Annotated in this window: 51 protein-coding genes, 1 other RNA gene and 1 pseudogene (1 of these 53 running past the window's edge); 27 read left to right on the top strand and 26 right to left on the bottom strand. The window is 36.1% G+C overall.

The genetic code is table 11. From position 1 onward, the window contains the following. A protein-coding gene (locus tag BLQ00_RS14015) for a hypothetical protein (RefSeq protein ID WP_093144942.1) crosses the window boundary here: on the bottom strand, nt 1-579 show its 5' portion. The gene continues 123 nt to the left of window position 1, outside the view; 579 of the gene's 702 nt are visible here — the first part of the coding sequence; it begins with the start codon at nt 577-579; the stop codon falls past the left edge of the window. A 22-nt stretch (nt 580-601) separates the two neighbouring features. Continuing rightward, nucleotides 602-805, bottom strand: a complete 204-nt coding sequence (locus BLQ00_RS14010; protein WP_093144941.1) for a hypothetical protein — start codon at nt 803-805, stop codon at nt 602-604. 104 nt (nt 806-909) lie between these two features. On the opposite strand from BLQ00_RS14010, the gene pheT reads away from it, so the two are divergent. Continuing rightward, nucleotides 910-3336, top strand: coding sequence for a phenylalanine--tRNA ligase subunit beta (gene pheT / locus BLQ00_RS14005; RefSeq protein ID WP_093144940.1), 2427 nt, complete (start codon nt 910-912; stop codon nt 3334-3336). Nucleotides 3337-3409: 73 nt separating this feature from the next. Here the strand turns inward: pheT and BLQ00_RS14000 are convergent, their stop codons facing one another. Further along, the gene (locus BLQ00_RS14000) at nt 3410-3997 is read right to left on the bottom strand and encodes a fasciclin domain-containing protein (protein WP_093144939.1); all 588 of its coding nucleotides are present in this window, start codon (nt 3995-3997) and stop codon (nt 3410-3412) included. 103 nt (nt 3998-4100) lie between these two features. Further along, nucleotides 4101-4679, bottom strand: a complete 579-nt coding sequence (locus tag BLQ00_RS13995) for a fasciclin domain-containing protein (RefSeq protein WP_093144938.1) — start codon at nt 4677-4679, stop codon at nt 4101-4103. A 266-nt stretch (nt 4680-4945) separates the two neighbouring features. Between BLQ00_RS13995 and BLQ00_RS13990 the strand changes: the two genes are divergently transcribed. Then, complete coding sequence (locus BLQ00_RS13990; RefSeq protein ID WP_093144937.1) at nt 4946-5185, top strand: hypothetical protein; 240 nt, start codon at nt 4946-4948, stop codon at nt 5183-5185. A gap of 8 nt (nt 5186-5193) precedes the next feature. Here the strand turns inward: BLQ00_RS13990 and BLQ00_RS13985 are convergent, their stop codons facing one another. Beyond that, nucleotides 5194-6810: an ABC-F family ATP-binding cassette domain-containing protein gene (locus BLQ00_RS13985; RefSeq protein ID WP_093145086.1), complete on the bottom strand. Its 1617-nt coding sequence runs from the start codon at nt 6808-6810 to the stop codon at nt 5194-5196. A gap of 150 nt (nt 6811-6960) precedes the next feature. On the opposite strand from BLQ00_RS13985, the gene BLQ00_RS13980 reads away from it, so the two are divergent. Next, complete coding sequence (locus BLQ00_RS13980) at nt 6961-8367, top strand: TlpA family protein disulfide reductase (protein WP_139149424.1); 1407 nt, start codon at nt 6961-6963, stop codon at nt 8365-8367. A 35-nt stretch (nt 8368-8402) separates the two neighbouring features. Here the strand turns inward: BLQ00_RS13980 and fsa are convergent, their stop codons facing one another. From fsa to ffs, 3 genes are all read right to left on the bottom strand, one after another. Further along, a complete protein-coding gene (gene fsa, locus BLQ00_RS13975; RefSeq protein ID WP_093144935.1) occupies nt 8403-9056 on the bottom strand; it encodes a fructose-6-phosphate aldolase in 654 nt (217 codons plus the stop codon). Between the two features lie 141 nt (nt 9057-9197). Continuing rightward, a complete protein-coding gene (locus BLQ00_RS13970) occupies nt 9198-10007 on the bottom strand; it encodes an SDR family oxidoreductase (RefSeq protein WP_093144934.1) in 810 nt (269 codons plus the stop codon). 160 nt (nt 10008-10167) lie between these two features. Then, nucleotides 10168-10266, bottom strand: an RNA gene (ffs, locus tag BLQ00_RS13965) — signal recognition particle sRNA small type. Between the two features lie 87 nt (nt 10267-10353). On the opposite strand from ffs, the gene BLQ00_RS13960 reads away from it, so the two are divergent. From BLQ00_RS13960 to BLQ00_RS13950, 3 genes are all read left to right on the top strand, one after another. After that, entirely contained in the window at nt 10354-11409 is a 1056-nt protein-coding gene (locus BLQ00_RS13960) for a glutaminyl-peptide cyclotransferase (RefSeq protein WP_093144933.1), read from the top strand. 117 nt (nt 11410-11526) lie between these two features. Continuing rightward, nucleotides 11527-12651: a carboxypeptidase-like regulatory domain-containing protein gene (locus tag BLQ00_RS17820; protein ID WP_229792656.1), complete on the top strand. Its 1125-nt coding sequence runs from the start codon at nt 11527-11529 to the stop codon at nt 12649-12651. A 139-nt stretch (nt 12652-12790) separates the two neighbouring features. After that, complete coding sequence (locus BLQ00_RS13950; protein WP_093144932.1) at nt 12791-14359, top strand: hypothetical protein; 1569 nt, start codon at nt 12791-12793, stop codon at nt 14357-14359. Here BLQ00_RS13950 and BLQ00_RS13945 read toward each other — a convergent pair. Further along, nucleotides 14356-14859, bottom strand: coding sequence for a GNAT family N-acetyltransferase (locus BLQ00_RS13945; RefSeq protein ID WP_093144931.1), 504 nt, complete (start codon nt 14857-14859; stop codon nt 14356-14358). The two genes, BLQ00_RS13950 and BLQ00_RS13945, sit on opposite strands and share 4 nt — an antisense overlap. A 131-nt stretch (nt 14860-14990) precedes the next feature. Next, the gene (gene glyA, locus BLQ00_RS13940; RefSeq protein WP_093145084.1) at nt 14991-16265 is read right to left on the bottom strand and encodes a serine hydroxymethyltransferase; all 1275 of its coding nucleotides are present in this window, start codon (nt 16263-16265) and stop codon (nt 14991-14993) included. A gap of 109 nt (nt 16266-16374) precedes the next feature. On the opposite strand from glyA, the gene fahA reads away from it, so the two are divergent. From fahA to BLQ00_RS13925, 3 genes are read left to right on the top strand one after another with little or no spacing between them, the layout of a single operon-like run. Then, a complete protein-coding gene (fahA, locus tag BLQ00_RS13935) occupies nt 16375-17655 on the top strand; it encodes a fumarylacetoacetase (RefSeq protein ID WP_093144930.1) in 1281 nt (426 codons plus the stop codon). A gap of 51 nt (nt 17656-17706) precedes the next feature. Next, the gene (locus BLQ00_RS13930) at nt 17707-18891 is read left to right on the top strand and encodes a hypothetical protein (RefSeq protein ID WP_093144929.1); all 1185 of its coding nucleotides are present in this window, start codon (nt 17707-17709) and stop codon (nt 18889-18891) included. 15 nt (nt 18892-18906) lie between these two features. After that, entirely contained in the window at nt 18907-19569 is a 663-nt protein-coding gene (locus BLQ00_RS13925; protein ID WP_093144928.1) for a DNA alkylation repair protein, read from the top strand. Nucleotides 19570-19574: 5 nt separating this feature from the next. On the opposite strand, the gene ytxJ is transcribed toward BLQ00_RS13925, so the two are convergent. After that, nucleotides 19575-19967, bottom strand: coding sequence for a bacillithiol system redox-active protein YtxJ (ytxJ, locus tag BLQ00_RS13920; protein WP_093144927.1), 393 nt, complete (start codon nt 19965-19967; stop codon nt 19575-19577). 248 nt (nt 19968-20215) lie between these two features. Here ytxJ and clpB point away from each other — a divergent pair, with 248 nt between their 5' ends. The 4 genes from clpB to smpB all read left to right on the top strand — a co-directional run bounded on the left by clpB (nt 20216) and on the right by smpB (nt 24790). Continuing rightward, on the top strand, nt 20216-22819 hold the full coding sequence (clpB, locus tag BLQ00_RS13915; protein ID WP_093144926.1) for an ATP-dependent chaperone ClpB: 2604 nt from the start codon (nt 20216-20218) through the stop codon (nt 22817-22819). A 291-nt stretch (nt 22820-23110) separates the two neighbouring features. After that, nucleotides 23111-23593 (top strand): acyl-CoA thioesterase, encoded by a 483-nt coding sequence (locus BLQ00_RS13910; RefSeq protein WP_093144925.1) that lies wholly within the window; start codon nt 23111-23113, stop codon nt 23591-23593. Between the two features lie 180 nt (nt 23594-23773). Continuing rightward, complete coding sequence (locus tag BLQ00_RS13905; RefSeq protein WP_093144924.1) at nt 23774-24304, top strand: SixA phosphatase family protein; 531 nt, start codon at nt 23774-23776, stop codon at nt 24302-24304. A 21-nt stretch (nt 24305-24325) separates the two neighbouring features. Next, complete coding sequence (gene smpB, locus BLQ00_RS13900) at nt 24326-24790, top strand: SsrA-binding protein SmpB (protein WP_093144923.1); 465 nt, start codon at nt 24326-24328, stop codon at nt 24788-24790. 8 nt (nt 24791-24798) lie between these two features. Here the strand turns inward: smpB and BLQ00_RS13895 are convergent, their stop codons facing one another. After that, entirely contained in the window at nt 24799-25257 is a 459-nt protein-coding gene (locus BLQ00_RS13895; protein ID WP_139149423.1) for a hypothetical protein, read from the bottom strand. A 212-nt stretch (nt 25258-25469) separates the two neighbouring features. On the opposite strand from BLQ00_RS13895, the gene BLQ00_RS13890 reads away from it, so the two are divergent. The 4 genes from BLQ00_RS13890 to BLQ00_RS13875 all read left to right on the top strand — a co-directional run bounded on the left by BLQ00_RS13890 (nt 25470) and on the right by BLQ00_RS13875 (nt 29385). Then, nucleotides 25470-25916 carry a hypothetical protein gene (locus BLQ00_RS13890; RefSeq protein WP_139149422.1) on the top strand — a complete coding sequence of 149 codons (447 nt, stop codon included), beginning with the start codon at nt 25470-25472 and terminating at the stop codon, nt 25914-25916. Between the two features lie 35 nt (nt 25917-25951). Further along, nucleotides 25952-26635 carry a hypothetical protein gene (locus BLQ00_RS13885; RefSeq protein WP_093144920.1) on the top strand — a complete coding sequence of 228 codons (684 nt, stop codon included), beginning with the start codon at nt 25952-25954 and terminating at the stop codon, nt 26633-26635. An 80-nt stretch (nt 26636-26715) separates the two neighbouring features. Further along, a complete protein-coding gene (uvrB, locus tag BLQ00_RS13880; protein WP_093144919.1) occupies nt 26716-28719 on the top strand; it encodes an excinuclease ABC subunit UvrB in 2004 nt (667 codons plus the stop codon). Nucleotides 28720-28752: 33 nt separating this feature from the next. After that, nucleotides 28753-29385, top strand: coding sequence for a hypothetical protein (locus tag BLQ00_RS13875; protein WP_308425302.1), 633 nt, complete (start codon nt 28753-28755; stop codon nt 29383-29385). On the opposite strand, the gene BLQ00_RS13870 is transcribed toward BLQ00_RS13875, so the two are convergent. Continuing rightward, nucleotides 29377-30897 carry a GH3 family acyl-acid amido synthetase gene (locus BLQ00_RS13870; protein WP_093144918.1) on the bottom strand — a complete coding sequence of 507 codons (1521 nt, stop codon included), beginning with the start codon at nt 30895-30897 and terminating at the stop codon, nt 29377-29379. The two genes, BLQ00_RS13875 and BLQ00_RS13870, sit on opposite strands and share 9 nt — an antisense overlap. A gap of 108 nt (nt 30898-31005) precedes the next feature. Between BLQ00_RS13870 and rluF the strand changes: the two genes are divergently transcribed. Continuing rightward, nucleotides 31006-31842, top strand: coding sequence for a 23S rRNA pseudouridine(2604) synthase RluF (gene rluF / locus BLQ00_RS13865; RefSeq protein WP_093144917.1), 837 nt, complete (start codon nt 31006-31008; stop codon nt 31840-31842). A 484-nt stretch (nt 31843-32326) separates the two neighbouring features. Here the strand turns inward: rluF and BLQ00_RS13860 are convergent, their stop codons facing one another. From BLQ00_RS13860 to sucC, 3 genes are all read right to left on the bottom strand, one after another. Further along, entirely contained in the window at nt 32327-32725 is a 399-nt protein-coding gene (locus BLQ00_RS13860) for a hypothetical protein (RefSeq protein WP_093144916.1), read from the bottom strand. A 100-nt stretch (nt 32726-32825) separates the two neighbouring features. Further along, the gene (locus BLQ00_RS13855; RefSeq protein ID WP_093144915.1) at nt 32826-33158 is read right to left on the bottom strand and encodes a hypothetical protein; all 333 of its coding nucleotides are present in this window, start codon (nt 33156-33158) and stop codon (nt 32826-32828) included. Between the two features lie 169 nt (nt 33159-33327). Continuing rightward, nucleotides 33328-34518, bottom strand: a complete 1191-nt coding sequence (gene sucC, locus BLQ00_RS13850; RefSeq protein ID WP_093144914.1) for an ADP-forming succinate--CoA ligase subunit beta — start codon at nt 34516-34518, stop codon at nt 33328-33330. A gap of 197 nt (nt 34519-34715) precedes the next feature. On the opposite strand from sucC, the gene lysA reads away from it, so the two are divergent. Beyond that, a complete protein-coding gene (lysA, locus tag BLQ00_RS13845; RefSeq protein ID WP_093144913.1) occupies nt 34716-35921 on the top strand; it encodes a diaminopimelate decarboxylase in 1206 nt (401 codons plus the stop codon). A 42-nt stretch (nt 35922-35963) separates the two neighbouring features. Further along, on the top strand, nt 35964-36575 hold the full coding sequence (locus tag BLQ00_RS13840) for a GNAT family N-acetyltransferase (protein WP_093144912.1): 612 nt from the start codon (nt 35964-35966) through the stop codon (nt 36573-36575). Here the strand turns inward: BLQ00_RS13840 and BLQ00_RS13835 are convergent. After that, nucleotides 36562-36852 (bottom strand): DUF1456 family protein, encoded by a 291-nt coding sequence (locus BLQ00_RS13835; RefSeq protein WP_093144911.1) that lies wholly within the window; start codon nt 36850-36852, stop codon nt 36562-36564. The two genes, BLQ00_RS13840 and BLQ00_RS13835, sit on opposite strands and share 14 nt — an antisense overlap. Before the next feature lie 173 nt (nt 36853-37025). Between BLQ00_RS13835 and BLQ00_RS13830 the strand changes: the two genes are divergently transcribed. Both BLQ00_RS13830 and BLQ00_RS13825 read left to right on the top strand, forming a co-directional pair. Further along, on the top strand, nt 37026-37217 hold the full coding sequence (locus tag BLQ00_RS13830; protein ID WP_093144910.1) for a cold-shock protein: 192 nt from the start codon (nt 37026-37028) through the stop codon (nt 37215-37217). 227 nt (nt 37218-37444) lie between these two features. Continuing rightward, on the top strand, nt 37445-38092 hold the full coding sequence (locus BLQ00_RS13825; RefSeq protein WP_093144909.1) for a hypothetical protein: 648 nt from the start codon (nt 37445-37447) through the stop codon (nt 38090-38092). 333 nt (nt 38093-38425) lie between these two features. Here BLQ00_RS13825 and BLQ00_RS13815 read toward each other — a convergent pair whose 3' ends face one another. From BLQ00_RS13815 to BLQ00_RS13780, 8 genes are all read right to left on the bottom strand, one after another. After that, a complete protein-coding gene (locus tag BLQ00_RS13815; protein WP_093144907.1) occupies nt 38426-39367 on the bottom strand; it encodes an NAD(P)H-dependent flavin oxidoreductase in 942 nt (313 codons plus the stop codon). Then, complete coding sequence (locus tag BLQ00_RS13810; protein ID WP_093145082.1) at nt 39367-41001, bottom strand: S8 family peptidase; 1635 nt, start codon at nt 40999-41001, stop codon at nt 39367-39369. The genes BLQ00_RS13815 and BLQ00_RS13810 overlap by 1 nt, the downstream gene beginning before the upstream one ends. Nucleotides 41002-41014: 13 nt before the next feature. Beyond that, the gene (mnmA, locus tag BLQ00_RS13805) at nt 41015-42208 is read right to left on the bottom strand and encodes a tRNA 2-thiouridine(34) synthase MnmA (RefSeq protein ID WP_093144906.1); all 1194 of its coding nucleotides are present in this window, start codon (nt 42206-42208) and stop codon (nt 41015-41017) included. 137 nt (nt 42209-42345) lie between these two features. After that, nucleotides 42346-43047: a toxin-antitoxin system YwqK family antitoxin gene (locus BLQ00_RS13800; RefSeq protein ID WP_093145081.1), complete on the bottom strand. Its 702-nt coding sequence runs from the start codon at nt 43045-43047 to the stop codon at nt 42346-42348. Between the two features lie 96 nt (nt 43048-43143). Then, the gene (yidC, locus tag BLQ00_RS13795) at nt 43144-45027 is read right to left on the bottom strand and encodes a membrane protein insertase YidC (protein ID WP_093144905.1); all 1884 of its coding nucleotides are present in this window, start codon (nt 45025-45027) and stop codon (nt 43144-43146) included. Nucleotides 45028-45188: 161 nt separating this feature from the next. After that, the gene (locus BLQ00_RS13790; RefSeq protein WP_093144904.1) at nt 45189-46805 is read right to left on the bottom strand and encodes a CTP synthase; all 1617 of its coding nucleotides are present in this window, start codon (nt 46803-46805) and stop codon (nt 45189-45191) included. 151 nt (nt 46806-46956) lie between these two features. Then, a complete protein-coding gene (locus BLQ00_RS13785) occupies nt 46957-47205 on the bottom strand; it encodes a DUF3820 family protein (protein WP_093144903.1) in 249 nt (82 codons plus the stop codon). Next, the gene (locus BLQ00_RS13780; protein WP_093144902.1) at nt 47189-47725 is read right to left on the bottom strand and encodes a DUF922 domain-containing protein; all 537 of its coding nucleotides are present in this window, start codon (nt 47723-47725) and stop codon (nt 47189-47191) included. The genes BLQ00_RS13785 and BLQ00_RS13780 overlap by 17 nt, the downstream gene beginning before the upstream one ends. 297 nt (nt 47726-48022) lie before the next feature. Between BLQ00_RS13780 and BLQ00_RS13775 the strand changes: the two genes are divergently transcribed. Together BLQ00_RS13775 and BLQ00_RS13770 are read left to right on the top strand one after the other, a co-directional pair. Further along, nucleotides 48023-50164, top strand: coding sequence for a tail fiber domain-containing protein (locus tag BLQ00_RS13775; protein ID WP_093144901.1), 2142 nt, complete (start codon nt 48023-48025; stop codon nt 50162-50164). A 3-nt stretch (nt 50165-50167) separates the two neighbouring features. Further along, nucleotides 50168-51547, top strand: coding sequence for a hypothetical protein (locus tag BLQ00_RS13770; RefSeq protein ID WP_093144900.1), 1380 nt, complete (start codon nt 50168-50170; stop codon nt 51545-51547). 152 nt (nt 51548-51699) lie between these two features. On the opposite strand, the gene BLQ00_RS13765 is transcribed toward BLQ00_RS13770, so the two are convergent. Continuing rightward, nucleotides 51700-53517 (bottom strand): hypothetical protein, encoded by a 1818-nt coding sequence (locus BLQ00_RS13765; protein WP_093144899.1) that lies wholly within the window; start codon nt 53515-53517, stop codon nt 51700-51702. Nucleotides 53518-54019: 502 nt separating this feature from the next. On the opposite strand from BLQ00_RS13765, the gene BLQ00_RS13760 reads away from it, so the two are divergent. The 3 genes and pseudogenes from BLQ00_RS13760 to BLQ00_RS17465 all read left to right on the top strand — a co-directional run. Continuing rightward, on the top strand, nt 54020-55441 hold the full coding sequence (locus tag BLQ00_RS13760; RefSeq protein ID WP_139149421.1) for a hypothetical protein: 1422 nt from the start codon (nt 54020-54022) through the stop codon (nt 55439-55441). 350 nt (nt 55442-55791) lie between these two features. After that, on the top strand, nt 55792-57384 hold the full coding sequence (locus tag BLQ00_RS13755) for a hypothetical protein (protein ID WP_093144897.1): 1593 nt from the start codon (nt 55792-55794) through the stop codon (nt 57382-57384). A gap of 99 nt (nt 57385-57483) precedes the next feature. Continuing rightward, nucleotides 57484-57671, top strand: a pseudogene (locus tag BLQ00_RS17465) (hemagglutinin protein); the annotation flags it as partial.

Raw genomic sequence — 57671 nt, 5'->3', positions numbered from 1 at the left:
AGAAACGATTGCTTCTTCAGAAAGAGATCCTGCGTCAATTTGATCTTGCAGCTTTTTTTCAGCAATAGAAATACGAGTTCTACTTTCAGCAATATACGCATCATTCGTCGTCATTTCAATTTCCTTCAACTCTAACATTTGTTTTGCTTCGGAAGCTCTTGCTTGTCCTAACGAATTACCTTTTAACTCGGAAGCTTTAACAGAATTATTTCGTGTTGCTTTATTTGTTTTTTTTGAAGGAGCTTTAATTTCTGCAGCTTCTTGTCTCGCACTAGATTTCACTTTTGAAGCTTCCGCTTCTTTCTGAAGTTTTGCCTTTTTTGCTTCTTCTTTCACTTCCTCCTTAGCCCTTTTAGCTGCTGCCTTCAGTTCTTCTTTCTCTAGCTTTGTATATTTCTTTTCAACCTTTTTGGTTGCTTTCAAGCTCTTATCATCTTTCACACTTTTTACCGTTTCCTTTACAGTCTCTTTTACTTTTTGAGTTTGCGTCTCGGTTCCTTGTGTAGCTTCTTTTATAGAAGATTGTCCAAAACTGATACTCGTTACGACTAAAGCTACTGCTATACTATATTTTTTCATAAGATTAAATTTAGTGTTTCTATTAAATACTATCCAACTCTTGTAAAGCTGCGTCTAATTCATTTTCGTTTTCTTTTAAGCTTTCATTTATTTTTTCAACTTCCGCTTCAACAGCTTCAATTTGCTCTAATACAGCTTTTGTTTCCGCATCTTCCTTTTTTGTATCTCTACAAGATGCCAAAAGAACAACTGCAAACACTATTCCTATTTTCAAAAATATCTTCATTAAAACCTCTTTTTTATATTACTATTTAAAATTACAAATTATAAGCCAATGTTTGAATGCTAACTTCAATATTTTATCTTTGTACGCATAAATAATACTAGTACATGAAGATTTCTTACAACTGGCTGAAACAATTTGTTAATATTGATTGGGACGCCCATAAAACAGGAGAATTATTAACCGATTTAGGCCTTGAAGTTGAAGGGATTGAATCATTCTCGTCTGTTCTTGGAGGATTAGAAGGCATTGTTGTGGGACATGTACTTTCGTGCGAACAACACGGTAACGCCGATCGATTAAAAGTAACCCAAGTAGACATTGGAACTGGAACTCCCATTCAAATTGTTTGTGGTGCTCCAAATGTTGCCAAAGGACAAAAAGTACCTGTTGCAACAGTAGGAACTACTTTGTACGATGCCGAAGGAAAACCTTGGCAAATTAAAAAAGGTAAAATAAGAGGAGAAGTGAGCGAAGGAATGATTTGCGCCGAAGACGAATTGGGTCTCGGTAAAAGTCATGACGGCATTATGGTGTTAGACGAAACTTTAACTCCAGGTACGTTGGCTTCAACCATCATGGACGTTGAAAACGATGAAGTTTTTGAAATTGGATTAACTCCCAATAGAGCCGATGCGATGAGTCATTGGGGAGTTGCACGTGATTTACGTGCAGGTCTTTTGCAACACAACGTAGCCATCGAACTAATTACACCTTCTACAAGTAATTTCAATATTGAGAATAGAACCTTAAAAATAGATGTTGAAGTAGAAGACACGACATTAGCACCTCGTTATTGCGGTGTTACGATTAGTAATGTAAAAGTAGCCGAGTCGCCTACTTGGATTCAAAATAGATTGAAAGCCATTGGCCTTGCTCCTATTAATAATATTGTAGATTGCACCAATTATGTGCTTCACGAATTAGGACAACCACTACACGCGTTTGATGCTTCAAAAATTTCAGACAATACCATACACGTCAAAACATTACCTACAGGAACTAAATTTGTAACCTTAGATGGTGTTGAACGTGAATTACACGAAGATGATTTGATGATCTGTGATGTTGAAAAACCATTGTGTATTGCAGGAGTTTTTGGAGGTTTACACAGTGGCGTTTCTGAAAACACGACAACAATCTTTTTAGAAAGTGCTTATTTTAATCCTGTAAGTGTTCGTAAAACTGCGAAAAGACACGGTTTAAATACAGATGCTTCGTTCCGTTTTGAACGCGGTATCGATCCAAATGCAACTGAGTATGCTTTAAGGCGTGCTGCAATGCTTATTACAAGTATCGCGGGCGGAATTATAACAAGTGAAGTAACAGACAAGTATCCTAAGAAAATAGAAGATCACCAAAGTTTTTTAACTTACGAAAAAGCAGCATCATTGATTGGTGAGGAAATTCCGAAGGAAAAAATCAAACAGATTCTTACTTCGTTAGAGATTAAAGTAAACAACGTTACTGAAACCGGAATTGGAATGACCATCCCCGCTTACAGAAACGATGTAACTAGAGAGGCAGATGTAATCGAAGAAATTTTAAGGGTATATGGATATAACAACATCAACTTTACTCAAAAACTAAACGCTTCTATTGCGACAACCCATAAAATAGAAAATTATCAAGTACAGCAAAAAATAGGAGCGCAATTGGCAGCGCTTGGTTTCCACGAAATACTTTGTAATTCGTTAACCACTGCAAAGTACATTGAACTTTCAGATAGCTTAAAGGAAGAACACAACATAACAATGCTGAACCCTTTAAGTCAGGACTTAGCAACGATGCGTCAATCAATGTTGTTTGGCGGTTTAGAATCCTTAGCGTACAATAACAATAGAAAAATAAGCAATGTTAAGTTGTTTGAATTTGGTAAAACATACCACAATTACCCTAACGAGCGCGTGGAGAAAAACCACCTTACGTTAATCATTTCAGGAGATAAAACGGATCATAACTGGGCAACTCCCTCGACTAAAAGTGATTTTTTCTACGGAAAGTCAATCGTTATTGCACTATTAGAACGTCTAGGAATCACGAACTTTACTGAAAAAGCAATCCAAAACGACCTCTTTTCTGAAGGAATAACCATAGTGAGCAACAAACAAACTCTGGTTGATTTCGGTATTGTAAAAAAGAACATTACAAATCACTTTTCAGTTGCAGCTGAAACGCTTTACGCAGATTTTGATTGGGATGCTATTTTGGCTAAGATTCCGACGGAAGACCGTCAGTTTAAAGCCATCCCTAAATTCCCTAAAGTAAAACGTGATTTTGCATTATTATTGGATGATTCAGTTACATTTGAAGCGTTACAAAAAGCAGCACTTCAAACTGAAAACCATCTTTTAAAAGACGTTTCCTTATTCGATGTATACACAGGAAGTTCACTTCCGAAGGGGAAAAAATCGTATGCGTTAAGTTTCACCATTCAAGATGAAAAAAAGACGCTTACCGACAAACAGATTGATAAAATTATGAATAAACTACAACAGAAATTCGAAAAGGATTTTGGAGCTAGTTTGAGGTAATTACAACCTTTATAAAAACAAAAAAGCGTTGGTTTTACACCAATGCTTTTTTTATGAATACAAACGAATGAAACTACATCTTATCATTTGGCAATAAAACCGTATCAATTACGTGAATCACACCGTTTGACTGGTTTACATCTGCAATTGTCACCCAAGCAGCGCCTCCTTTTTCATCCATCAACTTCACTTTTTTCCCTTTAAGAGTTGCCGTTAGCGTACCCCCACTTACAGTTTTAAAAGTTGCTTTTCCATTTCCTTTTTTAATGGCTGCTACAATCGCAGCCGCCTTCATATCACCAGCAACTACATGATAGGTAAGAATACCTTGTAGCATTTTCTTGTTCTCTGGTTTTACTAAGGTTTCTACAGTTCCTTTGAGTAATTTATCGAAAGCAGCATTAGTAGGCGCAAATACCGTAAAAGGCCCCTCTCCTTGCAATACATCTACTAATTCGGCTGCTTTTACTGCCGCTACAAGCGTGGTGTGATCTTTAGAGTTTACTGCGTTCTCAACAATGTTTTTACTAGGATACATAGCTGCTCCCCCTACCATTACTGTTTTTTCTTTTTTTATCATGCCGTCTTGTGCGAATGAAGATGTTCCTACAAATAAGGTTACTGATAATGCAAGTACTGATAAAATGTTTGATCGTTTCATAATTTTCTTTTTTTTTGTTGTTATTAATTACGACCATATAAACGAAATGCGGAGAAGTCCGGTTTTAGACTTCTCCGCATTTAATACTTATTTAACGTTTGTACTATTCTGGACGAACTGGAAATACCAGGCCATTCATAATATGAAAAAAACCATTTTTATGATAGAAATCAAATGCTGTTACCGTAGCAATATTTCGCTCTCCGTCGTATAAAATAACAGAACCATCCTTCATCCTAGCTCCTACTCGTTCTCCAGCTAATGTTGAAAAATAAGCGGTTCCTCTATTCTTCTCAATAGCCGTAATGAGAGAATTATAATCCAACCTACCTGGAATAGCTACAAACTGAATAAGTTTCGACAATCGTTTTGAATTGCCTAATAACTCCTTTTTATGTTTATTAGGTAACGCTTCAAAAGCTTCATCTGTAGGTAAAAATACAGTCACCATTTCTTCGGAAGCCAATAAATTAGTGATTGCTTTATCTTTTAAAATTTCATTCAAAATAGAAAAAGAAGGAATCCCTTTAATATTGTCACTTATGGTCTTTTTAGAAGAGAAGGTAGTCTCATTCCATTTTGTAGTTACTTCAGAATCAGATTTTGAAGCATATTTTTGAGCAGTTGCTGTTGAAAAAACAACACTCAAAAGGACTAATGTTACGATATTTTTTAAATGCATTCTTTTAAATTTTTATAGTGTAAATGTAATTAAATAGCAAAACATATACCAACAACACGCTACAATTTGAAAAGTATTCTTTGAAAACTCAAAATGTTAAATAGTTGCCCACCTAAAGACTACGCTGTAATTTTAAAATATAAATAATACACGTATGTTTCCGAAGTCATAAATTGAAGCATGTATTGTTAGAACAAATACAAAACGTATGCAAGAAGATAATAGTATTGTAAGCTATTTTCTGAAACTTAAAAAAATAAATTATTATGAGTAATAACGAAGAAACAACACGAATTTATACAGGACCTACCATGCTTGCAAAAGGATTGGTGGCACGCTTGAATGAACTAGGAATCACTCCTATTGAGCGTAACGACAATGAAAGTAGTGTTCAGGCTGGATTTTCGTACGGTATTGCAGGACAGAGCATGCTGTTTATCAGAAAAGATGAAATGGCAATCGCCGAAGAGACAATTGCCACATATCTAAAAGAAATTAACGAGTAAGAGTACGCTTATGCGTACATCTTAGCTCGTAATTCTTTAATCTTTTTATCGCTCATATACTCATCAAAAGTCATGTAACGATCAATAACACCACTTGGTGTTAATTCAATAATTCTATTAGCAACTGTTTGTGCAAATTCGTGATCATGAGTTGTAAATAGCACTGTTCCTTTAAAGTTTTTAAGCGAATTATTAAACGCTGTAATCGACTCTAAATCTAGGTGATTGGTAGGCTCGTCTAACATCAATACGTTGGCACGCATCATCATCATTCTACTTAACATACAACGTACTTTTTCTCCTCCAGATAGGACGTTACATTTTTTAAGTGCTTCTTCTCCGCTAAAAATCATTTTCCCTAGGAATCCACGAATGTGAACTTCTTCACGTTCTTCTTCCGTTTTAGCCCATTGACGTAACCAATCTACTAGGTTATTATCACTTTCAAAAAAGTGGTGATTATCTAACGGCAAATAACTTTGATTGGTTGTTACTCCCCACTGAAACTCTCCACTATCTGCTTTCATATTATTATTCAGAATTTCATAAAAAGCAGTTGCTGCTCTCGAATCTTTTGAATAAATAACAACCTTGTCTCCTTTAGCTAAGTTAATATCTACATTCTTGAATAAAACTTCACCGTCTATAGATGCTGAAAGGTTTTCTACGTTTAATATTTGATCTCCTGCTTCTCGTTCTCTTTCAAAAATAATAGCTGGATAACGACGACTAGAAGGTCTAATGTCTGAAACGTTTAATTTATCGATCATCTTCTTTCTACTGGTTGCTTGTTTTGACTTCGCAACGTTGGCAGAGAAACGTCTAATAAACTCTTCCAACTCCTTCTTCTTCTCTTCTGCTTTTTTATTTTGCTGTGCTTTTTGACGCGCAGCTAATTGGCTACTTTCGTACCAGAAGGTATAACTTCCGCTGTAGTGATTAATTTTCCCAAAGTCGATATCACTAATGTGAGTACACACGGAATCTAAAAAGTGCCTATCGTGCGATACTACAATTACACACTTATCGTAATTGGCTAGGAAGTGCTCTAACCAAGTAATTGTTTCGTAATCTAAGTCGTTGGTAGGCTCATCCATAATAAGCACATCAGGATTTCCAAACAATGCTTGTGCTAATAACACACGTACTTTTTGTTTTCCATCTAGATCGCCCATTAACGTAAAGTGAAGACTTTCATCAATCCCTAAGTTAGATAATAATGCCGCAGCATCACTATCGGCATTCCAACCATTCATTTCCTCAAAAGCTACTTGTAACTCCCCTATTTTCTCAGCGTTAGCATCTGTATAATCTTCGTATAACTTATCGATTTCAGTTTTAATTGCAAATAAATCCTTATTTCCTTGAACTACGGTTTCTAGTACCATAAATTCATCACAGGCGTTGTGATCTTGCTCTAAAACTGACATACGCTTTCCTGGCTCTAAATGAACGTGACCAGAAGTAGGCTCTTGCTTTCCAGAGATTATTTTTAGAAATGTTGATTTCCCAGCACCATTGGCACCAATAATCCCGTAGCAATTCCCTTGAACGAATTGTGTATTTACTTCATCGAACAAAATACGTTTACCAAACTGAACTGATAAATTTGAAACTGATAGCATATCTTTGTATAGTTTTATTAAATTTTGCGCAAAAGTAGCCAATTATGCCTGATTGAAGAAACATTAACTTTTATAAAATTCCTTTTAACGAGGAATTAACAAGTAGTTGCATGTAAGAAGGCTAAATTTGTTGAATAAACCCAGTTGCTTTTGTATAAAAAACTACTTCCACTACTTTTTTGTATTCCATTTTTATCCTGTAATAATGCTAAAGATAATTTAGCAGAGAATACATGGATAGGCGGACAAGTTGTAAACCCTAAGTTAGACTATGTTGTCATTTTAAAGGACAGAGTCCCCATAGATACCATTCAACTTGACAAAAAAAATCACTTCCTTATCAACCCAAGTTGTATTAAGTCTGGACTGTATTCTTTCAAACACAATGAATACCAACTAATTTATTTAGAACCAGGAGACAGTTTAATGTTGCGCGTAAACACGGTAGATTTTGATGAATCGCTAGCGTTTACAGGAAAAGGTGCCGAAAGAAATAATTTGTTAATGGAGCTTTTTTTGTATCATGAAAAGGAATTACGTTTAATTCCTTCGTATTACAATCTTTCTCCAAATGCCTTTCAGAAAAAAATAGATTCCCTGAAAGACAATAGAAAAAAACTTTACGACGAATTTATTGCTAAAAATCCACTTGAAGGGGAAGGCTTTAAAGAAGTAGCACTTTCTAATTTCACGTATTCTGACTATACTAAAAAGGAACTTTATACTATCGCAAATAAAGGAGAACTTGAAGTAGCCAAAAAAGAAGGCTTTCCGAAAGATTTTTACAACTATCGTGATCAATTAGATTTTGGTAACGAAAACCTGCGTTTTTACTACGCGTACTACCTCTTTTTTAATAATTACTTCGACAACTTAGCCTTTTTAAAATATGCCGAAAAAGAAGACTTTAATAAAAGAATATACCTGCATGCTTATAATAAAGTAAAAATCATTGATAGTCTTATTACAAACGATACACTTAAAAACAACTTACTTCGAAGAAACGTTTACCATTACATCTTAGACAGTAAGGATGATGATAAAAAAGCGGAAGTGTTTAATTTCTTCTTGGCGAAAAACACGAATCCTCAGCATAAAAATGCAATGACGAAACTATACAATGCTTCGTTAGCACTTTCTCCAGGCAAAAAAATTCCGAACCTCTTTTTATTAAATACAGACAATACTGTAAAAGACATTCACAGTATCTTAAAAAAGCCTAGTGTTATTTATTTTTGGTCATCACAATCTATAAAACACTTTAAAAATACACATATTAAAGCTGCCGAATTAAGATCGAAATACCCTGAATACGATTTCATCGGAATTAACACCGACTCTCATTTCAAGAAGTGGCGTACTGTTGTAACCAAATCTGGATACGACACTGCGACCGAATATCAATTTGATAATATTGATGAAGCTGAGAACAAGTTAATGTTAAATGCTGCCAGTAAAACCTTTATAGTAGAAAAAGACGGAACTATTTTAGACAGAACCTTAAGCTTGTTTAGTTCAAATATGGAAGCGCAACTACTTGGTTATTTAAACCGGTAATTGCGCTTTTGCAGTACTCTAATTTTACAATTAGATTAATTCCCTTTGTTATAATCTTCTAGAAACTTCGCCAATCCAATATCGGTAAGGGGGTGCTTTAGCAATCCTTCAATAGACGACAAAGGTCCTGTCATCACATCTGCACCAATTTTAGCACATTCTATAACGTGCATCGTGTGACGCACAGAAGCCGCTAAAATCTGAGTTTCAAATCCGTAGTTATCATAAATTAAACGAATTTCAGCAATAAGATTTAATCCATCTGTAGAAATATCGTCTAGTCTTCCAATAAACGGAGACATATACGTTGCTCCCGCTTTTGCTGCTAAAAGTGCTTGTCCTGCTGAGAACACCAATGTACAGTTGGTACGGATTCCGTGATCGCTAAAATATTTAATCGCTTTAATTCCGTCCTTAATCATCGGAATTTTTACAACAATCTGGTCGTGAAGCTCTGCTAACTCTTCTCCTTCTTTTATCATTCCTTCATAATCGGTAGCAATTACTTCCGCAGAAACATCACCATCCACTATGTTACAAATAGCCACGTAGTGCTTCAGTATATTATTTCGCCCTGTAATTCCTTCTTTCGCCATTAGCGAAGGGTTTGTAGTTACGCCGTCTAAAACACCAAGGTCTTGGGCTTCACGGATTTGATCTAAATTGGCGGTATCGATAAAGAATTTCATAGGTTTAATATATTTTGATTGGTTTAAAAGTACAAAGAAATGTTACTGTTTGTACTAGAAACAAAAATAAGCACTAAAAACAAGTTTAAGAATAGTTGTTCTTTATTTTTCTGTTACTGAAATACTTTCGCTTTAATACAGCTACTTCAACTTATAATGATTTAAAAGCATACGCTCATACAGTTTATCGGGCAACACTCTTTTTAAAACAATTGAGAATTTCTGAAGCGGCGCTCCTACCTTATAATGTATGCGAGGTCGTGGTGCTTCAATAATTTCGAGTACTACTTTTGCCATTTTTGTTGGATCTTCTCCTATAGCTACGTGCTCATTCATCATCGCTAGCGTCTTTCCGTAGGCATCTTTATAGGGTGAACCTTCTAAAACAGGTGCATGGTATCTTCCCGCAACAATATTCGTTGCAAAATCACCAGGCGCTATATTGGTCATCTGAATTCCAAATTGTTTGGTCTCCATTCGAAAGGCTTCCGTGGTAATTTCAAGAGCAGCTTTGGTTGCCGAATAGATACCGCGATATGGCAATCCCATATATCCCGCAATTGAGGTAATATTTAATATTTTTCCGCCTCCTTGATTTCGCATGTGAGGCAACACTGCCTTCATCACTAAAATAGGTCCGAAAAAGTTGGTGTTAAAAGCGTGTTCAATTTCTTTAGTAGGTGTCTCCTCAATTGGTCCCGTAATTCCTACACCAGCGTTGTTTACCAAAACATCAATGCGTCCTTCTTTTTTAATTACTTCGGAAACTGCTGCGGTAATGGTTTCTGGAAGGGTAACATCGAGTGCTACTAAAGGAAAATTTGAGGTAGAAGGTTTTTTTGAAGGATTTCGACTCGTACCATAAACGATAAAGCCTCTTTCTGAAAGGAAATCGCCTATTGCTTTCCCAATTCCTGAAGAACCTCCTGTAATAAATACAACTTTTGACATAAATAGGTATTAAACCGCAAAGATGCAGCTACGTGCGTACATTTCCAAACAGTAGCTTAAAATAAAGAAAGGATTTCTAATTATTAGAAGAATAAACCGAATAAATAGATTGAAGGAGCCGTTGGAAGTGTTTCTTTTTTACGAAACATTAGGGCATAAAAAATGGCAAGCTACCTACATCACACTGCTACGACCGTTTACCCTTGCTGCGTTCCCGCCCTGGGGGATTCAACAGGAGCTAGTTGTGTAGGACTTGCCGCTGCAAAGATAAAGCATTTTGGATATTTAACAAGGATTTTTAGTTATCAATTATAATAAATACCTTTCGGAAAAAATTTGAGTTACAATGAAAATGTATAAATTATTAATAGTTACTGCGTTAGTCCTTTTAATGGGTAGTTGCGGCAATAGCACAAAACTAGGAAAAGACCTTTTTTCTATTACGATTAAGGAAAATAAGAAGAATTACACCCCTTCCGACAAGCTTTCTGTAGCACTATCAAATCAAAAAAATATGACGATTGACTCTGTTGCGTATTATTTAGATACGGAAAGAGTTGGTGCTTCTGAAAAAAACCAAGAAACTCACATTTCTTTAGAAAATAAAAAGCTAGGAAATCGTTCTATTATCGCAAAAATATTTGCCGAAGGTACGAGTTACGACGTGACGCACAAGATCACTATTTTAGCTGCAACAAAACCTACCTTATATACCTATAAAATTATTGAAACCTATCCGCACGATATTCATGCGTATACGCAAGGATTAGAATTTAATGGAGATACTTTGTATGAAAGTACCGGACAATACAAACATTCGTCTTTACGCAAAACAGACTACCGAACGGGTGAAGTTCTTAAAAAAGTTGACTTGGCCGATGCGTATTTTGGAGAAGGACTTACTATTTTGAATGATAAAATTTACCAACTTACATGGCAAGAGAAAACGGGCTTTATCTACAACCTTTCCGACTTTAAAAAAACGGGGACTTTTGTCTACGGAAAAAGTAAAGAAGGCTGGGGATTGTGCAACAACGGAGAACACATTTATAAAAGTGATGGAACCGAAAAAATCTGGACGTTAAATCCTGAAACCCTTGCAGAAGAGTCGTATATCGAATTATATACCAACACTAGTAAAATTCCGAAGGTAAACGAATTGGAATGGGTGAACGGAAAAATCTATGCAAATATTTATCAAAGAGATGCCATTGCAATTGTAGACCCTGCAAGCGGTGCTGTTGAAGGTGTGATCGATTTAAGTGATTTAAAAAACCAAGTTACACAACACGATAAGTTAGACGTACTAAACGGAATTGCATATCACGGAGAGGAAGACGTATTATTTATTACTGGAAAAAATTGGGACAAATTATTCAAAATTGAAGTGATTCAGAAATAATCCGCATCACACACGATTCAAAAAGGATCGTTCCCTAACCAAAAACAGCTGTTCCCTCAACGGCTGTTTTTTTTTGGTCTTTTTTTTGAGTGCTTTGGTATATCAAAACCATCGAACATGAAAAAAGCAATTACCATCCGTATTCCAGAACCTTGTCACGAAGGCTGGGAAAAAATGACACAAACTGAAAAAGGAAAGTTTTGTAAAGTATGTACCAAAGAGGTGATCGACTTTACGAATAAGACGGACGAAGATTTGGTTAAAATAGCTACTAGCGGTACAAACTTATGTGGCCGTTTTAAAACGACTCAACTCGATCGTGAGCTAAAACTAGAGCGCAAGTCGAGTACAAACTTTACTTCGTATGCTGCTTCTTTATTACTTCCGCTATCACTGTTAGGGTCGGTGGCTTCAGTAAATTCAGCAACTACAACTTCAGAAAAAAATTACACCTCCTTGGGTATTGGCAGCTACAGCACTCCAAATAGAGCGATTGTAACCATCACTGGAAACGTATCTTCTTCCGAAGGAATTCCGCTAAACAATGTATTGATTACAGCTCAAGAAACAGGCAAAACAACGTACACCGATAAAGATGGTAACTACAGCATCACCACCATCGACAATCAAATCCTTGTGTTTCATATTAATGGTTTTTTCGATGCGTCCGTTCAAATGAAAGGCACTGCTTCTAAAAAAGATGTTGTTCTATTTACTTCGGAACTAAAAACCACTGTGATGGGCAAAATTGCACCTCCACCTATTGAAGAAAAAATAGAAATTGTAGAAGAAAAAGCTTCCGAAGAAATTACCATAAAAGGAACTGTAACCGACAATGAAGGACAACCACTTCCAGGCGCAAATGTGATTGTGAAAGGAACAAGCACGGGCACTCAAACCGATTTTGACGGAAATTACACCTTAAATACGACACCAAACACAGTATTATCTTTCAGTTATATCGGATTTGAAACAAAAGAAATCACCCTTTCTACGATTTCAAATACGATTTCGGTACAGTTAGAAGCTTCTTATGATTCAATGTTAGGGGAAGTTGTTGTCACCTCAGGAATAATTGCTATAGACCATGACTGGGAACCTCAACTGTCTCCAGAAGAGCTTCAGCAGAAAAAAGAAGCGCAAAAACAAGCGTATAAAAACGAACTAGAATTCAAGAAGATTCAAAAGGCTCGAAAAAAAGCAGCACGACAACAAAAACGAGCACAGAAAAAAATTAAGTAGGGCGCAACGGGAAATCTCATGGGAGAGGGAAAAGAAGTGAGGTTTCCCAGTCGTTCTTATTTAATTTCTACACAGAATCTTTTCGTTTCAACAATAATAAGCTTCATAAAAAGTTATATTTTTACTGAAAATTATTTAGATGAAGTATTTATACGGAGTGGCCATTTTAGCGTGCCTTGTTTTATGGAGTTCTTGCCGAAACGATTTTGAAACAGTTGCAAGCACAGGAAGTCTCGAATTTTCGAGAGACACCGTTTATTTAGACACCGTATTTACCAATATTGGCTCTAGTACTTACAACCTAAAAGTATACAACCGTAGTAGTGATGACATCCACATCCCTAGCCTACGCTTATCACAAGGACAATCGTCTAACTATCGTCTAAACGTAGACGGTATTCCTGGAAAAGAATTTACCGATGTGCAAGTTCTTGCCAAAGACAGTATTTTTATTTTTGTGGAAACAACCCTAGACATCAACAATCTTCCCGGAAGTGGCAACGACTTTTTATATACCGATCAAATTGAATTTTCTGGCGGCGGAAGCGAACAAAAAGTAGAATTAGTCACTTTGGTTAAAGACGCTGTATTTTTATACCCTGCCGATTTAGGAAATAATATGTATGAAACATTAACGCTTGGTGAAGGGGAAGATGCTTATGAAATTGAAGGGTTCTTCTTAGACGATACGGAATTAAATTTCACCAACGAAAAACCATATGTTATATATGGATATGCGGCAGTTGGTTCTGGAAAAACACTAAGCATCGATCCTGGCGCACGAATTCATTTTCATGAAAGTAGTGGAATATTAGTCGCTAACAACGGTTCGATTCAAGCGAACGGACTTCCAAGTGCTGATCCTGATGCGTTAGAAAATGAAATTATTTTTGAAAGTGACCGATTAGAACCTGACTTTTCAGAAATCCCAGGACAATGGGGAACTTTATGGCTTACCAACGGAAGCACCAACAATAGCTTTAAACATACAACCATTAAAAATGCTGTCGTAGGTATTTTAATGGAAGGAAACGATGGCAACCCAACTACAGAAACACTTCGTCTTGAAGATGTACAGATTTACAACAACTCTAATGTTGGCTTATTATCGAGAAACGGCACTATTTACGGCGAAAACGTAGTAATTAATAATAGCGGTCAGTCGTCACTAACTTGCTCTTTAGGGGGTTCGTACGAATTTAACCACTGTACCTTCGGAAATTACTGGACCAGTAGTTTTAGAAGCTTTCCTGCAGTTCAAATTGACAACTTTTTCCCTATTAGCGAAACTGAAGTTGCAGTAGCCGATTTAATAAAAGCAGATTTTACCAACTGTATTATCTACGGAAATGAGCCGCGTGAATTAGGATTGGCACGTGTAGAAGATCCTACCTATTTATTTAATTTTAATTTCACAAACAGTCTGATTCGTTTTGAAGACCCGAACGGCGATTTTGAAGACGATCCGTTATACAACTTTAGCAATACTGATTTTTACACCTCCTCTATTTTAAACGCAGACCCTGCATTTTTAGACACAACAGTAAACAACCTCAACATTGAAACAGGAGTTTCTGCGGCCGATGGTATTGGTAATTTAAATGCGGCAAATCAAGTTCCTGTAGATTTGAATGGAACCAACCGTGGTTCTGGATCTGCGACCCCTCCAGATGCAGGTGCGTATGAAAGTGTGGAAGTTCCTGATTAATTAGAAAATAAATACAGCTCTTCGTCATCCCCTTCAAGGGTAACGAGACCACTTTGTTTTAAGCCAATTTTTTCTAATAGTGCTATAGAACTCTTATTGTATTTTGCTGTTATTGCCTGTATGGTTGCAATATTCAATGTATGAAGCGCATAGTTTAAAACAGCACTTGCTGCTTCAAAAGCATATCCTTTTTTAGCATATTTAGAAAACATCGCAAATCCAATATCAGGATGTGGCAATGCGTCACGCTTATACAAACCACAAGAACCTAATACAGCTCCGTCTTCTTTTCGAACCATCATATAGGCGCCAAATCCATGGATTTCATAACTTTTTAAATAGCTTTCTTGAATGTAAGTTTCTGCTTCTTCCACAGAGTTAATTCCACGATCTCCAATAAATTTATGCCATTCGGGCGTATTTACCAGCTCATAAATAACGGGCGCATCCTCTAATGTCATTTCTCGGATGTGAAGTCGTTCAGTTGTAATTATTGACATAATAGTGCTTTTGGATAAAATTACACATTTTCTCTTTTGAATAAAACCAAAAGAATGCACAAACAAAAAAACCTTCAGTTTATAGCTGAAGGTTTTTTTGAAAGTCTCGCCTGCGCTCGACCAGAAATGTATTACATCTGAAACAAAGGTAAGCCAGACATCATATCGTGAACTTGACCTGAGATAGCTTCTAGTTTCGCGTCGTCTTCAAAGTTTGTAATTGCAGCATCAATTAAATCTACAATTTTAGGCATATCGCTTTCTTTTAAACCACGAGTAGTAACTGCAGCAGTTCCAATTCTAATTCCGCTCGTTACAAATGGAGATTTATCGTCAAACGGAACCATGTTTTTGTTTACTGTGATTTCAGCTTTTCCTAAAGCTTCTTCAGCTTGTTTTCCACTTAAATTTTTATTTCTAAGATCGATAAGCATCATGTGATTGTCGGTTCCTCCTGAAATAATATGATATCCTTTTTCAACAAAAGCCTCTGCCATAACAGCAGCGTTCTTTTTCACCTGAATCATATAATGTAAGAATTCATCGGTAAGTGCTTCCCCAAAAGCAATCGCTTTCGCTGCAATAATATGTTCTAACGGTCCACCTTGATTTCCAGGGAAAATTCCGCTGTCTAATAAAGAAGACATTTTACGAAGGTTTCCGTTTTTTAATTTTATACCAAATGGATTGTCAAAATCTTTCCCCATTAAAATCATTCCTCCACGAGGTCCGCGAAGCGTTTTATGGGTTGTTGTACTTACTATATGACAATGCGGAATAGGATCGCTAATAATTCCTTTCGCGATTAATCCTGCGGGATGCGCGATATCTGCAAAAAGGATGGCTCCTACTTTATCTGCAATCTCTCTAAAACGCTTGTAATCTAATTCTCTAGAATAGGCTGAAGCACCTGCAAGAATCATTTTAGGTTTTTCACGAAGTGCTATTTCTTCAATTTTATCGTAGTCTAGCATTCCAGTAGCTTCTTCTACACCATAAAATACGGGATTGTACAGTTTCCCTGAGAAGTTCACAGGAGACCCGTGTGTAAGGTGTCCGCCATGAGACAAATCAAACCCTAAAAAGGTGTCGCCAGGCTTCAAACAAGCCGCAAATACAGCTGTATTCGCTTGAGAACCACTATGCGGTTGTACGTTTGCATATTCAGCACCAAACAATGCTTTTGCCCTATCAATCGCAATTTGTTCTACTTCATCTACCACTTCGCAGCCTCCGTAATACCTTTTTCCTGGGTATCCTTCCGCATATTTATTGGTTAAAACAGATCCTGCAGCTTCCATTACCTGATCACTTACAAAGTTTTCAGAAGCAATCAGCTCTAGTCCATTTAATTGTCGTTGTTTTTCGGCCTCTATTAATTCAAAAATTTGTTCGTCGCGTGCTATCATATTTCAATAAAAGTTAAATAATGCCAAAAATAGTAAAAGCATTCGGTTACTATTACGAAAATTATATATTTGATACAGATTTTACAAACACTTAAAAAAATATATCATGCCGCTAACAGCTAATGAACCGAATAGACAAACTTGGATTGAGACTTCAGCTACTACGGATTTCCCTATACAAAACATTCCGTTTGGAGTTTTTTTAACCCGAGATGACATTATTACCATCGGAACACGAATTGGAGACACTGCTATCGATTTAGGAGCATTACACCAATTAGGATATTTTGAAGGTATCGAATTAACAGACGATATCTTTTTACAAGACTCATTAAACGACTTTATAAGTGACGGTCAAAAAACATGGCGTTTGGTTCGAAATAGAATTTCGGACATTTTCTTAAAAGACAACCCTGCACTTAGAGATAATGCCGAACATAAAAGCAAAATTTTGTTTAGATTAGATGAAATTGAAATGCAAATGCCTGTCGAAGTAGGTGATTACACCGACTTTTACGCAAGTAAAGAGCACGCTACCAATGTAGGTTCTTTATTTAGAGATCCTGAAAATGCATTGCTTCCAAACTGGCTTCGTATTCCTATTGGTTACCACGGAAGAAGTTCTTCTATTGTTCCATCTGGGACTCCAATTAGAAGACCTATCGGACAAACCAAACCAGGAGACGATGGTGTTCCAGGATTTGGACCTTCAAAATTATTAGATTTTGAATTGGAAATGGCGTTTATTACAACCGATGCGAATCACTTAGGAAAACGAATTTCAGTAAAAGATGCTAAAGATTATATCTTCGGATTGGTATTGTTTAACGATTGGAGCGCACGTGACATTCAAGCGTGGGAATATGTTCCTCTTGGGCCATTCTTAGGAAAAAACTTTGCTTCAACTATTTCACCTTGGATTGTAACGTTAGATGCACTTGAAGCATTTAGAGTAGAAGGACCAAAACAAGATCCTGCTCCCCTTCCCTATTTAAAACAGGAAGGAAAAAAGAATTTCGATATAAAAATGCAAGTTGCCATTCAGCCAGAAAACGGTGAAGAAACAGTAGTTGCAACGTCCAATTTCAAATACATGTATTGGTCAATGGCGCAACAATTTGCACACCATACCGTAAACGGATGTAATGTGCGTTCTGGAGATATGATGGGTAGCGGAACTATTTCCGGACCTACCAAAGACCAATACGGTTCGATGCTTGAATTAACATGGAGGGGTCAAAACCCAATCAAACTTAAAGACGGTAGCGAACGTAAATTCATTAATGACAACGATACTGTTATTATGAATGCACATTGTGAAAAAGACGGGTTAAGAATCGGCTTTGGGGAATGTAGCGGAAAAGTACTTCCTGCTTTACCATTGTAGATTTGGCACCACAATTGTATCTTACAGCCGCATAACCAAATATGTTTCTGTATGAGAGCACCCTTATTACTACTTCTTTTTACGCTATTACTCAGTAGTTGTAATAGCGTAAAGAGAAATCAGAAATTTCTAGCCAAAGGAAATTACGACCAATCTATTTCATTGGCTGTAAAAAAGCTTCAGAAAGACAAAGCTTCAGAAAAAAATGACGCACACATTGCGTTACTAGAAGAGGCCTTCAAAAAAGCAGTCGAAGCAGACACTCGAAAAATTGCTTTTCTGAAGAAAGAAGACAATCCTGCGACCATACGCGAACGTTACTACTTATACAACGATTTGAATAACCGACAAGAACTTATTCGTCCGTTATTACCACTTTATAGTCAGTCATTAAATCGAAATGCCTCCTTCAAATTAGTCGATTACAACAACGCAATCGTAACCGCTAAAAAAGATTTTCTTGCTTATTTATACGAAGAAGCTTCCGCCTATATGAATAGGCAAACGATAGACGACTACCGAACTGCTTATAATATTTATTGCGAAATTGACGAGTTACAATCCAACTACAGAGACGTTCCTACTTTAAAAGAAGATGCTCATTTTTACGGAACTGATTTCGTTTTTGTAACATTAAATAATCGCAGCGGACAATTAATTCCGTTTCGTTTAGAGCGTGAATTGCTTGACTTCAACACCTATGGATTAGACGATTTTTGGACGCAGTATCACAGCGAACGTCAACAAGACGTACCGTATAATCTTGGAATCGCACTTAATTTCAGAAACATTGCTATTGCTCCTGAACGAGTTGCCACAAGAGACTTCACAAGAACACAAGAGATTAAAACAGGCTCGAAATACAAACGCAATCGCGCAGGTGAAATCATTAACGACGAAGACGGAAACCCTATAAAAATAGACACTTACGAAACTGCTACTGCTGTTGTTACAATTACCGAACAAACAAAATCTGTACTCGTTTCTGGCGATGTAAGTTATAGAGATCTTGAAAGCAGAAGAGACTTAAACAGCTATCCGTTGTCAAGTGAATTTATTTTTGAAAATGATTATGCCTCCTATCGTGGAGACAAGAGAGCCTTAACAGACAACGATCTTTTATTACTTAACAATCGGTACGTTCCATTCCCTAGCAATGAACAAATGGTTTTTGATGCAGGCGAAGACATTAAAATACGCTTAAAAGATATTTTGAAGCAACACACCATAAGATAGTAAATCTTTAAGCGAATGACTTTTATTGAAGCGTTGGAAATTGAATTTATAAGTAACGTCGACACTAACATTGCGTCACAACAAAAAGCATATCTACGGAATCAATTTGAGCATTTTGGATTGAAAACGCCTATTAGAAGAGAACTACAAAAACCATTTTTAGTAAAAGAGTTCCTTCCCGCTAAGTCGGAAGCTGAAGTAATTATCAAAGCCCTTTGGAACAAACCCCAACGAGAGTTTCATTATTTTGCCCAAGAACTTGCCTTTAAATACACCAAACAACTAGCAAAAGAAGACATCGCACTTTTTGAGTTTATGGTCACCCACAAATCGTGGTGGGATACAGTCGATTTTATTGCGACGAAACTAATCGGAAACTACTTCAAAAAATTTCCCGAAAAACGCCAGTTTTATGTCGAAAAATGGCTTGCTTCAAACAACATTTGGTTGCAACGATCGGCGGTTATCTTTCAGCTTAAACACAAAGAAGAAATTGACACAGCGTTACTATTACTAAGTATACATGCCTTGCTTGATTCTAACGAGTTCTTCATTAACAAAGCCATTGGTTGGATGCTTAGAGAGTACAGTCGGACAAATCCAGAATGGGTACTAAACGTTGTAAATACCACAAAGTTAAATCCGCTAAGTAGAAAAGAAGCGCTTAAACTTCTATAATAGCATTATACAAATTCGGCAAGCTTGCGTGCGTTAATTGCACTATGGGAAGCGTGATATACAGAAACGCCATTTTTAATGACAAGTAATTGCGGACTCTCATGCAGCACTTGAAATGTAATTCCAACTTCGCTAGAAATATCACGAAACGAAAGTAAATCGAGGTAATACAATTGTAATTGTTCGTCGGTTAAATCGTATTCACTCTCAAATTGTTTGATTACCATACGGCTAATTCCGCAACGTGTAGAATGTTTAAAAATCGCTACAGGCTTGCCCTTAGACACTTCAATAATCTCTTTCAGCTGCTCCATAGACACCAATCGACGCCAAGGAATATTCTTTTCTTCTTTCTCTTCGGAAGGATTTTTAGACCCAAATAAACCAAACAAACTCATACGCTATTTTTTTACAAAGTTACACAATCCCTTTAAGTTCTTCGGAAGAATATATCTTTCCGAAGAAAGCTTCAACCGTCAAATTGTCTTGCGAAATCACACAATAACACGTCATTATGTCCGAAAACAACTGTGGCGCATCTTTTGAAAGCTATACTTTGACTTTAAATATCAAACACAACATTAAAAGGTATCGGAAACTTTAGACGCAATAAAGCCTGAACCTTTCATTATAAAAAACAAAGAATATGAATTTTAACAACTATACAATTAAATCGCAAGAAGCGATACAGCGAGCACAGCAGCTTGCTCAAAGCTTAGAAAATCAACAAATTGAAAACGAGCATATTTTAAAAGCTATTTTCGAAGTTGATGAAAATGTGACCCCATTCCTTCTTAAAAAATTGAATGTAAACTTGGAAATGCTGAAGCAAATCCTCGATAAACAATTAGACAGTTTCCCTAAAGTTTCGGGAGGAGATATTATGCTTTCTCGTGAAGCTGGAAAAACAGTAAATGAAGCTAGCATTATCGCCAAAAAGATGAACGACGAATACGTTTCTATCGAGCATTTATTACTGGCTATTTTTGCTTCAAAAAGCAGTATTGCACAAACTCTAAAAGATCAAGGTGTTACTGAAAAAGGGTTGAAAGCCGCTATTTCAGAATTGCGTAAAGGCGAATCTGTAACTTCACAAAGTGCAGAAGAAACTTACAATTCATTAAACAAATACGCGCGAAATCTAAATGAATTAGCCAAAAATGGGAAATTAGACCCTGTTATTGGTCGTGATGAAGAAATACGTCGTATTCTTCAAATCTTATCACGTCGTACCAAAAACAATCCGATGCTAGTAGGAGAGCCTGGAACAGGTAAAACTGCGATCGCAGAAGGATTGGCGCATCGTATTGTAGATGGAGATGTCCCTGAAAACTTAAAATCGAAAGTGGTATACTCTTTAGACATGGGAGCATTGATTGCAGGTGCCAAATTTAAAGGTGAATTCGAGGAACGCTTAAAAGCTGTTATCAAAGAAGTAACTTCTAGCGACGGTGATATTGTACTCTTCATTGACGAGATTCACACCCTTGTAGGTGCTGGAGGTGGCGAAGGAGCCATGGATGCTGCAAACATTTTAAAACCTGCTTTGGCGCGTGGAGAACTGAGAGCTATTGGAGCAACAACACTTGACGAGTACCAAAAATACTTTGAAAAAGACAAAGCCTTAGAGCGTCGTTTTCAGAAAGTAATTGTGAACGAACCTGATACTGAAAGTGCAATTTCTATTCTTCGAGGAATTAAAGAAAAGTATGAAGCACACCACAAGGTACGTATCAAAGATGAGGCGATTATTGCGGCTGTGGAATTATCACAACGTTATATTACCAATCGTTTTTTACCAGATAAGGCTATCGATTTGATGGATGAGGCTGCTTCAAAAATACGAATGGAAATTAACAGCAAGCCTGAAGAATTGGATGTACTCGATCGTAAAATCATGCAACTCGAAATTGAAATCGAAGCGATTAAACGTGAGAAAGACGAAACGAAATTAAAATCACTTCGTTCCGATTTAGCCAATTTGAAGGAAGAACGCAACGAACTGAACGCAAAGTGGAAAAGCGAAAAAGAAGTGGTAGATGCAGTTCAATCTATCAAGCAGGAAATTGAAGATTACAAAGTAGAGGCAGAACGTGCAGAGCGTGAAGGAGATTTTGGTCGTGTGGCAGAGTTGCGCTACGGAAAGATTAAAGATGCACAAGAAGCGCTTTCCAAATTGGAAACAAAGCTTGCCGAAACTGAAGAGGGTTCTTCCATGATTAAAGAGGAAGTTACGAATGAAGACATCGCCGAAGTTGTGGCAAAATGGACAGGAATTCCTGTAACAAAAATGTTGCAAAGTGATCGTGAAAAATTACTTCGTCTTGAAGATGAACTACACAAACGTGTGGTTGGACAAGAAGAAGCGATTGTTGCCGTAAGTGATGCTATTAGAAGAAGTAGAGCTGGTTTACAAGATGAGAAAAAACCGGTTGGTTCGTTCTTATTTTTAGGAACTACAGGTGTGGGTAAAACCGAATTGGCAAAAGCACTTGCCTCCTACTTGTTCGACGATGAAAATGCAATGACGCGAATTGATATGAGCGAATACCAAGAACGTCATAGTGTGAGTAGATTGGTGGGAGCCCCTCCAGGATACGTAGGATATGATGAAGGCGGACAACTTACAGAAGCTGTGCGACGTAGACCGTATTCAGTAGTATTGTTAGATGAAATTGAAAAAGCGCATCCAGACACCTTTAATATTTTATTACAAGTGTTAGATGAAGGACGATTAACAGATAACAAAGGGCGCCTGGCTGATTTTAAAAATACCATTATTATTATGACTAGTAATATGGGAAGCGACATTATTCAGCAAAAATTTGAATCGATTAAAGACCCTGAAACAGCAATGGAAGGTGCAAAAGTTGAAGTACTAGGATTGCTAAAACAAACGGTACGTCCAGAGTTTTTAAATCGTATTGATGATATTGTAATGTTCACGCCATTAACAAAAGATGACATTACTAAAATTGTAGGTCTTCAGTTAAAAGGAGTTACAAAAATGTTGGCGAAACAAAACATTACACTCGACGCGACAGACGAAGCAATAGCTTACCTAGCGAAAAAAGGATACGACCCGCAATTTGGAGCGCGTCCAGTAAAAAGAGTGATTCAAAAAGATGTCTTAAACAATCTTTCGAAAGAGATACTTTCAGGAAAGGTTACCACAGACAGTATCATTTTACTAGACAGTTTCGACGATACGTTGGTATTTAGAAATGAAGGTGATTTGGTAGAAAACTAACGGTTAGAGTTCCTTAAAAACTCGTTTCATAATTGGTTGGTTAGTTAGTAAACCGCCTGTATATCGAAAGATTGCAGGCGGTTTTTGTTTTTCTACTGAATTACAATTGATTTTGTTGCGGCACCTTCTTCGGAAGCAACCGTAACAAAGTAAGTTTCTTCAAAAGAATTTTGTTTTGTAATATCACGCACAACAACTTCTGAGTAAAACGGTATAATTAAATATTTATCCCGATTTTTGCAGCACACAATAGAATTTTCAGAAATAAAAAAAATAAAAAAAATAAAAACTATGAGTGATTTACCCTCAATTTTAGAGAGTACGATAAAAGTTAGATTTCAAGATTGCGATCCTTTTAACCATTTAAACAACGCCGCATATATTAACTATTTAATCAATGCACGTGAAGACCAAGTAGTTGAAAAATACGGTCTTGACATTTATAAAATGGCGAAGACCGAAGGGAAAAGCTGGGTGGTAGCAAGTAATCAAATCGCTTATATAAAACCTGCTTTTTTAATGGAAAATGTAGTGGTACAATCGCAATTGGTTCACTTTACCGAATCTGAATTAAGAGTAGAATTCAGAATGCTTACAGAAGACAAATCTGAAGTAAAAGCGGTAATGTGGAGCGATTTGGTCTATTTTAATTTCATGAACAAAAAGCGCGACACGCACTCTGATTACTTTACAGACCTTTTTAAATCGGTGGTTAAGCCCGTGGAACAAACGATATTTGAAGAACGTATTGGATCCTTCAGAAAAAGAAACTAAAAGAAATCCCTCCCGAAATACATCTTGGGAGGGACGCTTCTTTTGCATAGTAATGTATGCGGTAGTAAGCTAATTAACCTCAACATTAATTAAGCTAACAAATATTTACACTAACATTTACGTATGAGATACCTATTTGGTTTTCAGAATTTGTAATTTTAACACTTTAATTTTTAGACAATGAGAAACGTATTTATTCTAGTATTGCTTTCAAGCCTGTTTTTTTCCTGTAATAATTCCGTAGAAAAGAAAAAAAATAACGCTGAAATTAAAGAGGTTACTACTACCTATTATTTAATTCGTCACGCCGAAAAAGACCGTAGCGATCCAGCAAATAATAATCCGAAACTTTCTGAAGTTGGATTAGAACGCGCTATGAAATGGGCACAGTATTTTGAAAATATCGCTATCGATCAAATTTTTGCTACCGATTACAGTCGTACCATGCAAACAGCGGCATACACTGCTTCACAAAAAAACGTGATGATAGAATCGTATGATCCTTCCGATTTATATAACGAAGACTTTAAAGCCTTAACGAAAGGACATAATGTGTTGGTTGTTGGACATAGCAATACGACGCCTCAGTTTGTAAATAAAATTATTGGCGAGGACAAGTATCCAGACATTGACGATAATGAAAATGGAATGCTCTTTATGGTTACTGTTACTGGTGATGATAAAAACGTACAAATATTTACGGTCGATTAATTTTACCCTACTTTTGTAACTATGGCAATTCAGAAAAACGTAAAAATTAAAAACCGAAAGGCTCGCTTCGAATACGAAATATTAGATACGTATCAGGCGGGAATTGTATTAGCTGGAACAGAAATTAAAGCTATTAGAGAAGGAAAAGCCTCTATTGCTGAAAGTTTTTGTGAGTTCCATAACAGTGAACTTTTTGTTATTAATATGACCGTTCAAGAGTATTCACACGCAACTTATTTTAATCACAACCCAAAGAGTGAACGCAAGTTATTGCTCAACAGAAGTGAATTAAAAAAATTGGAAAAGGAAGTGAAAAACTCGGGACTTACCATAATTCCTTTAGTATTGTACACCAACGACAAAGGGATTGCAAAAATCCAAATTGCACTCTGTAAGGGTAAAAAAGATTATGACAAACGGGAATCAATTAAAGACCGCGATAGTAAACGCGATCTAAGTAGAATTAAAAAGGCTTTTAATAACTAAGTTTATTTTTATCTAGTAAATGTATACATAAACCCATCTATAGCTCCTCCACTTGAGTACTCATTTGTATCTATATATAGATTTCCATCTTGAGTAATCTCATATTTTCCTAATTCATCATTATCATGAACCCCTGCCATTCCAAATACAACTAAATATTTTGCACCATTCAATTCGAGTACAGAATAATTATATACGTTATTTTCATAAGGATAATACATATGTTGCGGATCCGTAGGTACTAGGTTATTGACAACGCTAAGTGTATTTCGTTCGGAATTGAAATCCCAAGTAACTTGATTTTCATTGAAATCAAAATCAACCCCTGCAAAACCTCCTTGTAAGGATTTAAAATGCCAAACACCTGAAAGCTCATCGTTTTGAACCGAAGGAGCATCATCTTCACTGTCACAACTTGTAAATAAAAATCCAACTACTACCAATAAAATTAAAATTCTCGTTTTCATAAGTATCGTTTTTAGATTTTTCATATCTGAACAATGCTTCAAATTAATAAAAGTTAGGTTAAAAAACAACTAACACTCTATTTTTAAACTATTTAAGAGTAGATTTTATTTTAATAAGTTCTTCGGAAAGTGACTCATTTTAAATTTTGTCAGGTTCATTTTTATTCTTTTATTTGAAAAAACAGATTGATTCATTTTTAAATTCTGATACTATGAAAATAAGGAAAGGCATCGATAAGATTTTAGCAGGATTTGGAAATGTAAAAGCTTCAGAGCGCTCACACGTCGATTCCTTTACTGAGGAGATTATCAACTCGGTGGAAGGTGAAAAAATAGCGGCTTCAGAAAACGGTCAAATCTGGATTGAATACCAAGAACTTGGTGGATTTCAATTTTTAAATCTAACCATCCTGAGTAAATTCAATATTAAAACAAAAAAGAAATGTAAAATGCATTTTCTTGGCGGTGCTTCAGAACTTATTCTAACTTCTGACGACGAAGAAATTGAATCGGATTACTCTAATGTCTCCAATCGATGGATTACCACAATGAGTTTCGATATTTCAGACGATGAAATAAAATTTATAGACAATAAAGTAGCCGAAGAAATACACATCGAATACAAAAAGAAAACCATTTCTTTTCAAGTAATTAAATAATATCCTGCGCCACACCCAAATTTAGAGCTACATCTATGAAAAAATTATGCTATATTCTTTTAGTACTAGTTTCAACAACATTATTCGCTCAAGAAGAAAAAAGTGAAGGTTTTCCAAACGCGAAAAACAGTTACGTCACCTTCGACATCACTACACCCATTAACATTTTTACTCCTAGATATCGTTTTGGGTACATCCAGTCTATCAACGAAAAATGGAGAATTGGTGCCGATATTGGATATGGAAATGAAGATATCTCGTTAAAATTATACTATTACGAAGACACTAAGAATTATGAATTAATAGAAGGTCGTGTAGAAGTATATCACATTTTTAATCCTACCAGAAAAGTGAATCATTACATTTCTGGAGAACTATACTACATCAACCACAATGAAGACATTGAATACGACAACTACATAAACGAAGACAGAGAAATTACTGTATATTTTGAAAGTGCCCATATGGAACGTCAAAAACAAGGGTTTAACTTAAAATACGGTGCTTTTTTACCCTTTGGTGATTATGTTGGAATGAATGTCTATGTTGGATTAGGAGTACGTGTTCGAGATATTGCCTATACAAATTTAATTGACGAACGCATTGCTGACTATTATGATGATGAGTTTGAATTTTTAGATGGATTATACCGCAGAGAAGGGACTTTTACAGGACTTAATTTTACTCTAGGCGCTAAATTTTTCTACACTTTTAACTAAACTTTACGAGACATTCGGTAGTTCCTTTCCCCCAGAACCTCAGCAATTTTCTGTATTTTTGCTAGTCCTAGAAAGTAGCTATGAAGTTTAAAATTGTTTCTGAATTTTCCCCAACCGGAGATCAACCTGCCGCGATTAAATCGTTAGTCGCTGGTATAAATTCGCAAGAAAAATACCAAACACTTTTAGGTGTTACCGGAAGTGGAAAAACATTTAGTGTCGCGAACGTCATTCAAGAGGTTCAGAAACCTACACTAGTTTTAGCACACAATAAAACACTTGCCGCACAGCTGTACACAGAGTTTAAAAACCTGTTTCCTGAAAATGCAGTAGAGTATTTTGTATCGTATTATGATTACTACCAACCGGAAGCTTTTATTCCGAGCAGCGGAACGTACATAGAAAAAGATTTATCGATTAATGAAGAAATTGAAGTAATGCGACTCAGCACTACTTCTTCCCTACTTTCGGGAAGACGCGATGTAATAGTGGTGTCTTCAGTTTCTTGTCTCTACGGAATTGGAAATCCTGCAGAGTTTCAGAAAAACGTCATCAGTCTTGAGAACGGACAAGTAATTTCACGAACCAAGTTGCTTCACCGTCTTGTACAAAGTCTGTATTCTAGAACGGAAGCTGAATTTGGCCACGGAAGTTTCAGAATAAAAGGAGATACGGTAGATGTTTTCCCAGGATATGCAGACAACGCATTCAGAATTCACTTTTTTGGAGATGAAATTGAAGAAATTGAAGTTTTTGACCCAAAAACAAACGATGTGATTGAAAAATACGATCGTTTGAATATTTATCCTGCCAACATGTTTGTTACTTCTCCAGACGTACTACAAGGCGCTATTAAAAACATTCAAGACGACCTCGTAAAGCAAGTTGATTACTTCAAAGAAATTGGCAAGCACTTGGAAGCAAAACGCCTAGATGAACGCACCAACTTCGATTTGGAAATGATTCGCGAGTTAGGGTATTGTAGCGGAATTGAAAACTATTCGCGCTACTTAGACCAACGTTTACCTGGAACAAGACCGTTCTGCTTATTAGACTTTTTTCCAGAAGATTACTTAATGATTGTGGATGAAAGCCACGTATCAATACCACAAGTGGGCGCCATGTATGGTGGTGACCGTTCGAGAAAAGAAAATTTGGTAGAATATGGCTTTCGATTGCCCGCCGCAATGGACAATCGTCCGTTAAAGTTCGAAGAATTTGAAGCGCTTCAAAATCAAGTAATCTTTGTAAGTGCAACGCCTGCCGATTACGAATTAGAAAAAACCGGCGGTGTCTATGTTGAACAAATTATTAGACCCACTGGATTGTTAGATCCGCCGATTGAAATACGCCCTAGTTTAAATCAGATTGATGATTTAATTGAAGAAATTCATCTTCGTATTGAAAAAGACGAACGTATTTTGGTGACCACTTTAACCAAAAGGATGGCAGAAGAACTGACCAAGTACTTAGAGCGCATTTCTATTCGATGTAGATACATACATAGTGATGTGGACACTTTGGAACGTGTAGAAATTATGCAAGATTTACGTCTTGGATTGTTTGATGTATTAGTGGGTGTTAACCTTTTAAGAGAGGGACTTGATTTACCTGAAGTTTCATTGGTTGCGATTCTGGATGCTGACAAAGAAGGTTTTTTACGTAGCGCGAGATCTTTGACGCAAACCGTGGGTCGTGCCGCAAGAAACCTAAACGGAAAAGCAATTATGTATGCCGACAAAATTACTAAAAGCATGCAGGCAACGATAGATGCTACTGAATACCGTAGAGAGAAACAAATTGCATATAATAAAGCAAACAACATCACTCCTACGGCAATTAAAAAGTCGTTTGACAATGCGCTGACTAAATCCAAACAAGAAGCTTATACTTTTGAAAATGCAGAAAGTCTTGCTGCGGAATCCGATACAGAATACTTAACCAAAGCGCAATTAGAAAAGAAAATTAGAGACACTCGTAAGGCCATGGAGAAATCGGCAAAAGAATTAGATTTTATGATGGCTGCCAAACTTCGAGACAAGATTAAAAGCTTTCAGAAACAACTGGAAGAAGTGGCGAAATAACAGTGTTTTTCAAACTTAAAACCAAACTTTACAATGACGTTAACAGCTCGTCTTCTTGCATTTTTGTACTTTCCTTTTTATATGATAGCACAAGAAGACATTAATATCGACAATAAAATTATTCCTGAAAGCATTAAGACGGAAGCCATAAATGCATTGTCATATTATCCAGAGCTAAACGATACCGAGATTACCTTCAAATTTAAAGATGAAATCAAAAAATCGACCATGCAGGCACAACCCAAATGGACGAGTTTTTTTAAAGGAAAAAAGAAGAGAAGTTACATCATTCTTATTAGTAGAAAAATTCAGATTGACACAGAATCTTTCAGTATAGATGATATTCCTAGTAACATTCTTGTAGGTTGGATAGGACACGAGTTAGGACATATTATGGACTATAGGGACCGGACAAACATGGGCATGCTAATTTTCGGTATAAAATACCTGTATTCAAAGAATCATATTCAGGAAGTAGAACATGCCGCTGACGTTTACGCCATAGCCCACGGAATGGGAGATTACATCCTACAAACCAAAAATTTTATTTTAGAACACGCCAATATTTCAGAAAAATATAAAAATCGCCTTCGGAAACTGTATATGTCACCCGAAGAAGTGATGCATCTTATTGAAGAAGGAAAATTGGAAAGTAAACTAGAGTGATTTTACAAACGTTTCCCACTCTTCAAATTTCTCGGCTTTCATCACACGTTCCATTTTAACCTGTCCACCCTTCTTTTTATTTGCAGCATTCCATTCATAAAAAACACTTGGAGCAACAGCGGTAACCTTCACCCCTTTTAATGCTTTACTTCTCGCAACTTTATAGTTTTTATTTGCCTCTTTTAATGCGTTGTCTAAGGCTTCGGAAAGTTTTTCGTTGTCAATACTTGCTTCTGTACCAAGATACCAACAATGGTAAAATTCATTGTCAATTTCGACAGCAGCTACCGTAAACTCCGGAATCTCGATATCAAACTGTTGTTCTAATTCTCGCAAAGCACTGTCCATTTTATTCACCGACAACTGCGAGCCAACTACATTTAGAAAAAATTTGGTGCGTCCTGTGATGATAATTTCTGCTTTCTCCACATCTGTAAAAGCAATAGTATCCCCAATGAGATAGCGCCAAGCTCCAGAAACCGTCGAAATGATCAACACATAATCGATATTTTCTTTTACTTCGGAAAGCGTTAAAACTTCGGCGTCTTGGTGAATTGAACCATCTTCCAAAATGTAGTCTGGTTTGAAAGGAACGAACTCGAAATAAATTCCGTTATCGGTTACCAATTTCATTGAGGTTGTGTCCGGACGTTGCTGAAACGCTAGAAATCCTTCTGAAGCCAAATAAGTATCGATTACCGTAATAGGTTTCGATAGAATTTGCTTAAAACTTTTCTCATAGGGCTGAAACGCCACACCGCCACTAGTATATACCTGCAGATTGGGCCAAACATCGTGAATGGTATCAACTTTATGGAATTCGATTACTTTCTTCATCATCAACTCCATCCATGACGGAATACCACTTAACGCACCAATATCCCATTCTTTAGCACGCTCTGCAATGGTTTGTACTCGTTCATCCCAATCGTCAATCCTCGAAATTTCTACTCCCGGCTTGTAATAGCCTTGAAACCAAAATGGAATATTACTAGCGGTAATTCCGCTGATTTCTCCTTCTAAAAACTCTCCGCGTTCATTGAGATCGGTAGAGCTTCCCAACATCATAATTTCTTTTTCAAAAAAATTGGGAGGAAGATCAAAATTAGACAAGGCACCTACTTGTTTTATTCCAGAAGTGCGAATAGCGTTAATCATATCGTCTGTTACTGGAATTCGTTTACTTGTTTTGCCGGTTGTACCGCTACTCAATGCAAAATACGATGGTTTTCCGGGCCAAGTAATGTCTTCCATTCCGTCAATGACACGGTCCCACCAGTCTACTTTCATTTTGGTATAATCATGGAAAGGAATGGCTTCAGAAAAAGCTTTTTGTACATTCTCAGCTTCTAAAATATATTTAAATCCGTAGTACTTTCCGAAGGAAGTATCCTTAGCAGTATCCAACATCTGTTTCAACACCTCTTTTTGAGCTTCGACAGGAGATGTTTCAGAAACTATTGAATCACGTAAATCGATTGCTCGCTTAATAATTGAACCTAGTAATGCCATAATTGAGTTTAATAAACTAAAAATACTAAATCATAAAAAGGAGATTGTTCCTTTTAAAGGAAGTTTAACCTTTTTTATTCTACCTACCATATAGTATCTTTACAGTCTATGGCAAATCATCCTGATTCTACACGATTAAACAAAGCTATCAGCGATAGCGGTTATTGCTCCAGAAGGCAAGCAGACACCCTTATTGAACAAGGAAGGGTAACGATTAATGGAGAAGTAAAAACCTTGGGCGACAGAGCCATGCCAGGCGATGTTATTAAGGTGGACGGCGAGTTAATAACCAGTAATGACAATCTTGTTTATATCGCCTTAAACAAGCCCGTAGGGATTACTTGCACCACCGATCAGCGCATTGAAGGAAACGTGGTTGATTTCATAGGTCATAAAGAACGGATTTTTCATGTTGGGAGATTAGACAAGCCTAGTGAAGGACTTTTATTAATGACGAATGACGGAGATATTGTAAACAAAATATTACGTGCTGGAAATAGCCACGAAAAAGAATACATTGTAAAAGTTGACCGTCCTGTAACAGACGATTTTATTCATAAAATGAGTAATGGTGTCCCGTTACACGAATTGGAGGTTACTACAAAAAAATGTAAAGTAGAACGCATCAGTCGCTTTGTGTTTAGAATTATACTCGTACAAGGATTAAATCGTCAAATTCGTAGAATGTGTGACTATTTCGAATATGATGTTGTGGAGCTAAAACGAATTCGAATTATGAATGTCGAATTAGGAGACCTTCCTGTTGGCGAATGGCGTGATCTTACTACGGAAGAATTAGACGGTTTAAAACAAGCAGTTTCACAATCTAACAATACACCGGCAGCCCTTAAAAACCCAGAGAGCGAAAAAACTACGAACAGAAGAGATAGCAACGAAAGAAGTGCTGGAAGAAGTACTGGTGGAAGAAGAAGGAGAAGAGATTAGCGCAAAAAAAAAGGCCACATACCGATTGAGTAATATGTGACCATTTTCAACTAACTAACCAAATTAAATTCCAATTATGAAATTTCTCAACCATTCTCTTCTAGTATTATCTATACTAATTGGGGATTATACTAATTAGATTTATAGACAATAAAAAATGAAGTACTTAAAATACGGGGATATTTTATATATATTAATCCTTTAAATTGTAATCGTTTTACACTTACAAAATTCAATAAAATTTATGAATTAACTCCTCAAGAATTCATTAAATTTCACCTCATTTTGGGTGTTTAATCGGTAATTAAATACACTTAAACGAAAATGCAATTGTAAAAATTTCCAACATCTATTTTGAAACGCTACCTACAGATTATTGGTTAAAAAAGTCAATAATTGACTGAAAACAAACAATATGCATTTTAAAAATTAAATAGCTTTTCTAAAGTTAGGTATTAGATTTTAAAAAAATCAAAAAAGAATGTTAATTATAATAGGTTTGAAAAATCTTGATTAATTCTTCACTTGGAATTATTTTATTTTCAAATTGATGCATACGCACTAATATCTGATCAAAAACACCTGGACGAATGCCCATTTTTATTCCAAAATTTCGAATTGCCACCACTTCATCTTGATGTGTTTCTAAATCTACGTTCATTAGTAGCACCAATTTATAAAAATGTGAAATTCGTTCAATCTCAGTAAACAAAAGTTTTGAAGGCTTAGGATTTTCAAACAGTAAATCAACTTCCACCTTACTCACATCCATTCGTTCTGCTAATTGTAAAATGAAATCATATTCTGAAGGAGTTATTTTAGCATCCGCGTGCGCTAATAAAATAAAGTCGCTAACCATAGCGTAACTGTGTTCTTTTTCCATAGTACAATACTAATTAAAAGTTTGAAATTTTAAAAAAGAAAAAGATTTCAAAAAAAAATCTCGGGAGATTAGTCCGAGATTTCTTCAAAATTTAATTTGGTTATTCTGCTTTTACAAGCACAGGGAGCATATACTCCTTTCCGGGAACAAGTTTATTTTGCAACTTGTAATAATTTAACCGACTTTTAATAAAAGATTCAATTAATACATTGTCGGTTTCCACGAGCAATACAACAACTTCATGGTTGTCGTTAATGGTGAAAGTAACATTCGCCTTACTGTCTTCCTTTAAATCGATTTTCGGACTCCTAAGCAAGTATGTTATTTCTTGACTTACTGTTTTTTTCTCTTTTTCTACGGAAACTGCCGCCAAAGACAAGCCGCTTCCTGCGAATAGCATAATAGCCATTAGCAGTACACTTAATTTTTTCATAATGATTCGTTTTAATTGATTGATGTACTTAATAGACCTCCTTTTTTGAACGAATGTTACTGAAAATGACTTATTTAACAATATATTAACAAAGTCAAAATAAATTAAAAACAAAAAAAGCCCTTAACCACAAAGGTTAAAGGCTTTTTTTTTAATTATGTACGAAATACTATGCTAGTACTTTCTGTACTTTATCTGCAGCTTCTTGGAACTCGATTGCACTTTGTACATCCAATCCACTATTATCAATTAATTCTTTTGCGATATCTGCATTGGTACCTTGTAAACGTACGATAATAGGCACATTTACAGTTCCCATGTTTTTGTAGGCATCAACAATTCCTTGCGCTACACGATCACAACGAACGATTCCTCCAAAAATATTAACCAATATTGCTTTTACGTTAGGGTCTCTTAAAATTAATTTAAAAGCTATTTCTACACGTTCTGCATCTGCTGTACCTCCAACATCTAAAAAGTTAGCTGGCTCTCCACCTGCTTGCTTAATTAAATCCATTGTTGCCATTGCAAGTCCTGCTCCATTTACCATACATCCAACGTTACCGTCAAGATCTACATAGTTAAGACCAACTTCTCCTGCTTCCACTTCAATCGCATTTTCTTCGCGAATGTCACGCATTGCTAAGTAATCTTTGTGACGGAATAATGCATTATCGTCGATACTTACTTTTGCATCTACTGCTATAATACGATCATCACTTGTTTTTAACACAGGGTTAATCTCAAATAAAGAAGAATCGCTACTTGCATATGCTTTGTATAATGAGCTTACAAACTTGGTCATTTCTTTAAAAGCTTTTCCACTTAACCCTAAGTTAAATGCAATTCTTCTTGCTTGAAAACCAAGTAATCCAACAGCTGGATCAATTTCTTCTGTAAAAATTAAATGTGGAGTTTCTTCAGCAACAGTTTCAATATCCATTCCACCTTCCGTAGAATACATAATCATATTTCTTCCTGTACCTCTATTTAATAGGACACTCATATAGTATTCTTCAGGTTCGCTATCTCCAGGATAGTAAACATCTTCAGCAACTAATATTTGGTGAACTTTTTTTCCTTCAGCGCTAGTTTGCGGTGTTACTAGGTTCATCCCAATAATTTCACCAGCAATTTGCTCTACTTCTTCAATACTTTTAGCAAGTTTTACACCACCACCTTTTCCGCGGCCTCCTGCATGAACTTGTGCTTTTAATACGTGCCATCCTGTGCCAGTATCTTCGGTTAACTTTTTAGCTGCCGCTACTGCTTCAGCTGGAGTTGTAGCTACTATACCGCGTTGGATTTCAACACCAAAACTATTTAAAATCTCTTTTCCTTGATATTCGTGTAAATTCATAATGGAATATTGTTCGTTTTAAGAAAAGCAAAAATAACAAATGTTAGAGGATTGCACTAATTTTTTTAAAGAGGTTCTTCAGAAAAAATTCAGAAATGAAAAATATTAAAATTTTAAGCTTTTATTACCACTTATTCTTTTTGTACACTTTATTTTAGCCCTCTTAATTTTTATACAAACATTTTATTCGAACAAAAATGAATTATCAAGACCTTTTAGCAGTAGTTCAGGAACATGGAAGTCCTGTGTATGTGTATGACGCCTCAAAAATTGAAGCGCAGTATAAACGCTTAAACGATGCTTTTAAGAAGGTGAAACAGGTAAAGATAAATTATGCTGTTAAGGCGTTATCTAATATTTCTGTTTTAAAACTCTTGAGTTCATTAGGAACCGGAATGGATACTGTTTCAATTCAAGAAGTAATGTTAGCGCTAGAAGCTGGTGTTGCTCCTGAAAAAATTATATACACTCCCAACGGAGTTTCTTTAGAAGAAATTGAACGCGCAGCCTCTTTAGGTGTGCAAATCAATATCGACAACCTCTCTATTTTAGAGCAGTTTGGAACAAAACATCCAAAAACGCCTGTTTGCATTCGTATTAATCCGCATGTTATGGCAGGTGGAAATACCAATATTTCGGTAGGACATATAGATAGTAAATTTGGAATTTCAATTCACCAAATGCCTCATCTAAAGCGCATTGTTGAAAATACCAAAATGAACATTAACGGGATTCATATGCATACCGGAAGTGATATTTTAGATATTGATGTCTTTTTATATGCTTCGGAAATTTTATTCGATGCTGCTAAAAATTTCGACAACTTAGACTTTATCGACTTCGGAAGTGGATTTAAAGTACCTTATAAAGAAGGAGATATTGAAACAAATATTGAAGAATTTGGAGAAAAACTTAGCAAACGTTTTAATGAGTTCTGTAAAGAATATGGTAAAAAACTAACCTTAGCATTCGAACCTGGAAAATTCTTAGTCAGTGAATCTGGAAAATTCTTGGTAAAAGTGAATGTGGTAAAACAAACCACATCTACTGTTTTTGCACAAGTAGATAGCGGATTTAACCACTTAATTCGTCCAATGCTTTACGGGTCACAACACGAAATTACAAACATTTCAAATCCTGAAGGACGTGAGCGTTTTTACAGTGTTGTAGGTTATATCTGTGAAACAGACACATTTGCAAATAATCGCAGAATTTCCGAAATTAGTGAAGGAGATATTTTATCTTTTAGCAATGCTGGAGCCTACTGTTTTTCGATGGCAAGTAATTACAATTCGCGTTACAGGCCTGCAGAAGTTCTATGGCATAACAACAAAGCGCATCTTATTAGAAAGAGAGAAACATTTGATGATATTTTAAAAAATCAGATTGCACTTACATTTTAACATCAAGGCTTCCTTCGGGAAGCCTTTCTATTTGTTTATTTTATGGAGATACTCAATTTTAGTAAAGACTATGTTTTAGAAAATGATGTCGTACTACTTCGTCCTTTAGCTACAACCGATTTTAAACATTTATCCAGCTTCTCAATCCATGAGCCACAATTATGGAAGTACTCGTTAGTACAAGCTAGCGGATTAGAAAACTTAAAAAAATACATTGCGCTTGCGCTCCAAGCGAGAGAAGACAAAACCTCCTACCCTTTTATTGTGTTTGATAAAAGAACTCAAAAATACGCAGGAAGCACTCGGTTTTACGATTATCAACCACATCATAATACCGTTCAGCTAGGCTATACCTGGTATGGGTCCGAATTTCATGGAACCGGACTCAATAAAAATTGTAAATTTTTACTACTACAATTCGCGTTTGAAACATTGAAAGTAGAACGTGTAGAGTTTCGAGCAGATGCAACAAACCAACGCAGTATTGCCGCAATGAAAAGTATTGGCTGTACTGTTGAAGGAATTCTTCGGAAAAATTGCGCAAGTCTTACCGGCAGAAGAGATAGTATAATACTCAGCATCTTACAGAATGAATGGTTTCAAACTGCAAAGACATCACTTTCAGAAAAAATTAAAAAATCTAATCCTTTTTAGGATATATACGCTTTTTAGGAGCAGAACTCTGTCCCGCACTCGCCTTCTTAGGAGGCATAGGACCCCGAAGATGAATTACCAAACCGTTTAAAAAGTTTCGTAAAATCTGATCGCCACACTCCATATATTTCGGGTGATTTTCATTTCTGAAAAACGCGCCTAGTTCACTTTTTGAAACTTTAAAGTCTGCCAACTCACAAATTTTCACAATATCTTCATCACGAAGTTTATGAGCGACTCTTAATTTTTTAAAAATATCGTTATTAGATAGTGCCATACACAAGCAAAGGTACATTATAATATTACAATGTAAAGAAGTCTATTACTATTGAATGCAATTTGTTCTTAATTCATTAAAAATCAAAAAATTAAAATAAATTGAATTAATGAGCTATATATTCTAATATAATACTATCTTCGCCACTTATAATAATTATTTAATATTTAGTAATGAACAAAGGAACAGTAAAATTCTTCAACGACACCAAAGGATTTGGTTTTATCACTGAAGAAGGATCAAACAAAGAACATTTCGTACACATCTCAGGTTTAATCGATGAGATTCGTGAAGGTGACGAAGTAGAATTTGACCTACAAGAAGGTAAAAAAGGATTGAACGCAGTAAATGTAAAAGTTTTATAATATACGCTTTAACTTTTTTTAAAAGAACAAAAGCCTTTCTTCGTTGATAGGCTTTTTTTATGCCTAAATTTTAACCATTTCCAATATTAAGTTTTCTATAACATTCTATTAAGAAAACCCCCTTAGAAACCTTATTTCTTCTCTAAATAAACGTTAAATCATACCCCAATAGTAATAGTATTCAGTACTTTAAGTGGAAACAATAAAACCACCTAAAAACAACTATTATGAAAACGCACTTTAACTATTTCTTGCTACTATTTTCCTGTTTAGCAATAGTAGCTTGCAACACTACTTCGGAAAAAAAAGAGGTCTTAGAGAAAAATTCTGAGAAGGTCGAGAAAAAGAGCTATACCATTAGAGAAGATGCTCCAACTACAAATGACACTTCAGAAAGCACCCCAGATGAAAGTAAGTTGACTCTTTTCATGAACTCAGAAATGAAAGATTGGAAGCCCATCCCTAAAAGCATGTGGCTACAACAAGATTTTATCGATAACTATAATACTACCAGTGGGATAGAAGAGAAAATTGATTATGATAAAAACACGTTCATAAAAGGCGACTTTAATGGAAATGGCTTTAATGATTATGCCCAATTTTTACTGAATCCAAAAGATGAAGTGGTATTAATGGCGTTTCACCAAACTCAAGAGGGATACGATACTTTCGAAATAGTAAATTATGGAACCGCTCCAAAATGTTGTCTAGGGGCTGGTATATCGGTAACACCTCCTGGAATTTACAAAAACACTGAAACCAATACAGATGTTACTGTTGAAAGTGATGCACTTATTTATTCAATTTATGAAAAATCGGATCGCATTTGGTATTTTAATGGAGAAAGATATGGTAGCTTTTTAATTAGCGATTAAAGCATTATAGTAGTACAGAAACCTTACCTTCTGTTAGAGTTATTCTTTAGGAAGCTTACGCTTCACTATTTTTTCTATAAGCGAATACCACAATGTTTTATTTCGCTTTTTCTTCCCTAACAAACGAGTAAGTTTAATTTTATAAACAGTGTGTATAATAGCCGCTACTAAGAGAGCTATTATACACACTGCTATTAAATAAACAATAAATTGTACATCCACGATACTGTTATTTAGATACAAGTATATTGTTTTGTACTAAAAATCCTACTTAATTAGTAGGATTTTTATTTCATTTTCGATAAAAAGCTTCAAAATAACGACAAAACAACCTTACAACGATATAACAGTCGTTTTTAAATTATTAAACTCTTCTATAATTTCATTTACAATATGTGCTGCAGGTTTAATATCATGTATCAACCCAGCAATTTGTCCAATTTCTAATTCTCCATCTTCTAAATCGCCTTCAAACATACCGCGTTTTGCCCTAGCACGTCCTAATAACTCTATAAGTTGCTCTTTGGAAGGATTTGTAGCATATAACTCCATTAATTCGTTAAAAAACTTATTTTTCAACATTCTAACAGGTGCTAATTCCTTTAAGGTAAGCAATGTATCACCTTCTTTAGCATCTACAACTAATTGTTTAAATGCATGATGTGATGAAGATTCTTCCGAAGCTACAAAACGACTTCCTATTTGTACTCCGTCAGCACCTAAAATCATAGCTGCTAACATTCCCTTTCCGTTTGCAATTCCGCCAGCAGCAATTAAAGGAACCTCTAATTGTTCTTTAACCATTGGAATTAGCGTAAAAGTTGTTGTTTCTTCACGTCCGTTGTGACCTCCAGCTTCGAAACCTTCAGCTACTACAGCATCCACTCCAGCCGCTTGTGCTTTCAAGGCAAATTTCACACTACTCACAACATGAACAACTGTAATTCCGTGTTCTTTAAGTCGAGCTGTATGTGTTTTAGGGTTCCCTGCAGAAGTAATTACAATAGGAACTTTTTCTTCAATAATGATATTGATAATCTCTTCAATATTAGGATATAACATAGGAACGTTAACTCCAAAGGGTTTCGACGTTGCCTTTTTACATTTAACAATGTGTTCCCTTAGTACATCTGGGTACATTGACCCTGCTCCTAGCAACCCCAATCCTCCGGCATTACTTACAGCACTCGCCAATCGCCAACCGCTATTCCATATCATACCCGCTTGAATAAGCGGGTATTTGATATTAAAAAGTTTGGTAATTCTATTCTCCACTATTGCTTAATAAGTTTAAAGCTATTGGTTTTATTATTAGATGTAATAGAAGCAATGTACATTCCACTTGTTAATTGAGAAAGATCCACAGAATTCTTTGTTGCTGAAATAGTTGTGTTAAGCACTTCTTTTCCAATTACATTATAAACTGTCATCGTAGCCTCTGAAACTCCTTCAGGGAAAGAAACATTAACATTTGTAGTTACCGGATTTGGATACAGTGCAAATTGCTCTTTTCTGAAATCATTTTCAAGTCCTAAATTTACCAATGCATTATAAGCATCTTCAAAGTTTGGAATTCCATATCCCATTTGATCGGTTGGATTGTTGTATAAATGAGCCGATTCTCTTACCACTTGCATTACTCGTGTATTTGGAATTTCTGGTCTAGCTTGCCATAAACTCGCCATAGAACCCGCTATAATAGGTGAACTAAAAGAAGTTCCACTACTTGTAGAAACATTTCCTCCTTGTGTGATTACTGCCGATTGTCTTCCTTGCGCCATAACATCTGGCTTAATACGACCATCAACAGTTGGGCCAATAGCACTAAAACTTACATAAGCCCCTCCTGAATTTACAGCACCAATTGTAAATACACCTGGAGCATCTGCTGGAGTCCAAACATAAGGAAAAGGATCACTACCATTATTCCCTGCTGAATTTACTAAAATCATTCCTTTATCAAATCCGTGATTACCTCCACGAGCACCAATTGTAGTCTGCCCGTCTAAATCGTTGTAATCATGATCGTATCTTGAATCATCAAACTCTCTATAGCTTAATGACGTATTTACTACTTGAACTCCTAAACTATCTGCGCGCTCTAAAGCTTCAACCCATAGTGCTTCTTCAAGAGGAGTCTCACTATTTCCATCTTCAGTAACAAAAAGATAAAAAGAAGCATTTGGTGCTGTTCCAACAAAAGGATCAGATCCTTCTAACAAACCTCCGATATCACTTGAAGTATTAATTCCGTGTGATCCTGTTCCTGTTACATCTACTTCTCTATCTACAAAATCATAGGTTCCTAAAAGGCGTCCTTCATTTATAATATGTGAATATGCTGGATTTGTCATCACTCCTGGAAATCCGTTATCCAAAACAGCAACAATAACACCTTCACCTGTAAAATCATTTTCATGTAAATAGTCTGTACCAATCATTTCTGTTTGGTTGGCAGCAGAACCGTAATTGTATATAATATTATTACTTGACTGGTTTTCAATCGCAAATTTATCATTAGGAGGTGATGTAGTAATAGGTCCAAAATTTAGATCCTTATCCATAAACTCTACAGAACTAACAAAAGCGAAATCATCTACAAGATTTTCAATATTTGTTACTGAGCCTCTAACGTAAATACTATTCATCCATTTAGATTTTGCATGTACAGTAATCCCTGGAGCACCTTTAATAGCAGCGATATAGGCTTCGTTTACAGGTACGTCACGCTCATCAATAGGTGTGTTATGCATTGCCTTTCGGTCTATAGCTGCTTGTGTAAGTATTGAAATTGGATTTGCAATTGATGTCGCAACATCTTCTTTATCAGCAAAAAATACAAGTGCATCTTGCTGAGCAAACATACATGGAGCTGTTAACACAGCGAATAGAAATAATAGTTTTTTCATAACAATTTTTAGTTTAAGCAATTACTCCGCTACCTAACAATTCATCGTTGCGATACCACGCAACAAACTGACCCTCAGCGATTGCTGATTGCGGATTATCAAAGATAACATAAAGTCCTGAATTTGTTTGATGCAATGTGGCTTTTTCCAACGCTTGTCGGTAACGAATTCGAGCCATTACCTCCATAGATTCATCTTCTTTTAAACGCATGTCTTCTCGCACCCAATGAATTTCTTCTTGTTGTACAAATAAGCCACGACGATACAAACCTGGATGATCCTTGCCTTGTCCGGTATAAATTACATTTTCTTTTACATCAGTATCTATCACAAACAAAGGCTCTATAGTACCTCCCACAGCCAGACCTTTGCGTTGTCCTTTTGTAAAATAATGTGCTCCTTGATGTACGCCTACTTCCTTCCCATCTGTTTTTGAATAGACATGTTTTGCAGAAAGAAATTCCAGTTCTTCTACTTCGGAAGCAAACGTTGGCATTTCTTTTTTGTAATCAGAATAATCTGAAGGTACTTCTACAATAACACCATCTTTTGGCGCTAACTGTTGCTGAAGAAACTCCGGAAGACGAACTTTACCTATAAAACACAATCCTTGTGAATCTCTTTTTTCGGCAGTAATTAACCCTTGCTCTGAAGCAATACTACGCACTTCTGGCTTAAGCAGCTCGCCCACAGGAAACAATGTTTTTTCTAATTGCTCTTGTGACAACTGACATAAAAAGTACGATTGATCTTTATTGGGATCTTTTCCTGAAAGTAATTGATAAGTAGCTTTCCCGTCTTTTTCTAAGACTCCTTTTCTACAGTAATGTCCTGTAGCCACAAAATCGGCTCCCAATTGAAGCGCAATTTTCATAAAGACATCAAATTTGATTTCACGATTACACAACACATCGGGATTCGGTGTGCGCCCCATCTTGTATTCGTTAAACATATAATCCACGATACGTTCTTTGTACTGCTCGCTTAAATCTACAGTTTGAAACGGAATTCCAAGCTTTTCAGCAACCAACATCGCATCGTTACTATCTTCCAGCCAAGGACATTCGTTTGAAATTGTAACGGTATCATCATGCCAGTTTTTCATAAACAAGCCAATAACTTCGTACCCTTGCTCTTTCAACAAATAGGCTGCTACACTAGAATCTACTCCACCGCTTAATCCGACAACTACTCTTTTTTTCTTCATATCTCAATTGCAAAATTACAATAAAATTGCATGCTTTTTAACCAAACAAAAAATTCCAAAAACCAACAATTTTCATTGGCTTTTGGAATTTGTCGTTAGCAGTGCTAAACATTACAGTCCAATGAAAGTAAACTGTTTTATTCTTTGTTCTTCTTTTTCTCTTTTTTAGGGTAGGTTTCTTCCAAAATAACCTTTCCGTTTTTATAATACTTCCAAAGTCCGTGCTTTTTATCAGCTTTGTAATTCCCTTCAATACTCACATTTCCACTCGCATCATAATAAAAGGCAGGACCTTCTAATAGCCCATTTTTATATTGAAGTTTTTTAAGCAAAACTCCGTCTGGCGAATAGTAGTTATTCGGACCTTCTTGTAATCCATTCACATAGGTGGTTTCTTCGGTAGGCTTTCCATTAGGATAATAGGTCACTTTAACACCGTCAAGTTTTCCCTTTTTGTAAAACTCTCTGGTCATCACATTTCCAGATTTTTTTGGATAATACAACCATTCTCCAATCCGATCTTTTCCGTCCATCTTCCCTTCACTAACCAACTTTCCTTTAATGGTATAATATTTTACTTCGGAAATTGAACTGGAGGCAGTAAATTCTTTTACTACGGAAGGTTGCGTTTTACAAGTTTCACAATAGAACTTAAAGGTACCTACCTCTTTTCCATGTTCGAAAGTACCTTCATAGCGAAGTTGCTTGGTTCCTGGGTACATTTTTTGCCAGACACCATGACGCTTCCCTTGCGCATCCATCTGATTAGTTTCAGATTGCGAAAAGCCAGTTACGGAGCTAAAAACTATTCCGAAGAAAAACAAAAACAGCGTTTTCATAAACATACTTTTTTAAACGAAATGAATTATTTTTAAATCTATTCAATACATGTTTTACCTTTCAAAAAAGATACCAAACACGATCTCATTTTAAAACTAACGCTTTCCTGTTTTCTTTTGTTGTTCAGCTTGCTCCATCATTTCAGCCATTTTTTTCTGAAACTTGTTTTGCTTTTTAGGCTTCTTCTTGTTTTCTTGAATCTTTGCGTGAATCTTATCTTCATCGATGATAAAGTTCTTAATCACTAGCATAATTCCAATAGTAATTAAGTTAGATACAAAGTAGTACAATGACAAACCACTAGCGTAGTTGTTAAAGAATACCAACATAAACAACGGCGACAAGTACATTAAAAACTTCATGTTAGGCATTCCCGGTTGTTGTTGGGCTTGCATGGTCTGTCCTGTTGTCATCATCATATAAATAAAGATCGCGATAGATGCCAAAATTGGAAATAAACTCACGTGATCTCCGTAAAAAGGAATATGGAAAGGCAATTCGGCGATTGTATCATAACTTGATAAATCGTCTGCCCATAAAAAGCTTTTCTGACGTAAATCGAACGCTGTTGGGAAAAATGTAAACAAGGCATAGAACACCGGAATTTGAAGTATCGCGGGCAAACAACCCTTCAACGGACTGGCACCTGCAATGTTTTGCAATTTCATTGTTTCTTGCTGAATCTTCATTTTATTATCACCAAACTTCTCTTTAATAGCATCCATTTCAGGTTTTAACACCTTTAATTTCGCTTGCGATAAGTACTGCTTGTATTGCACTGGCGATAATGCCAATTTAATTAAGATGGTAAGAACGATAATTGCAATTCCGGCAGGTAAAAATCCACTTAAGAATCCGAACAATGGAATAATAATATACTTATTTATAACTCCGAAAATCCCCCAACCTAATGGCATCGCTTCGTCTAAATTACGGTCATATTTTTTAAATATCTGGTAATCGGAAGGACCATAATACATATTCATATTATACGAAAGTCCACCAGCCTTCGGCTCTAACAACATTTTAGCGCCGTATTGTTTTGTATATACCGTATCAATTTCTTCGTTTTCAACTAAATCGATCGAAGATAAAGCCACCTCTTTAAAAGGGGTATCTGTTAACAACATGGAACTAAAAAAGTGCTGACGGAAGTTCATCCAAGAAACATCTTTTTCAAGTTCTTCATCTTCTCCGTTAGGATCTAATTTTGAATGCTTACTTCCTTCGTATTCGTAAGTTAAACGTGAATATCTATTCTCGTAACTTATACTCTTCGCATGACGATAGCCTTTAAACTTCCAATCTAAATACATTGGCTGCGATGTATTCAACACGCCGTCTAAGCCTTTTGTAGTAAGACTAAACCCTAACATATACTCTTCCGGCTCTAACTCGTAACGATACTCGATGTAAGAGTCATTGTTGGTTTTCAAACGCATAGTTAACACGCTATTTTCACCATTTTTGGTCAAAGTAGGCTCAAAATAAAGCTCTTGAGAATTCAACAAACGATTCTCTGCTGAAAACTGAAGGTTTAACGAAGCATTCCCGTCTTTTATTAAATACACAGGAACAGAATCGTACGTATGAAGTTGTTTTAAACGTGCTTCAGTAATATACCCACCTTTATTACTAATGGTAAGTGAAAGCACATCGTTTTCTAAAACAGTCGTTGCACTCGTAGCAGAAGGAAGCGTTCCGGAATACGCAAACGAACCTAGTCTATTTTTAAGTTTTGCTAATCCTAACGAATCTGTAGTACTTGCGGCAGAAAGCTCTTGAACTGCTTCTTGAAGTTGAATGTCTTTTTTTGCGGTTTCAGACGCTGCTTGCTGTTGTGCTGCAGCTTCCGTTTTTGCTTTTTCTGCTTGTATTTCTTCTTCAGAAGGTCTGTTTAGATACAACATCCAAACTAAAATTCCTCCTATTAGTACGAACCCTATTAATGAGTTTACGTCAAATTTCTTTTCTTCCATACGTAGTCCCTTACTTGTTTCGGGATTAGGTTTAATTAATCTTTATTTCTAATATCTTCGGAAAGTTTCTCGTTAGTACAGAACTTTCAGAATAAACTATTTTAACTATGCTGCTATACACAACAATAACGCCTTTTTAGGCAATACGCCAAATTGTCGTATTACTTTTTTGAAGCATGCTCACTAGCAGCTTTCACAAACGCAACAAATAATGGATGCGGATTGGCAACAGTACTTTTATATTCAGGATGGTACTGAACTCCCACAAACCAAGGGTGTGATGGCACCTCAACAATCTCTACCAATCCCGTTTCAGGATTTGTTCCTGTAGCAACCATACCAGCATCTTCTAACTGATGTTTGTATGCATTGTTGTATTCGTAACGATGTCTGTGACGCTCGTTGATATGATTACCACCATATATCTGACTCGCTAAACTATCGTCTTTCAACTCACATTTCCACGATCCCAAACGCATGGTTCCCCCTTTGTTGGTGATATTTTTTTGGTTTTCCATCAAGTTAATCACTGGATCTTTCGTTTCAGGATCCATTTCAATCGAATTGGCATCTTTAATTCCCAATACATTTCGAGAATATTCAATCACCGCCATTTGCATTCCTAAGCAAATTCCGAAGAAAGGCAAATCATGCTCACGTGCATATTGTACTGCTGCAACTTTCCCTTCAATACCGCGCTCCCCAAATCCTGGTGCGACTAATATTCCGTTTAAGTTGGCTAATTTCTCCGCAATATTTTCTTTGTTGATATATTCTGAATGGATAGAAACTACATTTACTTTCACTTCATTTACAGCACCTGCGTGAATAAATGCTTCCAATATTGATTTGTAGCTATCCTGAAGCTCTACATATTTTCCGATCAAGCCAATATTTACTTCGCTCTTTGGATTTTTATGACGTTGCAAAAACTGGTTCCATAATTCTAAGTTTGGTTCCTTTGCATCTTTTATCTTTAATTTCTTTAATGTAACCGTATCTAAGCCTTCTTCCAGCATTAAATTTGGCACATCGTAAATGGTTGAAGCATCAATAGACTCAATTACTGCGTCTTGCTTCACATTACAGAACAACGCTAATTTTCTACGTAAATCGTCCGATAGTTTATGCTCTGTTCTACACACCAAGATATCGGCTTTAATACCGCTTTCCATCAATGTTTTCACCGAGTGTTGTGTCGGTTTTGTTTTTAATTCGCCCGCTGCAGAAAGGTACGGAATCAACGTTAAGTGAATTACCAACGCGTTGTCATCGCCCATCTCCCACTTTAATTGTCGAACAGATTCTATATAAGGTAGAGATTCAATATCTCCTACGGTTCCTCCAATTTCAGTAATTACAATATCGTAATCGCCTGTTTTTCCTAAAATCTGGATGCGTTCTTTTATCTCATTGGTAATATGAGGAATTACCTGTACCGTTTTTCCTAAAAACTCGCCGCGACGCTCTTTCTGAATTACACTTTGGTAAATACGCCCCGTGGTTACGTTATTTGCTTGCGATGTTTTTACGTTTAAGAAACGTTCGTAGTGTCCTAAATCAAGATCTGTTTCGGCACCATCGTCTGTTACGTAACACTCTCCATGCTCGTACGGATTTAAAGTTCCTGGATCTATATTAATGTAAGGGTCTAATTTCTGAATGGTCACACGGTATCCCCTAGCTTGTAATAATTTAGCTAGTGATGCTGCAATAATTCCTTTTCCTAAAGATGATGAAACCCCGCCCGTAACGAAGATGTATTTTGTAGTGTTCATGGATGCGATACTATATTAACTATACGGGATGCAAAGGTAAGGTTTTATTGCGGAAGGCAATAAGGAAATTAAAACAATTGCGAAACAATGTGAATCTTACTATTTGTACTAGATTTACAAGCTTTTATTTGCATAAAAAGCTTTATTCCAATTAATACAAATACCGCGGCTTTTTTTCAATAAGTGGTTTTATGAGGCTTTCCAACCCATTCACTTTTATTTCGTCCATTTCGCGCATCATATTACCCAGTTTTCCTTCCGGAAATCCTTTTTGTTTGAACCACGTAAAATAGGCTTCAGGAATGTTCACTAAATATTGGTCTTTGTATTTTCCGAAGGGCATTTTATAATTTGCCAGCTCTATAAGGTGTTTGGGATCTGGATTATTTGAAAGACTCATATACGTTAAGTTGTTTGGTAACATATTGTTCCCATTGGTATTCTTTTTCTTTGTTTTTTGAATGCTCCGATTCCGAATCGAATAAATTTTGCATCGTTTGTCGTTCGCCTTCTACTTTTTGATAAATCGCTTTCATTTCTTTTTTTATTGCTTTTGAAAAGGAAGCTTCAGAAATTCGTTTTCGCAATATACGAGCGTGTAATTCTGAAATATCAAAATGTGTTTGCTCGTGTTTCAATATATATTCTGAAACATACGCTTCTTTGTACCAAGATTCTTCTGGGTAAAAATAACTCTGAACCGTAAAATCATACGTTAGCTTTTCCTCCAGCAATTTATAAGAATACGAAAATGAAATTCCAGAACTTGTACTTGCCACATAATCGGCTCCTTCTGAAGGTTGTGCCTTAAAGTCGCTCCACGTTAGTTTTTTGTTTTCGTCCCAGTTTATCTTTACCGGATCACTTTCCGAAGAAAAAAAGAAAACAAACAGCAATATAGGAATACCAAATAATTTCATATCGTTTTAAACGGAAAAGAATACTAGTTTATTTTACAATTGAAGCGATTAGAGTTTTAATCAACTCCAACCTCAACGTTGGTTCATTTTAACTTCACGAAGAATCAAAATTCTGAAAATCTAAGTCATTTTAAAACTATCAAAACCGTTTTTAAATTTTACATCCCTTGATATAGAAAAGGGGGTTTTACCCCTCTAAATATGGGAGAATAACACGTATATCGTTGTTACTAAACTTATTAAGATTGTAATTAAAAGTGCGAAAATTAAATGTAGCACTTAAAATTACGCAACCTCATGAAAACAAAACTGACCCTTTTAACACTCCTATTTTCAGTAATTGTTTTTGCACAAAGTGGAATAAACTACAAGGCAATCGTCAAAGATGGAAGTAACAATATTCTCGCCAATCAGATGATCGACGTACAATTTATAATTTATGAAGGCGCTGCAGGAACTAATAATGTTTATCAAGAAAGTCATACAACCAATACCGATGCCAATGGGATGGTAATTTTAACTATTGGTGAAGGCACTACCTCTGACGTGTTTACAAATATTGAATGGGAAACTGACGAACACTGGCTTAATGTTCAAATTGACACAGGCGCGGGGCTCACCGATTTAGGCACGACACAATTTATGGCAGTGCCTTATGCTTTACATGCGACTAATGTTTCTGGGCTCGAAGCTATGAATGAAGGGAGTGGTATTGGTTGGCGACTGTTATCTCGAAATCAAAACAACTATGGTAATATTGGTTTTAGCGCCATAGACTTTAGCTACGTTTCTGACCCCAACCTCGGCTTAGGTGCAACAGGAGACTATTCCTTTAGTTTGGGGCATAATGGTACGGCATCTGGAGAACATTCATTAGTGTTCGGTGATCAAAATTATAGTTTTTCCGACTTTGCTATTGCTATGGGAAATAATAATATTGTTTCTGGTGTAAACGCTACTGCCATCGGAGCAATAAATCAGGTGCCCGGAAATTATGCTTTTGCAGTTGGTCTTCAGAATCAAGCCACAGAAAACTATACAATGGCTCTTGGAAACAATGCGGTTGCCTCAGGTGAATACGGAATTTCTGTTGGTCGTAGTACAATTTCATCAGGAATTGGTGCCATAGCAATGGGAAGTTTCACTGAAGCTTCAGGAGATTTTTCGGTAGCAATTGGAAGCGAATCTGAAGCACAAGAATATGGCTCAATTGCTATAGGAGATCATGCTACAGCAACACGACTCAATGCTATAGCTATGGGTAGAGATGCAACTGCTACGAATCAAGATGCGGTCGCTTTGGGTTATAATAACCGAGCAGCGCACAGTTACGCATTAGCTACAGGAAGTAGCACAGTGGCCAGTGGTCTTGCCTCATTCTCATCGGGTTTCGAATCTGAAGCGTCTGGACCATATAGTGTAGCGATGGGTAGATTGTCTCTTGCGTCAGGAAACAATAGTTTTTCTTTCGGAGAAGACAGTTGGGCCAATAACAATCATGCTGTGGCTATAGGAGAAAATGTTTCTGCACAAGGCGAAAATTCAACAGCTTTAGGATTTAGCAGCAATGCTACTGGTTCACAATCAGTAGCCATCGGTCGCGGGCTTACAGCTCAAGGTGCTGGGCAAGTAGTCGTTGGTAGTTTCAACGAGGTAATTGGAACTTACCCAAACCCATCAGGGACTCCCTATTCTAATGATCCTGTGTTTATAGTCGCTAGCGGGGGAAACGATGAGTATAGAAGAAATTCACTCACAGTACTATATAATAACAATGTAGGCATTGGAACAAGTACCCCAGAAGAACGATTGCATGTTGTTGGGACTGTCCGTATTGGAACTGAGACTATTGAGGATACTGGAAGCAATCAACTTTCCTTTAATGCAAGTTTGTTACCCGATGGTGATAATTTGATGCGATTGGGAAATTCGTCGAATCGATGGATAGGTGTCTGGGCAGTCGATGGAACAATAAATACTTCAGACCGAAGAGATAAAGAGAATATAACCGATATAAACTATGGTCTTGCTGAAATTGAAAAATTAACCCCCGTACGCTTTAACTGGAAACAAAGACCCGAAGCTGGAATGAAGCTAGGTTTGATTGCTCAAGATATTCAAAAAATCATTCCGGAAGTAGTGATGGATCGTGAAATTATCTATTCTGAAGATGACCCTACATCGTATAAAACAAAGTCGTTAGATCGCTTAGGAGTTTACTATTCAGACTTGATTCCTGTGTTAATAAAGGCCATTCAGGAACAACAAAACATTATACATAGTCAAAAATCTGAAATTCTACGTCATACATCTGAAATCGATATCCTTTCAGAAGTCAATAAAAATCAGGATGAAAGGATGCAGCAACTTTCCGAAGAAATTTTAAAGTTAAAAGAACGTACAAATCGTATAAACCAATTAGAAACCAAACAATACTAAACAATGAAAAAAACAATTACTTACATCGCATTACTCTTTTCAGTTATTGTAGTTGCGCAAAACGGAATAAATTACAAAGCAGTTATTACAGACAATGATAATGTGGTTGCTAATCAAGTTGTAGCTGTTCAATTTCGAATTATAAAAGGTGCTGGGATGTCTATCTTATATCAAGAAACGCATACACCGACAACAGACGCCAATGGTATGGTGTTTTTAAGCATTGGTGAAGGGACCGTAAATGCAGGAGTTTTCGAGAATATAAATTGGGGATCGGATGATCATTTCTTAAATGTACGTGTAAATACAGGAGGCGGATTAATTAATATGGGAACGACACAATTTAATACTGTGCCTTATGCCCTTCATTCAAAAACCGCTGAAACAGCACTAAATCCAGATGACGATTGGACTGTTTCAGGAAATAAAATTTACAGAGCGTCGGGGGATGTTGGTATAGGCACTACTGACCCAAATTCCCTTTTACATCTCAAAGCACCCGGATTTCAAATAGGTGATGGTATTCACTTTGAAACTTCTGGCGCAACTGGTGAAGATTGGTATATATACATGAATGAAACAGATGACCTTAATTTTCGCAATGATGCTTTTGAAACAATCTCCTTTCAAAAAAACACTGGGAATATAGGAATTGGTACCACAGATCCAGATGCGAAACTACATGTTGAAGGCAACTTGAAGTTAGTTGATGGTACGCAGGCAGTGGGTCGTGTACTTACGTCTAACGCCGACGGACTTGCATCTTGGCAGGATGCAGTAGTAGATGACGGTGATTGGGTTACTGCTGGCCCCAATATACATAATGGTAATGGGGGAAATGTTGGTATCGGAACTGCCAGTCCTAGTGGTACACTCCATATTAAAAACACCGGAACTGTTGTTCCAGCTTTGCGAATACAAAATTCATCAGGAGCAACTAAATTTAGTGTCAATACAAATGGAGGCACAACTATCGGAATTAATAACACCACTGGGGCACCAGATAACGGGCTTTTTGTAGCTGGGGCTGTAACTATTGGAACTACAGACTTTGCTACGGGTTTTGCACTTTCTGTTGATGGCGATGTAATTGCTGAGGATGTGGTTATACAAGATTCGGGAGCATGGCCAGACTATGTTTTTGAGAATGATTATAAGTTATTGTCCATAGATGAAATGGCTCAAGTAATTAATGAGAAAAAACATTTGCCAGGTATTCCTTCTGCAAAAGACGTAGAAGCCAACGGCATACTTATAGGAGATATGCAAAAACGCACCATGGAAAAGATAGAAGAACTATCGCTTTATATTATTCAATTACACGAACGTCTCAAAGCGTTAGAAATAGAAAATGAGCAGCTGAAAGATTTGAAGAAAGAGTAGCACGTATAGATAAACTCCTTCATCGCAAACAATGATTTGACAAACTCTTAGCACTTACCGAACTTTAATTATCTACAAGGGAATTATGTTTTTTTTTAGGATTACCCCCGAGGTTCTGCCTCGGGAATTCTAAATAATCAAACAAAATCTAATTAATTCTTATCAATTAAATACCCATTCATAAACCCGGAATATGTTACAGCTTTTCCTTCATCTACAAAAATCGGATTGGAGAAAGAAGTAAGCCCAGGGGAATTTATATTTATCCCTTTACCAGAGTAAACAACCTTGCCATCAATTTCTATTTTTTGATTGTTAAAACTACTTACTGAAAGAAGTACGAATATTTTACCTATTGGTACAGTATAATTATTGGTATTAATAACTACTGCCACCCCACTATCTATTAAAAACCCACTTACGCTTGAATTTATAGATGAGTTTGTAATAGTAACTCCAGCATTGATTAGTAATGGGTTTTCAAATGAGTTTACATTATTAAAATTTTGACTTGTATCTAAAAATTGTAAATTATTTATAAAAAAGGTACTAGTAGTGCTTGTGTAATAATTAGTTAGATAAAAAGTCTTTCCAACAGGGACAGTATATCCTGCACCATCCAATGAACCAATAGTTATAGGGGTCATTCCTTCAAAACCGTCTGGATATTGAGGGTTTTTTAAGATCTCAGTTAATGGCTTTAAATCTACACTAGTTCCATTTCCATTTTCAATACCTAAAGTAAGCATAGTACCTGCTAAAGTGGGTATTGTTAAGTTTTGGTCATCTGTACCAGTATCAACTACATTTTCAAAACTTACATTTCCATTTCCATCTGTAGTCATCACTTGCCCAGCGCTACCATCAATAAGTGGCATATTATATGCATCGTTGATGTTCATTAAACCACTTTTATAAATGGTAAGCGCATTTTTACGTTCAAAAAGGCCTGTACCGTTCCCTATTGAAAACAAACGATCTGCAATGTTGTAGTTCAATGCATCTGTTGGAGTGTACTCAGTTGCATAAACCCCAAAAGTAGTTTCGGCATACGATGGCGAATCGTTTCGATATCCAAATGTTGTAGAAATAAAACCAGACGACTCAGTATACTCACCAAATGCAACAGAATTATTTCCTGAAGCTTCAGTAAAATTACCAAAAGCGGCAGAGCTTTCCCCAATTGCTCGAGTATACGAACCAAATGCAGCAGATTGTAGTCCAGATGCGGTTGTGAAAACACCAAATGCACTAGAGAAATTCCCCGAAGCAGTTGTGAGGACTCCAAAAGCTGAGGAACTCGTACCTGATGCGATGGTTCCATATCCAAAACCTGCTGAAGATTCCCCAATATTTACATGATCCCAACTCGTATTATTTGCATTACCCGCTCTAAAAGCTGCTTTTCGAGGATTAAAAAACATACGTGAACCTGAACCTGTAATAGCAATAGTATCACCTACGTTATTCGCGCCAGTAACTAAAAACCCGTCTTCTCCATTAATTGTCACAGCACCACCCGTAGCTATAATTGTTTTTCCTAGACCAGCACCTCCTTTATTGTAAGCGTCATTAAGTGTCCCCTTTCGAGTATCTTCAGCAAAATTTGCATAGGGCACACTCATAAATTCTGTAGCACCTAAATCGACCATACCAGCACCTGTATCTATTTGTACATTTAAAAAATGATGATCCACGCCCCAATCCAAAATTGAAAAATCACCACTATCAACAGTTCCCTCTCCTATGTTCACCATGATAATTCCATTACTATCTGTCATAGTATTTTGTGTTTCTTGATACACGTTTGTAGTTCCACCTTCCAGAATTTGAAATTGGATAGTAATAGCTTGATTAGAAAGCACATCACCATTAACATCCTTTATGAGTGCTTTATAGTTTATACCGTTTTGCGCATAGATTGCTACGGAAAGAAATAGAACCGAAATTGTAAGTAAAAATGTTCTCATAATTATTAAACTTTAAATAATAGTAAGAATAAAGGCTTTTACGCTCTAAAAATTTTTAGTGAATGACTTTGTTTTTTTAGTGAATGCAGCAATTCACTTTATGTTGAGAACACATAACTCTAATTTATTTTAAGCTTGTTAATGACTGCTAATTCAATTAGAAAACAGGTGCTACATTCAAATATAAAATGTGTAAAAATCAGTTTCTTCAGAAACAGCATGCCTACTTTACCAACCTTCAGAAAAAAATCATTATGCTCGCGGAGACTTCTACTATACTGCATAGACGATAAAAAATCAAAAGAGGAAAAGCATTGACTCAAAACATTCTTAAAAAATTAAACTTATAAATACGTAAAATTCCGAAGTAACTTTAAAATTAAGAGCTCAGAAAACTATTATAATCTCACTCACTAAAAAAACAAAGTCATTCACTAAAAATAATTCGTGTAAAAAAACTTGTTCAATACATTTAATGTGTTATTAATCAAACCTTAATAAAATGAAAAAACTATTTTTTAGCATGTTGTTTTTTGCGACTCTTGTTATAAATGCTCAAACTGGAATTAACTACAAAGTCTTAATAAAAGATGGTGGCGGTACTGTTTTAGTAAGTCAATCCGTGACAGTACAATTTTCGATTTTAGAAGGAGCTGCGCTCACAAATGTATATCAAGAAACACATACCACTACTACAGATGCTAATGGTTTTGTGATTTTAAATATAGGAGAAGGAACTTTGATGAGTGGTGATTACAGTCAGATAGCATGGGGAGATGATGAACACTTTTTAAATGTTCAAATTAATTCGGGCGCTGGACTTACTGATATGGGAACGACTCAATTTATGGCGGTACCTTATGCCAAATTTGCTGAAAATTCAATCACTAAAATAGATAACCTTACAGATGCAAAAGCAGAAACTAAAAGTGTTTTTGTAGGTGAAAATTCTGGAAATGCTGACGATGGTAATAACCAGAACACTGCATTAGGTTTCGACGCTTTAAAAAATAATATTAATGGTTTACAGAATGTTGCTATAGGAGAATCTACTTTATTAGGAAATATTTCTGGTGATAGAAATACTGTGATTGGTCAATCTGCAATGCGCAGAAACACCACCGGAAGTAACAATACTGCCGTTGGAGAAGAAGCACTATACAATAATACATCTGGTCAAGGAAATATTGCTATAGGTCAATGGGCAGGAAGAAATGAAAATGATGATAACAAACTTTACATTGACAATTCTAGCACCTCAGACCCATTAATTTGGGGTGATTTTACCGATGGAAATGAAAAAGTTAAAATTAATGGAAACCTTGAAGTTTCTTCTACAAATACAAGTAGTACACCTTCGCTTAACTTAATACATGAAGGGGTAACAGGAGCTCGAATAAACTTTAGTAACACAGACACAACGAATGATAATTTATGGACACTTTATGGAGATACAAATGACATAGATGCCAACAGTATTTTTAATATTTTTCATTCTAATACGGGTAATATTGTAACAGTAAAAGGGGATGGTAAAGTCAATGTTAATGGTGACTTAACAGTTACAAATACTACTAAAATTGGTACGTCTGGAGCTGCCATTTCAGAAGTTATAAAATTGACCGGAACCACCTATCGCAATGCTGTAGGAAATGTGGGATCAAATAACATTCCCTATCCTTCAGGATATAACTGGGAGAATACGTATGTAGTCAGTTTCAAAGTAAAACAGAGAGAGGGAGGTCTAGGAGGGATTAATAAATACACCTCATTAGGGAATTACAATTCTGGTGATGACCAATCAATTTATATAGACCTTAGGAATGACCCAACAACTAATAATACTAATTATATACAACTAAATATATCAGACCCACAGTATGAAGGTGCAGAATATGTTTTAATACTTATGAAAATAGATTAATAAAATTTGTTTTTCAAGAGCACTATTAATCATTTAATATCGCCTCTTATGAAAACATGTATTCGTAGTAACATTTTTTCGTTTTGGCTACACTTCCCTTTTCATGGCAAAATTTCATGAATTAGAAGCTAAACTTTCAGAAAATGAAAAACGCTTGTTTTAAAAAGGGGTTTTCCCCCTTTCAAAAAGGGAGGATAATCTCTATATTACTAACTATAAAGTTATTAAGATTGCAACTAAAAGGAATAAGTCCAAATTTAGCATGCCTTACAGTATAAAACACGTAATGATATCTAAAAGTAAAGATATTGCATACTAAGTTAATTTAGTAACTAGAATTATATAACCTCATGAAATTAAAAATCACAACTAGTATTGCAATTTTAATTAGCTGTATCTGTCTTGCACAAAACGGTATTAATTACAAAGCAGTAATAAAAGACGGAAATGGAAATATTGTTGCCAACACCCTTATAGCTGTTCAATTTACGATTACTGAAGGAACTCCTGAAGGAACCATCGTATACCAAGAAGACCATTCACCAAATACTGATGCAAACGGACTTATAACTATAAATATTGGGGAAGGAAACCCAAGCTTAAATCTATTTAGTGATATAGATTGGGGTGGTAATTCTCATTTTTTGAACGTGCAAATAAATACTGGCTTTGGTCTTACAGATATGGGAACTACCGAATTTAAAACAGTACCGTATGCATTATCTGCTCCAAGCACTTCAAAATGGGAGAGCACTTCAAATGGAATTTATCGTTTAGAAGACAATGTCGGAATCGGAACAGTTCCTGACAATTCTCGTAAGTTGTTTGTATCCAATAATGACGAACAATATTCATTGTTCACAGAAAACTCATATGCGGGGAATAATTCAAAATATGGGATGTATAATTTACTTTCTTCTGAAGGAACAGGAACTAAATACGGCCTTTATAATAGTCAAATTTCTAGCAGTACAACAACCTCAACATACGGAGTATATAACATAATGACAACAGCTGGTGCTAGTGCAAGCATGTTTGGTATTTACTCCTTTGTATCTAATGCCGGCACAGGAAGTCATTATGCCATATATGGATATGCTTCTGGTCCGGGCAACTACGGAGTTTATGGCTACAATAGTAGTTCGAGCCAAGGATGGGCAGGATATTTCAACGGAAGAGGACAAGTTACAGATCGTTTAATGGTAGGTAGTGACCACAAAGGTAGACAAGGTGTTAATTTAAATCAGAGAGAGTTATTTGTTAGAAATGCTGACACAACCGTTATACGAGCTAAGTATTCAGGAATTGGATCTGGAGGGGAAATGGAATTCTACATGAATACAGGTTTTAAAACACTCGAAATACAAGCATCAGAAACTATAAACACAGGTTCTCAAATACAAATGTATAAGGCAGATGGCTCTTTAGGAATATCTTTAGATGCAGATTTTTTAGGCCTTGGAAGAGTTATAACTCAAGAAATAGAAGTAACTGGAGCAGATTTAGCAGAGTTTTTTAAAGTGAATACAGCGAGTATGTCTAATGCTATTAGACCCGGAGTTTTATTGTCTATTGATGAAGATAATCCGGGGGATGTGGTTATGACTTCGGAAGCATACGACACAAAAATTGCTGGAATAATAAGTGGCGCAAACGGAGTGAGGCCTGGTTTATTAATGGGTGGCGATATTGAACGTCAAGAAGATGCCTTACCAGCAGCTACGGGTGAGTTTCCAATAGCCTTGGCAGGAAAAGCATATGTCTATGCCAATACCGAAAACGGCCCTATTAAAATAGGTGACATGCTTACCTCCTCTTCCTCCCCAGGATACGCCATGAAAGTAAATGACTATGAAAAAGCTCGAGGAGCCATCATTGGAAAAGCGATGACAGCTTTAGATTCGGGTGATGGTTTTGTACTAGTACTTATAAGCCTCAATTAAAAGCGTCTCATTATTTATCACATAAATATTAAAACAAACTATAAATAACCTATTAAAAACTAAGTACTAAGTACTAAGTACAATTTAAAAACAACCAACATGAAACTAAAATTCACATTATTGAGCATGCTTTTGGTGTCTTTCTTCGGAATGGGGCAAAGTATCGAGAAATTTAGTATTGACAGTGGAGGAGCTTCCGCAAGTGCCGGAAACATTCAAATACTCTATACCCTTGGAGAAGTCAATGTACAAGAACGCAGTGCTGGCAACATACAAGTTTCTGAAGG

The organism is Ulvibacter litoralis, assembly GCF_900102055.1.
Lineage (GTDB): Bacteria > Bacteroidota > Bacteroidia > Flavobacteriales > Flavobacteriaceae > Ulvibacter > Ulvibacter litoralis.
Note: the sequence above shows the minus strand (reverse complement) of the source record. Positions and strands in the feature narration are given on the sequence as shown.

Coding starts and splice junctions, on each gene's coding strand:
- BLQ00_RS14010 (WP_093144941.1), bottom strand. CDS start 805: ATGAAGATATTTTTGAAAATAGGAATAGTGTTTGCAGTTGTTCTTTTG.
- pheT (WP_093144940.1), top strand. CDS start 910: ATGAAGATTTCTTACAACTGGCTGAAACAATTTGTTAATATTGATTGG.
- BLQ00_RS14000 (WP_093144939.1), bottom strand. CDS start 3,997: ATGAAACGATCAAACATTTTATCAGTACTTGCATTATCAGTAACCTTA.
- BLQ00_RS13995 (WP_093144938.1), bottom strand. CDS start 4,679: ATGCATTTAAAAAATATCGTAACATTAGTCCTTTTGAGTGTTGTTTTT.
- BLQ00_RS13990 (WP_093144937.1), top strand. CDS start 4,946: ATGAGTAATAACGAAGAAACAACACGAATTTATACAGGACCTACCATG.
- BLQ00_RS13985 (WP_093145086.1), bottom strand. CDS start 6,810: ATGCTATCAGTTTCAAATTTATCAGTTCAGTTTGGTAAACGTATTTTG.
- fsa (WP_093144935.1), bottom strand. CDS start 9,056: ATGAAATTCTTTATCGATACCGCCAATTTAGATCAAATCCGTGAAGCC.
- BLQ00_RS13970 (WP_093144934.1), bottom strand. CDS start 10,007: ATGTCAAAAGTTGTATTTATTACAGGAGGTTCTTCAGGAATTGGGAAA.
- BLQ00_RS13960 (WP_093144933.1), top strand. CDS start 10,354: ATGAAAATGTATAAATTATTAATAGTTACTGCGTTAGTCCTTTTAATG.
- BLQ00_RS17820 (WP_229792656.1), top strand. CDS start 11,527: ATGAAAAAAGCAATTACCATCCGTATTCCAGAACCTTGTCACGAAGGC.
- BLQ00_RS13950 (WP_093144932.1), top strand. CDS start 12,791: ATGAAGTATTTATACGGAGTGGCCATTTTAGCGTGCCTTGTTTTATGG.
- BLQ00_RS13945 (WP_093144931.1), bottom strand. CDS start 14,859: ATGTCAATAATTACAACTGAACGACTTCACATCCGAGAAATGACATTA.
- fahA (WP_093144930.1), top strand. CDS start 16,375: ATGCCGCTAACAGCTAATGAACCGAATAGACAAACTTGGATTGAGACT.
- BLQ00_RS13930 (WP_093144929.1), top strand. CDS start 17,707: ATGAGAGCACCCTTATTACTACTTCTTTTTACGCTATTACTCAGTAGT.
- BLQ00_RS13925 (WP_093144928.1), top strand. CDS start 18,907: ATGACTTTTATTGAAGCGTTGGAAATTGAATTTATAAGTAACGTCGAC.
- ytxJ (WP_093144927.1), bottom strand. CDS start 19,967: ATGAGTTTGTTTGGTTTATTTGGGTCTAAAAATCCTTCCGAAGAGAAA.
- clpB (WP_093144926.1), top strand. CDS start 20,216: ATGAATTTTAACAACTATACAATTAAATCGCAAGAAGCGATACAGCGA.
- BLQ00_RS13910 (WP_093144925.1), top strand. CDS start 23,111: ATGAGTGATTTACCCTCAATTTTAGAGAGTACGATAAAAGTTAGATTT.
- BLQ00_RS13905 (WP_093144924.1), top strand. CDS start 23,774: ATGAGAAACGTATTTATTCTAGTATTGCTTTCAAGCCTGTTTTTTTCC.
- smpB (WP_093144923.1), top strand. CDS start 24,326: ATGGCAATTCAGAAAAACGTAAAAATTAAAAACCGAAAGGCTCGCTTC.
- BLQ00_RS13895 (WP_139149423.1), bottom strand. CDS start 25,257: ATGAAAACGAGAATTTTAATTTTATTGGTAGTAGTTGGATTTTTATTT.
- BLQ00_RS13890 (WP_139149422.1), top strand. CDS start 25,470: ATGAAAATAAGGAAAGGCATCGATAAGATTTTAGCAGGATTTGGAAAT.
- BLQ00_RS13885 (WP_093144920.1), top strand. CDS start 25,952: ATGAAAAAATTATGCTATATTCTTTTAGTACTAGTTTCAACAACATTA.
- uvrB (WP_093144919.1), top strand. CDS start 26,716: ATGAAGTTTAAAATTGTTTCTGAATTTTCCCCAACCGGAGATCAACCT.
- BLQ00_RS13875 (WP_308425302.1), top strand. CDS start 28,753: ATGACGTTAACAGCTCGTCTTCTTGCATTTTTGTACTTTCCTTTTTAT.
- BLQ00_RS13870 (WP_093144918.1), bottom strand. CDS start 30,897: ATGGCATTACTAGGTTCAATTATTAAGCGAGCAATCGATTTACGTGAT.
- rluF (WP_093144917.1), top strand. CDS start 31,006: ATGGCAAATCATCCTGATTCTACACGATTAAACAAAGCTATCAGCGAT.
- BLQ00_RS13860 (WP_093144916.1), bottom strand. CDS start 32,725: ATGGAAAAAGAACACAGTTACGCTATGGTTAGCGACTTTATTTTATTA.
- BLQ00_RS13855 (WP_093144915.1), bottom strand. CDS start 33,158: ATGAAAAAATTAAGTGTACTGCTAATGGCTATTATGCTATTCGCAGGA.
- sucC (WP_093144914.1), bottom strand. CDS start 34,518: ATGAATTTACACGAATATCAAGGAAAAGAGATTTTAAATAGTTTTGGT.
- lysA (WP_093144913.1), top strand. CDS start 34,716: ATGAATTATCAAGACCTTTTAGCAGTAGTTCAGGAACATGGAAGTCCT.
- BLQ00_RS13840 (WP_093144912.1), top strand. CDS start 35,964: ATGGAGATACTCAATTTTAGTAAAGACTATGTTTTAGAAAATGATGTC.
- BLQ00_RS13835 (WP_093144911.1), bottom strand. CDS start 36,852: ATGGCACTATCTAATAACGATATTTTTAAAAAATTAAGAGTCGCTCAT.
- BLQ00_RS13830 (WP_093144910.1), top strand. CDS start 37,026: ATGAACAAAGGAACAGTAAAATTCTTCAACGACACCAAAGGATTTGGT.
- BLQ00_RS13825 (WP_093144909.1), top strand. CDS start 37,445: ATGAAAACGCACTTTAACTATTTCTTGCTACTATTTTCCTGTTTAGCA.
- BLQ00_RS13810 (WP_093145082.1), bottom strand. CDS start 41,001: ATGAAAAAACTATTATTTCTATTCGCTGTGTTAACAGCTCCATGTATG.
- mnmA (WP_093144906.1), bottom strand. CDS start 42,208: ATGAAGAAAAAAAGAGTAGTTGTCGGATTAAGCGGTGGAGTAGATTCT.
- BLQ00_RS13800 (WP_093145081.1), bottom strand. CDS start 43,047: ATGAAAACGCTGTTTTTGTTTTTCTTCGGAATAGTTTTTAGCTCCGTA.
- yidC (WP_093144905.1), bottom strand. CDS start 45,027: ATGGAAGAAAAGAAATTTGACGTAAACTCATTAATAGGGTTCGTACTA.
- BLQ00_RS13790 (WP_093144904.1), bottom strand. CDS start 46,805: ATGAACACTACAAAATACATCTTCGTTACGGGCGGGGTTTCATCATCT.
- BLQ00_RS13785 (WP_093144903.1), bottom strand. CDS start 47,205: ATGAGTCTTTCAAATAATCCAGATCCCAAACACCTTATAGAGCTGGCA.
- BLQ00_RS13780 (WP_093144902.1), bottom strand. CDS start 47,725: ATGAAATTATTTGGTATTCCTATATTGCTGTTTGTTTTCTTTTTTTCT.
- BLQ00_RS13775 (WP_093144901.1), top strand. CDS start 48,023: ATGAAAACAAAACTGACCCTTTTAACACTCCTATTTTCAGTAATTGTT.
- BLQ00_RS13770 (WP_093144900.1), top strand. CDS start 50,168: ATGAAAAAAACAATTACTTACATCGCATTACTCTTTTCAGTTATTGTA.
- BLQ00_RS13765 (WP_093144899.1), bottom strand. CDS start 53,517: ATGAGAACATTTTTACTTACAATTTCGGTTCTATTTCTTTCCGTAGCA.
- BLQ00_RS13760 (WP_139149421.1), top strand. CDS start 54,020: ATGAAAAAACTATTTTTTAGCATGTTGTTTTTTGCGACTCTTGTTATA.
- BLQ00_RS13755 (WP_093144897.1), top strand. CDS start 55,792: ATGAAATTAAAAATCACAACTAGTATTGCAATTTTAATTAGCTGTATC.